General features: G+C 62.6%; 59 protein-coding genes (2 of these 59 cut by a window edge). 31 read left to right on the top strand and 28 right to left on the bottom strand.

The annotated features are described in order from the left end of the window. The 5 genes from JQ629_RS02770 to JQ629_RS02750 form a co-directional block, all read right to left on the bottom strand. Positions 1-618, bottom strand: partial view of an amidohydrolase family protein gene (locus JQ629_RS02770; RefSeq protein ID WP_212410988.1) — the 5' portion only. The gene continues 234 nt to the left of window position 1, outside the view; only the first 618 of its 852 coding nucleotides appear in the window; its start codon is at positions 616-618; the stop codon falls past the left edge of the window. 99 nt (positions 619-717) lie between these two features. Beyond that, positions 718-1,992 carry a phosphoribosylamine--glycine ligase gene (gene purD / locus JQ629_RS02765; protein WP_212410986.1) on the bottom strand — a complete coding sequence of 425 codons (1,275 nt, stop codon included), beginning with the start codon at positions 1,990-1,992 and terminating at the stop codon, positions 718-720. A 211-nt stretch (positions 1,993-2,203) separates the two neighbouring features. Beyond that, positions 2,204-2,503: a winged helix-turn-helix domain-containing protein gene (locus JQ629_RS02760; RefSeq protein WP_212410984.1), complete on the bottom strand. Its 300-nt coding sequence runs from the start codon at positions 2,501-2,503 to the stop codon at positions 2,204-2,206. 2 nt (positions 2,504-2,505) lie between these two features. Further along, a complete protein-coding gene (locus JQ629_RS02755) occupies positions 2,506-3,054 on the bottom strand; it encodes a hypothetical protein (protein ID WP_212390356.1) in 549 nt (182 codons plus the stop codon). A 22-nt stretch (positions 3,055-3,076) separates the two neighbouring features. Continuing rightward, a complete protein-coding gene (locus JQ629_RS02750) occupies positions 3,077-4,090 on the bottom strand; it encodes an alpha/beta hydrolase (protein WP_212410982.1) in 1,014 nt (337 codons plus the stop codon). 137 nt (positions 4,091-4,227) lie between these two features. On the opposite strand from JQ629_RS02750, the gene xseA reads away from it, so the two are divergent. Beyond that, positions 4,228-5,850 (top strand): exodeoxyribonuclease VII large subunit, encoded by a 1,623-nt coding sequence (xseA, locus tag JQ629_RS02745; protein ID WP_212411031.1) that lies wholly within the window; start codon positions 4,228-4,230, stop codon positions 5,848-5,850. A 113-nt stretch (positions 5,851-5,963) separates the two neighbouring features. Here xseA and JQ629_RS02740 read toward each other — a convergent pair whose 3' ends face one another. After that, positions 5,964-6,779 (bottom strand): dienelactone hydrolase family protein, encoded by an 816-nt coding sequence (locus tag JQ629_RS02740; protein WP_249134785.1) that lies wholly within the window; start codon positions 6,777-6,779, stop codon positions 5,964-5,966. A 224-nt stretch (positions 6,780-7,003) separates the two neighbouring features. Between JQ629_RS02740 and JQ629_RS02735 the strand changes: the two genes are divergently transcribed. Then, positions 7,004-7,231: a DUF2093 domain-containing protein gene (locus JQ629_RS02735; protein ID WP_212209655.1), complete on the top strand. Its 228-nt coding sequence runs from the start codon at positions 7,004-7,006 to the stop codon at positions 7,229-7,231. A 116-nt stretch (positions 7,232-7,347) separates the two neighbouring features. Here JQ629_RS02735 and lpxK read toward each other — a convergent pair whose 3' ends face one another. The 6 genes from lpxK to JQ629_RS02705 all read right to left on the bottom strand — a co-directional run bounded on the left by lpxK (position 7,348) and on the right by JQ629_RS02705 (position 12,925). Beyond that, positions 7,348-8,385 carry a tetraacyldisaccharide 4'-kinase gene (gene lpxK / locus JQ629_RS02730; RefSeq protein WP_212410979.1) on the bottom strand — a complete coding sequence of 346 codons (1,038 nt, stop codon included), beginning with the start codon at positions 8,383-8,385 and terminating at the stop codon, positions 7,348-7,350. Further along, positions 8,378-9,718: a 3-deoxy-D-manno-octulosonic acid transferase gene (locus JQ629_RS02725; protein ID WP_212410977.1), complete on the bottom strand. Its 1,341-nt coding sequence runs from the start codon at positions 9,716-9,718 to the stop codon at positions 8,378-8,380. The genes lpxK and JQ629_RS02725 overlap by 8 nt, the downstream gene beginning before the upstream one ends. Next, positions 9,681-10,394, bottom strand: a complete 714-nt coding sequence (locus JQ629_RS02720) for a lysophospholipid acyltransferase family protein (RefSeq protein WP_212410976.1) — start codon at positions 10,392-10,394, stop codon at positions 9,681-9,683. Before JQ629_RS02720 ends, JQ629_RS02725 begins: the two co-directional genes overlap by 38 nt. Then, on the bottom strand, positions 10,391-10,651 hold the full coding sequence (locus JQ629_RS02715) for a DUF4170 domain-containing protein (protein ID WP_192738867.1): 261 nt from the start codon (positions 10,649-10,651) through the stop codon (positions 10,391-10,393). The genes JQ629_RS02720 and JQ629_RS02715 overlap by 4 nt, the downstream gene beginning before the upstream one ends. A gap of 95 nt (positions 10,652-10,746) precedes the next feature. Next, positions 10,747-11,553 (bottom strand): inositol monophosphatase family protein, encoded by an 807-nt coding sequence (locus tag JQ629_RS02710; RefSeq protein WP_212410975.1) that lies wholly within the window; start codon positions 11,551-11,553, stop codon positions 10,747-10,749. Further along, positions 11,540-12,925, bottom strand: coding sequence for a TldD/PmbA family protein (locus tag JQ629_RS02705; protein WP_502752234.1), 1,386 nt, complete (start codon positions 12,923-12,925; stop codon positions 11,540-11,542). The genes JQ629_RS02710 and JQ629_RS02705 overlap by 14 nt, the downstream gene beginning before the upstream one ends. 288 nt (positions 12,926-13,213) lie before the next feature. Between JQ629_RS02705 and JQ629_RS02700 the strand changes: the two genes are divergently transcribed. Next, on the top strand, positions 13,214-13,738 hold the full coding sequence (locus JQ629_RS02700) for a DUF6101 family protein (protein ID WP_212410973.1): 525 nt from the start codon (positions 13,214-13,216) through the stop codon (positions 13,736-13,738). 112 nt (positions 13,739-13,850) lie between these two features. Here JQ629_RS02700 and ubiA read toward each other — a convergent pair whose 3' ends face one another. Continuing rightward, positions 13,851-14,783 carry a 4-hydroxybenzoate octaprenyltransferase gene (ubiA, locus tag JQ629_RS02695; RefSeq protein ID WP_212410972.1) on the bottom strand — a complete coding sequence of 311 codons (933 nt, stop codon included), beginning with the start codon at positions 14,781-14,783 and terminating at the stop codon, positions 13,851-13,853. 10 nt (positions 14,784-14,793) lie between these two features. Beyond that, complete coding sequence (locus JQ629_RS02690; protein ID WP_212411029.1) at positions 14,794-15,474, bottom strand: hypothetical protein; 681 nt, start codon at positions 15,472-15,474, stop codon at positions 14,794-14,796. 207 nt (positions 15,475-15,681) lie between these two features. Here JQ629_RS02690 and JQ629_RS02685 point away from each other — a divergent pair, with 207 nt between their 5' ends. From JQ629_RS02685 to JQ629_RS02660, 6 genes are all read left to right on the top strand, one after another. Next, positions 15,682-16,458 (top strand): 16S rRNA (uracil(1498)-N(3))-methyltransferase, encoded by a 777-nt coding sequence (locus tag JQ629_RS02685; RefSeq protein WP_212410971.1) that lies wholly within the window; start codon positions 15,682-15,684, stop codon positions 16,456-16,458. A gap of 120 nt (positions 16,459-16,578) precedes the next feature. After that, entirely contained in the window at positions 16,579-17,739 is a 1,161-nt protein-coding gene (locus tag JQ629_RS02680; RefSeq protein WP_212037663.1) for an ATP phosphoribosyltransferase regulatory subunit, read from the top strand. After that, positions 17,736-18,713, top strand: a complete 978-nt coding sequence (gene hisG / locus JQ629_RS02675) for an ATP phosphoribosyltransferase (protein ID WP_212410970.1) — start codon at positions 17,736-17,738, stop codon at positions 18,711-18,713. Before JQ629_RS02680 ends, hisG begins: the two co-directional genes overlap by 4 nt. A gap of 179 nt (positions 18,714-18,892) precedes the next feature. Continuing rightward, positions 18,893-19,954, top strand: a complete 1,062-nt coding sequence (locus JQ629_RS02670) for a glycosyltransferase family 2 protein (RefSeq protein ID WP_212410968.1) — start codon at positions 18,893-18,895, stop codon at positions 19,952-19,954. Next, on the top strand, positions 19,951-20,796 hold the full coding sequence (locus JQ629_RS02665; RefSeq protein WP_212410966.1) for a ChbG/HpnK family deacetylase: 846 nt from the start codon (positions 19,951-19,953) through the stop codon (positions 20,794-20,796). The genes JQ629_RS02670 and JQ629_RS02665 overlap by 4 nt, the downstream gene beginning before the upstream one ends. 130 nt (positions 20,797-20,926) lie before the next feature. Beyond that, positions 20,927-21,733 (top strand): DUF2076 domain-containing protein, encoded by an 807-nt coding sequence (locus tag JQ629_RS02660; RefSeq protein WP_212410965.1) that lies wholly within the window; start codon positions 20,927-20,929, stop codon positions 21,731-21,733. A gap of 293 nt (positions 21,734-22,026) precedes the next feature. Here the strand turns inward: JQ629_RS02660 and JQ629_RS02655 are convergent, their stop codons facing one another. Beyond that, positions 22,027-22,836, bottom strand: coding sequence for a L,D-transpeptidase (locus JQ629_RS02655; RefSeq protein ID WP_212410964.1), 810 nt, complete (start codon positions 22,834-22,836; stop codon positions 22,027-22,029). A 308-nt stretch (positions 22,837-23,144) separates the two neighbouring features. On the opposite strand from JQ629_RS02655, the gene JQ629_RS02650 reads away from it, so the two are divergent. Next, the gene (locus JQ629_RS02650) at positions 23,145-23,930 is read left to right on the top strand and encodes a protein phosphatase CheZ (RefSeq protein ID WP_212209639.1); all 786 of its coding nucleotides are present in this window, start codon (positions 23,145-23,147) and stop codon (positions 23,928-23,930) included. Between the two features lie 192 nt (positions 23,931-24,122). Here the strand turns inward: JQ629_RS02650 and JQ629_RS02645 are convergent, their stop codons facing one another. After that, positions 24,123-24,638: a hypothetical protein gene (locus JQ629_RS02645; RefSeq protein ID WP_212410963.1), complete on the bottom strand. Its 516-nt coding sequence runs from the start codon at positions 24,636-24,638 to the stop codon at positions 24,123-24,125. A 353-nt stretch (positions 24,639-24,991) separates the two neighbouring features. Here JQ629_RS02645 and JQ629_RS02640 point away from each other — a divergent pair, with 353 nt between their 5' ends. From JQ629_RS02640 to JQ629_RS02625, 4 genes are all read left to right on the top strand, one after another. Then, positions 24,992-25,288: a co-chaperone GroES gene (locus JQ629_RS02640; protein ID WP_192738881.1), complete on the top strand. Its 297-nt coding sequence runs from the start codon at positions 24,992-24,994 to the stop codon at positions 25,286-25,288. 134 nt (positions 25,289-25,422) lie between these two features. Continuing rightward, the gene (gene groL, locus JQ629_RS02635) at positions 25,423-27,069 is read left to right on the top strand and encodes a chaperonin GroEL (protein ID WP_192738882.1); all 1,647 of its coding nucleotides are present in this window, start codon (positions 25,423-25,425) and stop codon (positions 27,067-27,069) included. 123 nt (positions 27,070-27,192) lie between these two features. Then, a complete protein-coding gene (locus tag JQ629_RS02630; protein WP_212410962.1) occupies positions 27,193-28,398 on the top strand; it encodes a hypothetical protein in 1,206 nt (401 codons plus the stop codon). Positions 28,399-28,568: 170 nt separating this feature from the next. Further along, entirely contained in the window at positions 28,569-30,107 is a 1,539-nt protein-coding gene (locus JQ629_RS02625; protein WP_212410961.1) for a phytoene desaturase family protein, read from the top strand. A gap of 868 nt (positions 30,108-30,975) precedes the next feature. On the opposite strand, the gene JQ629_RS02620 is transcribed toward JQ629_RS02625, so the two are convergent. After that, positions 30,976-31,212 (bottom strand): DUF6894 family protein, encoded by a 237-nt coding sequence (locus JQ629_RS02620; protein ID WP_212410960.1) that lies wholly within the window; start codon positions 31,210-31,212, stop codon positions 30,976-30,978. Positions 31,213-31,989: 777 nt separating this feature from the next. On the opposite strand from JQ629_RS02620, the gene JQ629_RS02615 reads away from it, so the two are divergent. The 3 genes from JQ629_RS02615 to JQ629_RS02605 all read left to right on the top strand — a co-directional run bounded on the left by JQ629_RS02615 (position 31,990) and on the right by JQ629_RS02605 (position 32,967). Continuing rightward, entirely contained in the window at positions 31,990-32,148 is a 159-nt protein-coding gene (locus JQ629_RS02615) for a response regulator (protein WP_249134767.1), read from the top strand. A 4-nt stretch (positions 32,149-32,152) separates the two neighbouring features. Further along, entirely contained in the window at positions 32,153-32,323 is a 171-nt protein-coding gene (locus JQ629_RS02610) for a hypothetical protein (protein ID WP_212410957.1), read from the top strand. 473 nt (positions 32,324-32,796) lie between these two features. Then, on the top strand, positions 32,797-32,967 hold the full coding sequence (locus tag JQ629_RS02605) for a hypothetical protein (RefSeq protein ID WP_154070762.1): 171 nt from the start codon (positions 32,797-32,799) through the stop codon (positions 32,965-32,967). A gap of 326 nt (positions 32,968-33,293) precedes the next feature. On the opposite strand, the gene JQ629_RS02600 is transcribed toward JQ629_RS02605, so the two are convergent. Genes JQ629_RS02600 through JQ629_RS02590 form a run of 3 tightly spaced genes read right to left on the bottom strand, consistent with a single transcriptional unit; the run spans position 33,294 to position 34,436 of the window. Then, positions 33,294-33,581, bottom strand: coding sequence for an STAS domain-containing protein (locus JQ629_RS02600; protein ID WP_212410955.1), 288 nt, complete (start codon positions 33,579-33,581; stop codon positions 33,294-33,296). Beyond that, on the bottom strand, positions 33,578-33,817 hold the full coding sequence (locus tag JQ629_RS02595; protein ID WP_212410953.1) for a SulP family inorganic anion transporter: 240 nt from the start codon (positions 33,815-33,817) through the stop codon (positions 33,578-33,580). The genes JQ629_RS02600 and JQ629_RS02595 overlap by 4 nt, the downstream gene beginning before the upstream one ends. Positions 33,818-33,863: 46 nt before the next feature. Then, a complete protein-coding gene (locus JQ629_RS02590; protein ID WP_349631203.1) occupies positions 33,864-34,436 on the bottom strand; it encodes a GNAT family N-acetyltransferase in 573 nt (190 codons plus the stop codon). 368 nt (positions 34,437-34,804) lie between these two features. On the opposite strand from JQ629_RS02590, the gene JQ629_RS02585 reads away from it, so the two are divergent. Genes JQ629_RS02585 through JQ629_RS02575 form a run of 3 tightly spaced genes read left to right on the top strand, consistent with a single transcriptional unit; the run spans position 34,805 to position 38,204 of the window. Continuing rightward, on the top strand, positions 34,805-36,505 hold the full coding sequence (locus tag JQ629_RS02585; RefSeq protein WP_212410951.1) for a SulP family inorganic anion transporter: 1,701 nt from the start codon (positions 34,805-34,807) through the stop codon (positions 36,503-36,505). A gap of 56 nt (positions 36,506-36,561) precedes the next feature. Beyond that, positions 36,562-37,779 (top strand): calcium/proton exchanger, encoded by a 1,218-nt coding sequence (gene cax, locus JQ629_RS02580; RefSeq protein ID WP_212410949.1) that lies wholly within the window; start codon positions 36,562-36,564, stop codon positions 37,777-37,779. Further along, the gene (locus tag JQ629_RS02575) at positions 37,758-38,204 is read left to right on the top strand and encodes a potassium channel family protein (RefSeq protein WP_212410947.1); all 447 of its coding nucleotides are present in this window, start codon (positions 37,758-37,760) and stop codon (positions 38,202-38,204) included. Before cax ends, JQ629_RS02575 begins: the two co-directional genes overlap by 22 nt. Before the next feature lie 23 nt (positions 38,205-38,227). Here the strand turns inward: JQ629_RS02575 and JQ629_RS02570 are convergent, their stop codons facing one another. Genes JQ629_RS02570 through JQ629_RS02560 form a run of 3 tightly spaced genes read right to left on the bottom strand, consistent with a single transcriptional unit; the run spans position 38,228 to position 41,309 of the window. After that, the gene (locus JQ629_RS02570; protein WP_212410945.1) at positions 38,228-38,674 is read right to left on the bottom strand and encodes a hypothetical protein; all 447 of its coding nucleotides are present in this window, start codon (positions 38,672-38,674) and stop codon (positions 38,228-38,230) included. A gap of 23 nt (positions 38,675-38,697) precedes the next feature. Beyond that, positions 38,698-39,564: a DUF2950 domain-containing protein gene (locus tag JQ629_RS02565; RefSeq protein WP_502752242.1), complete on the bottom strand. Its 867-nt coding sequence runs from the start codon at positions 39,562-39,564 to the stop codon at positions 38,698-38,700. Positions 39,565-39,623: 59 nt separating this feature from the next. Next, positions 39,624-41,309, bottom strand: coding sequence for a DUF3300 domain-containing protein (locus JQ629_RS02560; RefSeq protein ID WP_212410940.1), 1,686 nt, complete (start codon positions 41,307-41,309; stop codon positions 39,624-39,626). A 207-nt stretch (positions 41,310-41,516) separates the two neighbouring features. Here JQ629_RS02560 and JQ629_RS02555 point away from each other — a divergent pair, with 207 nt between their 5' ends. Next, a complete protein-coding gene (locus JQ629_RS02555) occupies positions 41,517-41,750 on the top strand; it encodes a hypothetical protein (RefSeq protein WP_212410939.1) in 234 nt (77 codons plus the stop codon). A gap of 63 nt (positions 41,751-41,813) precedes the next feature. Here JQ629_RS02555 and JQ629_RS02550 read toward each other — a convergent pair whose 3' ends face one another. From JQ629_RS02550 to JQ629_RS02540, 3 genes are all read right to left on the bottom strand, one after another. Then, complete coding sequence (locus JQ629_RS02550) at positions 41,814-42,248, bottom strand: hypothetical protein (protein ID WP_212410938.1); 435 nt, start codon at positions 42,246-42,248, stop codon at positions 41,814-41,816. Between the two features lie 82 nt (positions 42,249-42,330). Beyond that, entirely contained in the window at positions 42,331-43,149 is an 819-nt protein-coding gene (gene ppk2, locus JQ629_RS02545; RefSeq protein WP_212410937.1) for a polyphosphate kinase 2, read from the bottom strand. 19 nt (positions 43,150-43,168) lie between these two features. Next, positions 43,169-43,675, bottom strand: a complete 507-nt coding sequence (locus tag JQ629_RS02540) for a hypothetical protein (RefSeq protein WP_212269795.1) — start codon at positions 43,673-43,675, stop codon at positions 43,169-43,171. A 623-nt stretch (positions 43,676-44,298) separates the two neighbouring features. Between JQ629_RS02540 and ccoN the strand changes: the two genes are divergently transcribed. The 10 genes from ccoN (at position 44,299) to JQ629_RS02490 (ending at position 54,244) form a co-directional block, all read left to right on the top strand. Further along, on the top strand, positions 44,299-45,957 hold the full coding sequence (gene ccoN, locus JQ629_RS02535) for a cytochrome-c oxidase, cbb3-type subunit I (protein WP_212410936.1): 1,659 nt from the start codon (positions 44,299-44,301) through the stop codon (positions 45,955-45,957). A 6-nt stretch (positions 45,958-45,963) separates the two neighbouring features. Further along, positions 45,964-46,695, top strand: coding sequence for a cytochrome-c oxidase, cbb3-type subunit II (ccoO, locus tag JQ629_RS02530; protein WP_212269798.1), 732 nt, complete (start codon positions 45,964-45,966; stop codon positions 46,693-46,695). 2 nt (positions 46,696-46,697) lie between these two features. Continuing rightward, positions 46,698-46,877, top strand: a complete 180-nt coding sequence (locus JQ629_RS02525) for a cbb3-type cytochrome oxidase subunit 3 (protein ID WP_409363322.1) — start codon at positions 46,698-46,700, stop codon at positions 46,875-46,877. Continuing rightward, a complete protein-coding gene (gene ccoP, locus JQ629_RS02520) occupies positions 46,868-47,749 on the top strand; it encodes a cytochrome-c oxidase, cbb3-type subunit III (RefSeq protein WP_212410935.1) in 882 nt (293 codons plus the stop codon). The genes JQ629_RS02525 and ccoP overlap by 10 nt, the downstream gene beginning before the upstream one ends. Next, positions 47,746-47,964, top strand: coding sequence for a hypothetical protein (locus JQ629_RS02515; RefSeq protein WP_212269801.1), 219 nt, complete (start codon positions 47,746-47,748; stop codon positions 47,962-47,964). The genes ccoP and JQ629_RS02515 overlap by 4 nt, the downstream gene beginning before the upstream one ends. Positions 47,965-47,983: 19 nt before the next feature. Then, positions 47,984-48,775, top strand: a complete 792-nt coding sequence (locus tag JQ629_RS02510; RefSeq protein WP_212410934.1) for a DUF2189 domain-containing protein — start codon at positions 47,984-47,986, stop codon at positions 48,773-48,775. Positions 48,776-48,797: 22 nt separating this feature from the next. Next, on the top strand, positions 48,798-51,077 hold the full coding sequence (locus JQ629_RS02505; RefSeq protein WP_212410933.1) for a cation-translocating P-type ATPase: 2,280 nt from the start codon (positions 48,798-48,800) through the stop codon (positions 51,075-51,077). Next, complete coding sequence (gene ccoS, locus JQ629_RS02500) at positions 51,074-51,235, top strand: cbb3-type cytochrome oxidase assembly protein CcoS (protein ID WP_212410931.1); 162 nt, start codon at positions 51,074-51,076, stop codon at positions 51,233-51,235. Before JQ629_RS02505 ends, ccoS begins: the two co-directional genes overlap by 4 nt. A gap of 104 nt (positions 51,236-51,339) precedes the next feature. Then, positions 51,340-53,034 (top strand): GMC family oxidoreductase, encoded by a 1,695-nt coding sequence (locus JQ629_RS02495; RefSeq protein ID WP_212410929.1) that lies wholly within the window; start codon positions 51,340-51,342, stop codon positions 53,032-53,034. Between the two features lie 1,006 nt (positions 53,035-54,040). Then, the gene (locus JQ629_RS02490) at positions 54,041-54,244 is read left to right on the top strand and encodes a hypothetical protein (RefSeq protein WP_212410927.1); all 204 of its coding nucleotides are present in this window, start codon (positions 54,041-54,043) and stop codon (positions 54,242-54,244) included. A gap of 212 nt (positions 54,245-54,456) precedes the next feature. On the opposite strand, the gene JQ629_RS02485 is transcribed toward JQ629_RS02490, so the two are convergent. Then, a complete protein-coding gene (locus JQ629_RS02485; protein WP_212410925.1) occupies positions 54,457-54,918 on the bottom strand; it encodes a hypothetical protein in 462 nt (153 codons plus the stop codon). A 264-nt stretch (positions 54,919-55,182) separates the two neighbouring features. Next, on the bottom strand, positions 55,183-55,386 hold the end of the coding sequence (locus JQ629_RS02480; RefSeq protein ID WP_212410923.1) for a DUF3800 domain-containing protein. It continues 591 nt past the right edge of the window; 204 of the gene's 795 nt are visible here — the last part of the coding sequence; the start codon falls outside the window, past its right edge — the gene reads right to left on this strand; the stop codon is at positions 55,183-55,185.

Genomic DNA, 55,386 nt, shown 5'->3' with positions numbered 1-55,386 from the left:
GGACAGCGTGCAGGCGCCGCTGACCTTGATCACCACGTTCTTGCGTTTGGCGAGCGCCAGCACCTTGGGCAGTTCGGCCCAAGGGGACCAGGGCTGCGCGGGCGCCGGCGGCGTGCGCGGCTGCAGGATGCCGAGATGGTCGAGGATGAAGCGCGTGTCGGGATGACGATCGACCAGCGCCGTGCCGGCGTCGAGATTATCCCAGCACAGCAGATTCACCGGAAAATCATGTTGAACGGCCGCGCGCGCAATGCGGTCGAGGCCGGGGTGACCGGGCTCGCGCTTGTTCTCCCTGGTCAGCATGATGCGGATGCCGACCGCGCCCGGCGTCTTCTTCCAGTCGGCGACGACGTCGGCGACGTTGGGATCATCGGGGTCGACCGGCTTGACGATGGCGAGCCGGGTGGGATGAGCGCGCGCCACTTCGACGGCATAGCTGGCGTCGTAGCGGTACATCGAAAAGGCGGAAATGAAGATCGCGCCGTCGACGCCGACCTTGTCCATCGCCGCCACCATCTCGTCGCCGGTGACGTGATCGGGCCAGTTCGGCACCGTGGCCCAGGGCCGCTTCGGTGTGTTCGCCTCATAGGCATGAACCTGGGAATCGACAATCGCCATCGGGGCAGTTCCTCCGTTTTGCGCGATTGTGGACATTGCATCAGGTGCGTGTCCAGAGCGCAAAGACGCGGGGAAGCCCTGCGCGTATCGCAGCCGGCGTCAGCGCTCCCGCGCCACCGCCTGCCAGCCGATGTCGCGGCGGCAAAAACCTTCCGGCCAGTTGATGCGATCGACGGCCGCATAGGCGCGCTGCTGCGCCTCGCTCACCGTCTTGCCCATGGCGCAGACGTTCAGCACGCGGCCGCCGCTGGCGAGAATTTTTCCGTCTTTCGCGATCGTCCCGGCGTGGAAGATTTCGACGCCCTCGACTTTGGCGGCGTCGTCGAGACCAGAGATCACCGAGCCCTTGCCGTAGCTGCCGGGATAGCCTTTGGTCGCCATGATCACGGTCAGCGCGACGTCGTCGAACCAGCGCAGGCTGAAATTTTTCAATTGCCCGTCGGCGCTGGCGATCAGCGCCGGCAAGACATCCGACATCATCCGCATCATCAGCACCTGGGTTTCGGGATCACCGAACCGGGCGTTGTATTCGACGAGTTTCGGGCCATCCTTGGTCACCATCACGCCGGCAAACAGCACGCCCTTGTAGGGCGATCCCATCGCTTTGAGCGCGCGCAGCGTCGGATGGATCATCTCGTCCATGACGCGCGCGCACATCGCTTCCGTCATGACCGGTGCCGGGGAGTAGGCGCCCATGCCGCCGGTGTTCGGGCCCTGGTCGCCGTCGAAGGCGCGCTTGTGGTCCTGCGCGGTCGCCAGCGGCAACGCGTGCTCACCGTCGCACAGCGCGAAGAACGAGGCCTCCTCGCCCACCATGAATTCCTCGACCACGACCTCGGCGCCCGCCTCGCCAAGACCGCCGCCAAACATCATGTCGACGGCATCAAGGGCTTCGGCCTCGCTCATCGCCACGACGACGCCCTTGCCGGCGGCCAGACCATCGGCCTTGATCACGATCGGCGCGCCCTGCTTGCGGATATAGGCTTTTGCCTTCTCGGCTTCCGTGAAATGTTCATACGCCGCGGTCGGAATGTTGTTGTCGCGGCAGAGATTCTTGGTGAAGGTCTTTGAGCTCTCCAGCCGGCCCGCGGCCTGGGTGGGGCCGAACGCCTTGAAGCCGGCGGCGTTGAGATCGTCGACGATCCCGGCGGCGATCGGCGCGTCGGGGCCGACCACGACGAAATCCACTTTATTGGCCTTGCAGAAATCGACCACGGCCGGATGGTCGGTGATGTCGATCGCGACGCATTCGGCATCCTTGGCGATGCCGGCATTCCCCGGCGCGCACCACAATTTGGTGAGCAGCGGGGACGCGGCAATCTTCCATGCCAGAGCGTGTTCGCGGCCGCCGGAACCGAGCAGGAGGATGTTCATGACTGGAGCCAGATGTGGGAACCGATGGCCAGTCGGTCGCACGAATCTCCCGCCGTCTGCAAGGGGATATCAACAATAACCGCCGTCATTCCGGACGGCGCGCCTGCGCGCCGATCCGGAATCTCGAGCTTGTCTTACGCCCTGCCCATACATCGAGATTCCGGGTTCGCTCGCGTTGCGAGCGCCCCGGAATGACGATGAAAAGTCGCTGCTACGTTCCCGACCCCGCGATGATTTCCTGCAGCATTGCGACATGGCGGGCGAAGGCGCCGCGGCCGGCCGCGGTCGCAGTCACCGTGGTCTGCGGCTTCTTGCCGACAAAGGCCTTGTCGACAGCGACATAGCCGGCCTTCGACAGCGTCTCGATATGGGCGCCGAGATTGCCGTCGGTGGCGCCGGTCAGCTTTTTCAGCTTGGCGAATTCGAGCCCGGTACCCGGCGGCAGCGCGTTCAGGGCGGCCATGATTCGCAAGCGCAGCGGCTGGTGGATGATGTCGTCGAGCCCGGCCATCGCTATTCCCGGCGCATCCAGAGGCCGCCAAGCACGAGCCCGCCGCCGTTCACGATCGCCATCCATGGCTCGAACCAGTTGCCGGCCAGGAAATAGCCGATCAAGGTCAGCGCGGAGATGCCGACGCCGATGACGACAAAGGCGAGACCGACCCAGAGCCCGGCGATGGTATAGAACAGCATGAAATAGATCGCCCAGAACACGCCGAGCTCGCGCGGCCCGAAATGGGCGAGCATGCAGGTGGCGAGCCCGAAGGCGAAGAACAGCAGGAACGCCATCAGCGTCCGCAGGTCGAAGGTGCGCACGCCGGTCCGCGAATGGGTGAAGGCGCTGACCACGAACGAGCCCGCAAGGCCGACCACATTGACCGCGATCCAGATGTAGCCGGCATGGCGCGGCCAGCCGAACGAGGCGGCATTGGCGATGAACACCAGCGCGCCCCACATGATCATCAACAAGCTCGCCAGATTGTAGATCCGCGACTGGCGGACGCGGCGCGCGATCTCCCTGATATCCGCGAGCGCCTCGGAAGCTTGCTGGCTGTCGATCATGTCGCCTTCCCCTCGATCGCGGTTACGACCCGGTTATGCCGCGCGTGGCGACGTCCTCGGCGATCGCAGATACCGCGCGGGGTACGCTGACGATGCCCATGTGATTGACGCCATCGATCAGCTTGACGTCAACCGCGGGGGCTATCGCATGCACAGAAGGTGCGTACTTGTCCGCGAACATCAGTTCGTCATCGGCGCCGGAGATGATCGTGATCGGCTTCCTGGCTGCCGCGAGATCGCGGCGGAAATCGCGGTCGCGGACCGCGAAATTGCGCATCAGGCGGTCGCTGTAGGTTCCGACCAGGTTCTTCTCGGAATTCGGCGGCACCGCGAACGCCAGCACCGGCAGCGCGTCGCAGCAGGTGATGCCGATGCTGCGCAGCGCGAACAGACCAACGATGCGCGGAACATCGGCCTTGGCCCAGCCGCCGGAATTGGGCCGGCCGGTCGGGGCGTCGTGTCCGAGATACGGAGCGAGCAGCACGGTGCGTTCGAACAGGTCCTGGATCGACGAGCCCGCGACGCGCAGCGCAAAACCGCCGCCGGAGGAATGGCCAACCAGCGTCAGCGGCTTGGCGGGCGCGGTCTTGCGGATAATGCCGACCAAATCGGCGAGGTCATCCTCGAGCTGGCCGACATAGCCGATGTCGCCGCGGGTGCCAGACGTGCCGTGGCCGCGAATATCCACGGCCCAGGTTTCGACGCCGCGGGCCGCCAGCGCCGCCGACAGCGCGTGGATCGTTCCGCCGCTCGACCCGGAGGAGCCGTGCACCACGATGGCGGCGCGACCGGTCGCCGGGCCATGCGCGGCATAGTGGCGGAAACCGAGCGCGGTGCCGTCTCGTGCCTGAAACCGCTCGACCATGGGCAATGTGCTGAGATCGACCGTGCCGCGGGCGGCCGAGATCGATGGCAGCTCCGGGGGGCGCTGCAATGGCGTGGCGACCAGCCCCGTGATCAGCAAAGCGATCGCGCCAACGGCGCTGAGCGCCCATTTCAGGGTCCTGAAGCTGCCGCGTACCAACTGCCTGAACATGGTCGTTCCTCATCAACTCGGTTCATCTTAGATAACTCTATACAACAGAGTTATCTGCAACGCAAGCTGGATTGGCGGGGATGGCCGAAATCCCTACCTTGCGTGGAAGCTCCAAAAGCCTGATTCGATTGGACGAGATGCCCGCGACCGAACCCCTGCTCAACGCGCCCGAATACACCGTCTCGGAACTGTCCTCGTCGCTGAAGCGGACGGTGGAGGACGCCTATGGCCATGTCCGGGTGCGCGGCGAAATTTCGGGCTTCCGCGGGCCGCATTCCTCCGGGCACTGCTATTTCGCGCTGAAGGACGAGAGCGCCAAGATCGAGGCGGTGATCTGGAAGGGCGTGCATTCCCGAATGCGCTTCAAACCGCAGGAAGGGCTCGAGATCATCGCGACCGGCAAGCTCACCACCTATCCGGGCTCGTCGAAATACCAGATCGTCATCGAAGCCATCGAGCCCGCCGGCATCGGCGCGCTGATGGCCTTGATGGAAGAGCGCAAGAGGAAGCTCGGCGCCGAAGGCCTGTTCGACGAAGCCCGCAAGCAATTATTGCCGTGGCTGCCGGAAGTGATCGGCGTCGTGACGTCCCCGACCGGCGCCGTGATCCGCGACATCCTGCACCGCCTGGAGGACCGGTTTCCGCGCCGCGTGCTGGTGTGGCCGGTGAAGGTGCAGGGCGAAGGCTCGGCCGAACAGGTCGCGGCTGCGATCCGCGGCTTCAATGCGCTGCCCGAGGGTGGCAAAATTCCGCGGCCGGATCTGCTGATCGTCGCGCGCGGCGGTGGCTCATTGGAAGACCTGTGGTCGTTCAACGAGGAGATCGTGGTTCGCGCCGCCGCCGAAAGCATGATCCCGCTGATCTCGGCGGTCGGCCACGAGACCGACATCACGCTGATCGATTTCGCCGCCGACAAGCGCGCGCCGACGCCGACCGCGGCGGCCGAAATGGCCGTCCCCGTGCGCAGCGAATTGATGGTCGAGGTCGCTGGGTTGGCGCGCCGCACGATGGTATGCTGGCTGCGCGGCCAGGAAAGCCGCCGCAATGAATTGCGCGCCGCGGCCCGCGCCCTGCCCGCGGCCAGCGAATTATTGGCGATCCCGCGGCAGCGGCTGGACAGCGCGGGTGCATCACTGCCCCGCGGCTTGAAAGCCAACACCAACGCGCATCACCGCCGCTTCTCGCAGCTCAGCGCCGGCTTGACGTTGAAGGTGTTGCGCGGACAGGTCGCGCAGGCGGGGCACCGTCTCACCGTATCCGGCGAGCGCATCAGGCTTTCCGCACGGGCATTGTTGCGCAACCGGCGCGATCGCTTTGCCGGGCTTGAAGTCAGGCTGAAAGCCTCAAAACTTTCCAACGCGCAAGCACAGCGAAATGCAATCGCGCGCGACCGCGAGCGCACGCAACGCCTCGCCGAGCGCGCGCGCCGCGCCCTGCTGACCGCGTTGACGCGGCTCAACGCCCGCGTCGCGCATAGCGGCCAGTTGCTCTCGGCGCTGTCGTATCGCGGCGTGCTCGCGCGCGGGTTTGCCCTCGTGCGCGACGAACATGGCCATGCCGTGCATGCCGCCGCCTCGATCGGCCCCGGCGCGCCTCTCTCAATCGAATTCGCCGACGGCCGCGTCGCGGCGACGGCGGATGCGGACCGGCCGGCGGCGACGTCGTCGCCGACGAGCCAGCCGACACTTGCCCGGCGGGAAACCAAGACGCTTGCGCCCAGGCGCGTGGTCAAGCCGGTCGATCAGGGCAGTTTGTTTTAGGCGAGAATCTCTTCGTCATGCCCGGGCTTGACCCGGGCATCCATCAATCTTCGCAAAAAGCTTTTCCAAGGAGATGGATTGCCGGGTCAAGCCCGGCAATGACATTCTTGGGTTCACCGCGCCAGCCATTCCGCCACGCGCTTTTGCGAATCGATGCGCGCCTCAGCGTCGGTGCCGATGTGGCCGCGTTCCGGCTGGCCGGCGTCGCCGCCGCCGAGCGCACGGAGCGGCAGGTTGGCGCGGTCGAAATCGTGCGGCGCGCCGGGATAGATTTCGATCCGCGCCAGCGCGCTGCGGCCGCGGGCGCCCTCCACCATCTGGCGGCAGGCCGATGGCGAACTGACGTCGTCCTTGGCGCCGATCAGCAGCAGCGTCGGCACCCGCGCGCTCCAGCCGAGGCCGGCGGAAATCCGGCAATCCGGATAGAAGGCGACCGCCGAGCGGAAATCCGGCCCGTCGTTGCGCCAGGCTTGCGGACGCACCGCCCACAACAGGGCGCTGGCCCCGTTCGCCCATCCCATCAGGCTGACGCGATCCTGCGCGACCCAGGCCTGCTGCGCCAGCCATCGCCGCGTCGCCACGATATCGGCCACCCGCTCGCGGCGCGCCAGCACGCGGCGCTCCTTGTCGCGGCATTGCGGGCCGAGTTCGCGCGAGCCGTAACTGTCCGGCAGCACGACCGCGTGTCCCGCCTTCAATAATTGTTCGACCCAGTCGCGGTAGCGCGGCAGCACCGGCTCGGCATGCCCACTCAAGCCGCCGCAGCCATGCAGCGCGATCACCGTGGGAAACGGCCCGTCGCCATCAGGCTTGTAGAGCTGGGCGTGCAAGTTGAGTTTTGGCGCGGGGATATCGACCTGCCTGGGGGCCGGCAATGGCGCTGCAGAAGCGGCGCGCGGCACGGCAGTGCAGGCCGCGGCAAACAGCATCAGGAATAGCAGCGTCGCTGGGCGCATCCGTGTTCGCCGGGTGGTTATGGCGCTTGGGGCAAAGCGTACCATAATCAGGAGGTTATCATGCGCAATCGGCGGAAATTCATCACAATCGAGTGGGTTTCGGGAGCGGACAGCCCAACCTATCTGTGATAGATCGGATTTGGAAAATACACTTTAGTCGGCCCTGTGAATTTGGCCGACCTGTCGGAGAGTTTACGGTGCTGAATAAATTCGGTCCCTCGGGACATGGCGAAGCGCAGGTGCAATATCTGGATGGCGATTTCCGCGTGGTCTCGCCGGGAACCTATGTGCGCTGCGCCATATCGGATGTGCGGATCCCGCTCGACGAGTTAAAATACTGGAGCGTCGATCTGCAGGAAGCCTATTCGGTGCCATCAGCGGTATTGCAGCGGCATTTTCCCGGCGCGCTAAAGACGCAGGGATAAAGACAGCCGTCGTCCCGGCCTTGAGCCGGGACCCATAACCACGGCTCTCCGTGGTTATGCCGAGCTGGAGCTCCAGAGCGCTTCAACAACTGACGACGGTGGTTATGGGTCCCGGGTCAAGCCCGAGACGACGAAGTGCGGAATTTCTTCTCGCGGGCCTTGAAGAGTTGATCGGTCACCAATCTCTTCAGCTTCGCGCCATCCTCAAACTCCAGCGTCACCGCGAACGGCACGATCGCTGTCGTCCAATCCGGCAATCCGCCGCCGGACCATAGCCGCGCCAGATCCTTTTCCGTCGTCACCAGCGTCAGCGCGTCGCGGCCCGCCTCGGCGATCAGGCTGTCGATCTCGGTCCTGGAGAACGCGTGGTGATCGGCGAAGGCGTGCTGCCGGATCACGTCAACGCCGCTTGCCGTCAGCGTGCCGAAGAACCGTGCGGGATCGCCGATGCCGGCGAAGGCCAGCACGCGCTTGCCGCGCAGCGAAGCCACAGAATCCTGGTTCGGCACAAGGCGCGCGCGCAGCACCGGCTTGTGCTGCGCGGCGATATCGGCCGCCACGCGGTCGGCCGCCGTGCCGTTGCCGACGATGATGAGCGCATCGGTGCGCGCCAGCTGCGGCGGCAACGGCACGCGCAAGGGGCCGGCGGGAAACACCTGCCCGTTGCCGAGGCCGCGGCCGGCGTCGATCACGATCAGCGAGGCGTCCTTGGCGACCGCCGGGCTCTGAAAACCGTCATCCATCAGGATCACCGACGCCGCCAGCGAACGCGCCAGCGGAACGCCGTCGGCGCGTTGGCGCGCGACCACCACCGGCAGCGTCGCCGCCAGCATCAGCGGTTCGTCGCCGACGTCGGCGGCGGCATGCCGCTCCGGATCGACCCGCACCGGCCCGCGCAATTTTCCGCCATAGCCGCGGCTGAGTACGACGGGCGTTTCGCCGAGCTCGCGGAGCAGCTTCGCCAGCGCCAGCACGGTCGGCGTCTTGCCGGCGCCGCCGACGTGATAATTGCCGATACAAAACACGGGGACGCCGGCATCCAGCCCCCCGCGCTGCATCCGTCTTGTGGCGATGGCGCCGTAGAGGGCGGCGAGCGGTGTCAATAGACTGGATTTGAGGGAAGGCGGGCCGTGCCAGAAGCGCGGCTCACGCATTCGCGGCTCCCATTTCGAGCCGCAGCTGCAACAGATACGGCTCCAGCGCGATCATCGTGCGATCCAGCGCGCCGCCGAGCTGTTCGACCACGCGCTCGGAGGCTTTGAGCGATACTTCGCGCGCCCTGGGATCGGCGAGCAGCTGACCGAGTTGCTTGACCAGGGCTTCCTGGGTCTCAGCTTTTCGCGCGCCGCCGGCCTGATCGAGCGCCTCATAGACGTCGCCGAAATTGAACACGTGCGGGCCATGGACGATCGAGGCGCCGAGCTTGACCGCCTCGATCGGATTTTGTCCGCCATGCTCGACCAGCGATCCGCCCATGAACACGATCGGCGACAACCGGTAGAACAACCCGAGCTCGCCCATGGTGTCGGCGACATAGATGTCGGTCGCAGCGACAGGCAATTCCTCTCGCGAACGCAACGACGCGTGCAGGCCGGACGCCTCGACCATGCGCGCGATCGCTTCGCCGCGATCGGGATGCCGCGGCACGATCACGGTGAGCAGGTTCGGAAAGAAGCCGGCGAGCGTCTTGTGCGCCCCCGCCAGCATCTCGTCCTCGCCGGGATGGGTGGAGGCGGCGATGACGACCGGACGGCCGCGCGTCATCGACATCAGCCGCTCCAGCTTGGCCTGGTCCGCCGGTGGCGCGGGAACGTCGAGCTTCAGATTGCCTGTCGTCACGACGTTGGGACAGCCAAGCGTCGAAAACCTGTCGGCATCGGTTTCCGACTGCGCGAGGCACAGTTCGAACCGGCCGAGCAGCGCCGAGATGGTGCCGGAGACACGCCGCCAGCGCGGAAATGAGCGAGGCGACATGCGGCCGTTGATCAGCACCATCGGCACGCGCCGCGCCGCGCTCGAGAGGATCAAGTTCGGCCACAGATCGGACTCGATGAACAGCGCCAGCGACGGACGCCAATGGTCGAGAAACCGCGCGACATAGCGCGGCGAGTCGTAGGGGACATATTGATGGATGACGTCGGGCGGAAACCGCTTGGCGACAACCGCCGCCGAGGTCACCGTGCCGGAGGTGAGGAGGATGCGCAGGTTCAGCGCCCGCAGCTGCTCGACCAGCGCTGCCGAGGCCAGCACCTCGCCGACGCTGGCGCCGTGAATCCACACCAGCGGCCCGACCGGGCGAACATCGGTGCTCACGCCGCGGCGTTCACTGACACGCGCCGGATCTTCCTTGCCGAGCTTCAGCCGCCGGTTGATGAACGCAGGCGCCAGCGGCACCATCGCGGACGACAGGCTCCGGTAGACGCGCAACGTCATCGGCAGCGGCAGCGAATTAACCAAGGGCGGCCTCCGGACGTCCGACAGCCGCATAGGCGCGGCGAGTCGCTTCGTTCAGATAAGTCTCTACCTGTTGGCGCAGCTTTTCCATGGTCTCTGCGTCGGCGTCCGGCGGCACGAAAACCGCATCGATGCCTACCACGGCACCCCTGCCGAATGGCAAATTGATGGTGGAGGAGTCCCAATTCTTCAAACGGATGAACCGGCTGGTCACCATCGCAAAGGGGAGAATCGGCCGCCCGGACTCCCGCGCCAGCATGATGAGGCCGAGCCCCACCACCCGCGCCCGCTTCGGCACGTCGGCGGTGGTCGCAACGTTCCAATTATCCTCAAGCGCCTGCACCATCTCCCGGAACGCGCCGACGCCGCCCTTGCGGTGAAACGCGCCGCCATGGTCGCCGGAACCTCTGATGGTTCCGATGCCGAGCCGTTCAGCCGCAATGGCGTTGAACTCGCCGTCGCGATGCCGCGAGATCAGGACCTTGGCGCGATGGCTCTCCTTGGTCTTGATGAACGGCGTCATGAAATGCTGGCCGTGCCAGAACGCGAGGATCGCCGGCATGGCGGGCTCGACCTGGTCGTAGACGTCGGCCGGTTCGTAGCTGAACTTGTTGGTCAGCCAGACCAGCCGCAGATATTCGGCCGCAAGCACACCGAGCGCGCGCTGAAGCCAGCTGCTGCGCAGCAAATCGCGAAGGAATCGTTTCAACGGGCAGGCTTCGCGTCTTGCTTGGTATCCTGTCCGGGATCGAGCAGCCGGTGGAGGTGGACCACGAAATAGCGCATATGGGCGTTGTCCACGGTCTGCTGCGCCTTCGCCTTCCAGGCCGCATGGGCGGTGGCGTAATTGGGAAACACGCCGACGATCTCGACCTGATCGAGATCCTTGAACGTCGTGTGTTCGAGATCGGTCAACTCGCCGCCGATGACGAGATGAAGCAGTTGCGGCGGGGCACTATCTGGCATGATGGTTGTTCCTAACGAGGTGCCCGGCAAGCAAGGTTGTTGAGGCGTGTCGCATGATGAGTGGCGTGACGAACCGTGACGCAGGTCCGGCGTGTTCAGGGCAGCGGACGGATTCGAAAATGCTCGACAATGCGTGCATGCCGATCACGTCCCGCAGCCACCAGCACCCCGTGCGTCACCTCCCGGCGATTATACTCAATCGTGTCCCCCGAGAGCGTCGTCATCCTACCATCGGCTTCGTGCACGATCAAATTCGCCGCCGCAAGGTCCCAATCGCGGCTCTGACCACCCGCAAAAGCGGCGTCCAGGCTGCCGTCGGCGACCCGGCACAGCCGAAGCGCCAACGAGCCGATTCGCGGAAACAGCGTGATCTCATCGGATGACGGGCTCAGCCGCTGCACCAGCGGCTTGGGGCCGGCCATGCGGGAAAAATCCAGATCCGTGCCTGCGGTCGCCGACACGCGCTTGCCGTTGCGCGTGGCGCCCTGCCCGCGCATCGCGAAGAAGAATTCGTCGGTCGCCGGCGCGAACACCGCCGCCAGCACCGGCGTTGCATCGGCCACCAGCGCAATGCTCACGCACCAGTCCTCGCGGCCGGCCAGATAGGCACGGGTGCCGTCAATGGGATCGACGATCCAGACCAGTTTCTTGCCGAGGCGCGCCTCGTCGTCGACGCTTTCCTCCGACAGCCAGCCATAGTCCGGCGTTGCCGCACGAAGCCGGCTTTCGACGAGATCGTTGACGGCGATGTCGGCTTCCGACACCGGCGACGAGGCGCCCTTGGTCCAGTTCTTCAATTCAGTGCGAAACAACGACAGCGCCAGCGCCCCCGCCTCGCGTACCGTCTCGGTCAGCAGCGCGGCATCGCGCGCCTTTGTCGTGCCCGTATCAGCGTCCGCCAAGCGTCAAACCCTCGATGCGCACCGTCGGCGCATTGACGCCATAGCGGAATTCCAGATCGTTGGCCGGTGTCAGCGACTTGAAGATCGGCAGGAGATGACCCGCAATCGTCACCTCGCTGACGGGGTAGGTGATCTCGCCGTTCTCGATCCAGAAGCCGGACGCGCCGCGGCTGTAATCGCCGGTGACGCCGTTGACGCCGGAGCCGATCAAATCGGTGACGTAAAAGCCCTGCTTGATGTCAGAGATCAGTTCGGCCGGCGTCGGCTCGCCCGCCTCCATGTGCAGATTGTACGACCCCGGCGACGGCGACGACGATACGCCGCGATGCGCATGGCCGGTCGTGACCAGTCCGAGTTCGCGCGCGGTCGCGGTGTCCAGGAGCCACGAGGTCAGCACGCCCTCGTCGATGATCGCGAGCTTCTTCACCGTGACGCCTTCGGCATCGAAGGTCTGCGAACGCAATCCGCGCACCCGCAGGGGATCGTCGATGATGCGGATGTTCCTGGCGAACAGTTGCTCGCCCATGCGGTCTTTCAGGAAACTGGTCTTGCGCGCGATCGAGGCGCCGTTGACGGCGCCGACGAGATGGCCGACCAGCGATCCCGAGACCCGCGGATCGAACACGACCGGCACCTTGCAGGTCTCAACCTTGCGCGGATTGGCGCGCGCCACCGTGCGTTCGCCCGCCCTGCGGCCGACGCTTTCGGGCGCGGCGAGATCGGAGGCATGCGGCGCCGACGTGTAGTCGTAGTCGCGCTCCATCCCGGTGCCTTCGCCTGAAATCGCGGTCATCGAGATGCCCTGGCTCGATCGCAGATACGAGCCGTGGAACCCGGTCGAAGTCACCAGCACCATGCCGCCGATGCCGCTCGATGCCGACGCGCCGCCGGATCGCGTCACGCCCTTGACCGCAAGCGCCGCGGCCTCCGCTTCTACGGCGCGGCGTTCGAGCTCGGAGGTCGAGGGAACCGTGCGATCGAGCAGGTCGAGATCGGCGAACTCGCGTGCCAGGAGTGAAGGATCGGCGAGACCGACATATTTGTCGTCGGGTGCGACCTTCGCCATCGCCACCGCGCGCTCGGCCAGTTTCGAAATGCCATCGCCGCTGATGTCGTTGGTCGAGACCACGGCCTGGCGCTGTCCGACCAGCACGCGCAACCCGACATCGTCGCCTTCCGAGCGCTCGGATTCCTCGACGCGGCCATCGCGCACTTCGACGCCTTGGCTGACGCCGCGCACCGCGACCGCATCAGCCGCATCGGCGCCGGCGCGTTTGGCGGCCTCGACCAGCCGCTGCGCCAGCGTCGAGAGCCCCGACTGGTCGAACAGGTCCGAGGTCGCGGATGAAGTCTTGGATGGTGAAGAGTTCACAAACAAAATCCCTGACATTGAAGCGAGTTGGGACGCAAATCTTTGGACCCATGAGATGTGCCTGATTCACGGGGATTTCAAGCATTTTGACGCCTCAAAAGCCAATCATTTTCGGCTTCAAAGCAAGGACTCGTCAATCATGCATGCCAAGGTCTTGTCAATCATGCGAGCAGAAGCGGCGCCGGTGACCTCGGGTTAACCAGCCTTTTTAAGCCGAAACGGAAACCGCTCGGCTAAGGTCTCACACATCGACCGGGAACATAATTCCGGCGGGGAGACTAAAAAGCCGTGAGGCGTCAAACAGCAACAAGCGGGATCAATCCCGCCGGGTCGGGCCGCGCATTGCGGCTCGACCCTCTTTCCCTTCCGCTCCGCTTCGATGCGCAGGACACGCGTGCCGACGGCGGCGTGCGGCAGATCGAACTTCACCGCGAACGCGTCGTGCTGCGCCGTGCCGTCAAGGGCATGCAGATGGCCGTCAACGTTCGCGTCAGCGATTTCCTTGGCGTGGCTTTGCGCGGTCTCGACGACGCGCAGATGCTGGTGCTGGTGCATCGCGATCCCTCGCTGAACATTCCGCTCGGCGTCAGTTCCGATGCCGAGGAGATTTCTTCCGCCTGGCAGATGTGGAGCGAGATTTTCGCGCTTCCGCAATTGCCGGAAGACAAGGCCTGCGAACCGGCCCAGCGCCGCCGCCGCCACAATTCGATCCGCGCCCGCCGCCCGAAATTTTTGGTGCGTAGGCGCGCCGGAGACCTGCTCAACCCGGCGAACCTGCATCAGGGCGAGCGCGAGATTATCGCACGGGATTGATCACAAGCCCCGTCATTGCGAGCGAAGCGAAGCAATCCATCGCGCCGCCAGTGGAGACGTGGATTGCTTCGTCGCTTCGCTCCTCGCAATGACGGCGGAAATTCATGATGGGCTACCCCGCCCGCATCACCGCATCCACCAGCAAGCCGGCAAACAGCATCAGCCCCGCATCGCGGTTGGAGTGGAAGATGCGCTTGCACAACGCGGGATCGCTGATGTCCAATCGCCGGATCTGCCAGACGAGGTGAGCAGCAAACGCGACCAGCCCGATCCATGCCGGCCATCGCGCCCCGCCCAGCACCATCGCCACGCCGATCAGAACCACCGCCAGCGAATAGAACACGACCAGCGCCCGATGCGTCGCCGCGCCGAACAGACGCGCGGTGGATTTGACGCCGATCAGCGCGTCGTCCTCGGCGTCCTGATGCGCGTAGATGGTGTCGTAGCCGATCACCCAGGCGATCGAGCCGGCATAGAGCACGAGCGCGGTGAGATCGATGCGTCCGAGCGTGACCGCAAATCCCATCAACGCGCCCCAGGAGAAGGCGAGTCCGAGCACGACCTGCGGCCACCATGTGATGCGCTTCATGAAGGGATAGACCGCCACGATGATCAGCGACGCGATGCCGGTCATGATGGCAAAGCGGTTGAACTGCAGCAACACGGTGAGCCCGATCAGCGCCTGCAGCACCAGCCACGCAAGTGCCTGCGGCACGCTCACCTGTCCGGCCGGAATCGGCCGCGACCGCGTGCGCTCGACCCTGGCGTCGAGGTCGCGATCGGTGATGTCGTTCCAGGTGCACCCCGCCCCGCGCATCACGAACGCGCCGATGAAGAACAGCACGATGACGAACAGCAATTGACCGGCGTCGCGCGCGATGCCGGTGGCCAGCGCCGCCGACCACCAGCACGGCATCAGCAACAGCCAGGAGCCGATCGGCCGGTCGAAACGGGCAAGGCGTAAATAGGGCCGCGACCAGGACGGCGCGCGCGTATCGACCCAGTTGCCGGTGGCATCGGCAACGCGGGCCGTGAGGTCGCTCATCGGAAGGCGGTCATCGCGTAAGAACGTTGCCGTTCAGCGTATCGAACGTGCTGCCGCCCTTGCGCACGGTTTGCGCCTCGGGCAGCGCCGCCGAAGAGCCGAGCGCTTCGCTCAGGCTCGGCGCGGCCGCTCGCTGCGCTTGTGCTCCCTGCTGCGCGACCGTGCAGACCTGCTTTTGCATTTTCTCGGTGTTCTTGTGGCCGTTCTTGAGCTGATCGGCGATCTGCGGCGGAATTCCGCATTTCGCGGAATTGGTCTCGACATATTTGATCATCTTGAGTTCGGCCTGGCTGTAACTGCCGATCAGCTTGCAGGCCTCGTCCGGCGACGCCTTGCGCTCGCTTGCGGCCTTGATCAGCTTGCCGCGCTTCTCGGCTTCCTCACGCAAGGGGACGAAGGCCTTCATGCAGGCATCCGCCGCGCCGCCGGCTTGTGGCGGCGGCGGTCCACGGTCGAATGCCGAGCCCCCGCCCGCGCCCGCCACAGGGGCGGCCCCGGTCGCCGGGAACGGTGAAGGACCACCCACCGACGCCGCGGGGGCTGCGCCGTTCACCGGCGGGAACGGCGATGCGTTGCTTGCGGGTGCAGCCTGTCCGGGCAGTGGCGCCGGAAATGCGCTCTGCGCAAAGGCCTGCCCCGCGTGAATGGTCACGACGGCAATCGTCAGGGGCACAATGAGACGGCGGATTATCAAAGGTGTTTCTCCGGCAAAGGTCCAGCAGGGCCCGGGCGACTTCCGATCGAAGCACAATTCCGACGGGGCTTTTTACGATTCCTGCCGGCCCTTAACAACCCGTGGATTTAGGCGGCAGCGCGGCGCTGGGCCGCACCGAATCATTAAATTGTCCCCGGATTCTAACCCTTTAGGCTAAAACGGGCGCAAACGGAACAATCACAGATGCCAGAACTCGATTTTCGTGCCCCTCGCCTGTTCGTCGATGCCCCCTTGAGCCCGGGCGAAAGGGTCCCGCTGGAGCGAAACCAAAGCAATTATCTCGGCAATGTGCTGCGGCTATCGGCCGGCGAATCGATATTGGTGTTCAACGGCCGCGACGGCGAATGGCAGGCGCAGATTTTGGGGCGGAAGCGGCCCGACAGCCTTGAGATCCTGATCCAGAACCGGCCGCAGGATCGCCTGCCCGACATCGCCTACGTCTTTGCCCCGTTAAAACATGCCCGGCTCGACTACATGGTGCAGAAGGCGGTCGAGATGGGCGCCTCAAAGCTGCAACCGGTGTTGACGCGTTTCACCCAGGTCTCGCGGGTCAATGGCGAGCGGATGCGCGCCAATGTCATCGAGGCCGCCGAGCAATGCGGCATCCTGAGTCTCGCCGACGTTGCCGAACCGATGCCGCTCGATCGCTTTCTGAGCCAGCGCCAGCCGGAGCGTCTCCTGGTCTTCTGCGACGAGGCGGCGGAAACCACCTCGCCGCTGCAGGCGCTGCAAAACGGGTTAACGGCTGACGGCATCGACATCCTGATCGGTCCCGAAGGCGGATTTGCCGAGGAAGAGCGCGCGCTGTTGCTGCGCCAGCCGCGAACGCTGCGGCTTTCGCTCGGCCCCCGAATTTTGCGCGCCGATACGGCCGGCGTCGCGGCGCTGGCGCTGGTGCAGGCCGCGCTCGGCGACTGGACCGGTCCGGGTCAGGCAGCCGAGGCCGTTAAGCCTCATTGAACCCCGCGTTAAGTGACGACACCAATCTCTGTCGAAACCCTGCCCCGGCCATGCTAAGGCCTCCGCCAACAAACGCTTGATACCTCTTGGAACCCGTTTTTCGGGATATTTGGACGCGAAATGACCGTAACCGCCGCCATCGATGGTGCCGCCGGGTCCGCCACATGGGCGGACGCGCTGCTTTTGTCGTTTGCGCAGGCCGGCTACGTCCAGGCTGAACCGGCTATACTGCAGCCGGCCGAGCCGTTCCTCGACCTCTCCGGCGAGGACATCCGCAAGAGCCTCTATCTGACATCAGACGCCAGCGGCGAGGAGCTTTGCCTTCGTCCCGATCTCACCATTCCGGTGGCGCGGGACTATCTGGCCTCGGGGCGTGCCGGCCAGCCCGCGGGCTTCAGCTATCTTGGGCCGGTGTTCCGTTATCGCGACGGCCAGCCGAGCCAGTTCCTGCAGGCCGGCATCGAATCCTTCGGCCGGCAGGATCGCGCCGCGGCGGATGCGGAAATGCTGGCGCTGGCGCTGGAGGCGACTTCGGCGTTCGGCCTGAGCGATGTCGAAATCCGCACCGGCGACGTCGCGCTGTTCACCGCGCTGATCGATGCGCTCGAGCTTTATCCGGTCTGGAAGCGGCGGCTGATCAAGGATTTCAACCGCAAGGTCAGCCTCACCCAGGACATCGAGCAGCTGACACTGGCGACCGCCCCCGGCCGCAACGAATATGAAGGCGTGCTGGCAGCCCTTGCCGGCTCCGACCGCAAGGCCGCGCTGGCGCTGGTCACCGACCTGATGTCGATCGCCGGCACCACCAATGTCGGCGGCCGCACGGTTGCCGAAATCGCCGACCGCTTCCTCGAACAATCGACGCTCAAGAGCGGCGCGCTGCCGCGCGACGCGCTCACGACCATCAAGCGCTTTCTTGCCATCGCAGGCGATCCCGATGACGCGGTGGCGCAACTGCGCGCGTTGGCCGAGGACACCAAACTCAATTTGACGGCGGCGATCGATCAGCTCGAAAGCCGGGTCGGCTTCATGGCCGCGCGCGGCATCGACACCAGCCTGACGCGCTTTTCGACCGCCTTCGGTCGCGGCCTCGACTACTACACCGGCTTCGAATTCGAACTGCACGGCAAGGGTAACGGCATCGAGCCGCTGGTGGCGGGCGGGCGCTATGACGGGCTGATGACCCAGCTCGGCTCGGCGGCGCCGATCCCGGCGGTCGGCTTCTCGGTCTGGATCGAAGCCCTGACGCAACTCCGCAAACCGGTCGGGAACGCATCATGACCGCGCCCTTCGTTCTCGCCGTTCCCTCCAAGGGCCGCCTGCAGGAAGAAGCCGAAGCGTTCTTCTCGCGCGCCGGCCTCAGCCTCGCCAAGCCGCGCGGGGCGCGCGATTATCGCGGCACCATCTCCGGGCTCGACAATGTCGAGATCGCCTATCTCTCGGCGAGCGAGATCGCCTCGCAGCTCGCCCGCGGCATGGTGCATCTCGGCGTGACCGGCGAAGATCTCCTGCGCGAAAGCATCGTGGACGCCGACAAGCGCGTGCTGTTGATCGACAATCTCGGCTTCGGCAGCGCCAATGTCGTGGTCGCGGTACCGCAGGCCTGGATCGACGTCCGCACCATGGCCGATCTCGACGACGTCACGACGGGTTTCCGCGCGCAGCATAACCGGCGCATGCGGGTCGCTACCAAATACATCAACCTGACCCGAAACTTCTTCGCCACCCACGGCGTGGTCGATTACCGCATCGTCGAGAGCGCCGGCGCCACCGAAGGCGCGCCCGCGGTCGGCACCGCCGAGATGATCGTCGATATCACGACAACGGGAGCCACCCTCGTCGCCAACGGCCTCAAGGTGCTCGACGACGGCGTGATCCTGCGCAGCCAGGCCAACCTCGTCGCCTCAAAGGATGCCGACTGGTCGAGCGGGGCGCGCGAGACCGCGCGCGTCATCCTCGATCACATCGCCGCACGTGCCCGCGCCAGCAAATATCGCGAAGTCCGCACCCGCTTTGCCGGCTGCAACGACAGGCTGCTGACCGAGGCGCATAACCGCTTCGGTGTCGTCGCCCCGTTCGGCGGCCCGACCTCGTCGGGCATGCTGACGCTGCACTGCCCGCCGTCGAAGCTCTACGCGCTCGGCAGCTTCCTGCGCGAGCACGGCGCCGACACGGTTTCGGTGGCTGCCCTCGACTATGTGCTCGACCGGGAAAACCCGCTGTTCGCCCGCCTTGAGGCGTTCTTGCGACAATAAAGCGGGTTCTGGAGCCTGACCGGTTCTGATTAAATCAGAACCGGGCTCAGTCTTTGTCTTGACGCGTTTTCTTATGCGAACCGGTATCCACTTCGCTCGAAAACGCCATAGATTTCATTCATCGTAGCGACAGCTTGCGACGAGTAACATATGCTGTTGTCCATGATGGAACCTGATCGATGACGCTTGGCTCTGACGTTTCCGGCCTGTCCACCACCGCGGCGAGCGCCGCGGCGCGGGGGCTGTCGATTGTCGTGCCGGTCTATAACGAGGCCGCCGGGCTCGCATTGCTGCACGAGCGGCTGATCGGCCTCGCCAGGACCTTGCGGCAGCGCTACGGCCTCGCCAGCGAAGTGGTCTATGTCGATGACGGCAGCGCCGATACCACGCTGAGCATCGCGCGCACCCTGAAGGCCGACGCGCTCGACGTTCAGGTGGTGTCGCTGTCGCGCAATTTCGGCAAGGAAGCCGCCTTGATGGCGGGGCTCGACCATGCGCGGCGCGGCGCGGTGCTGTTCATGGACGGCGACGGCCAGCATCCGCCGACCCTGGTCGAGAAGCTGGTCAGCCACTGGATCGATGACGGCTACGACGTCGTCTATACGGCAAAGGCGCATCGCGACAATGAACCGTTTCTGCGGCGTCTTGCCGTGCACGGCTTCTACGCGCTGATCAATTACGGCGCACGGCAAAAAATCCCCGAGGATGCCGGCGACTTCCGCCTGCTGTCGCCGCGCGCCGCGGCAGCGCTCAAGCAGCTGCCCGAGCGCAATCGCTTCTTCAAGGGTCTGGCGAGCTGGATCGGCTTTCGCCAGATCCGCGTCGATTACGAGCCGGCGCCGCGCGCGCACGGCGTCACCACCTTCAGCGCCGGCCGGCTGGTGGGCCTGTCGATCGAGGGGCTGACCTCGTTCTCGGTGGCGCCGTTGCGCTTTGCCAGCCTGTTCGGCGTGCTGCTCGCCGTGGGCGCCTTTCTGTTCGGCCTGACCATTCTCTGGGAAGTCTTGACCACGGGCAAGCAGGTCCCCGGCTATCCCTCGCTCGTGATCGGCCTGATGACGATCGGCGGCGTGCAGCTGATCATGATCGGCATCGTCGGCGAATATATCGGCAAGATCCTGTCGGAGCTGAAAGCGCGTCCGATCTATTTCGTCGCCGAACACTCCGAGAAGCGCGCGGACGAAACGACCACCGCAAGCGCCTCTGAACGGACCAGCCCCGAACGGACCGCCGCGGAATGAACGATGCCGCGCCGCCGCGCCGTATCTGGCTGTGCGCCGATGATTACGGGATCAGCGAGGGCGTCAATCGCGCCATTCGCGAGCTGATCGGCCAGGGCCGCCTCAATGCGACATCGGTGATGGTGGTCGGCACGGCGATCGGCCGCGGCGAGGTCACGGCGCTGCAGGACGCCGCCGCCGGCAGCCCGCGCTGCGCCATCGGCCTGCATGCGACGCTGACCGCGCCATTCCGGCCGCTGACGATGCACTTCAGGCCGACCGATGGCGGCATGTTTCTGCCGCTGCCGGCGATGCTGCGATCGGGCCTGTTGCGGCGGCTCGATCCTGAGATGATCCATGCCGAATTGATCGATCAACTGGCGGCGTTCCAGGATCTGTTCGGCCGCCCGCCGGATTTCGTCGACGCCCATCAGCATGCGCAGCTCTTCCCGCAGGTTCGCGATGCGTTTCTGCGGGCGGTGAAGCAGGCCGCGCCCGGAGCTTGGGTTCGCCAGGGCGGCCGGCTTCAGCCGCTGGCCAAACGGCTCGGCGCGCCCAAGGCGCTGCTGCTCGATGTCCTCAGCTCGCGGTTTCGCAAGCTCGCCACCCGTGCCGGTATCCCGTTCAATCCGGCCTTTGCCGGCGCCTATGATTTTTCGAAGATGCCCGATTTCGGCGTCCTGATGGGGCAATTCCTGCAGGGCATGCCGGAGGGCGGGCTCGTGATGTGTCATCCGGGCTTCGTCGACGAAACCCTCATCAGCCTCGATCCCATGACCACCCAGCGCGAAAGCGAGCACGCGTTTCTCGCCGGCGCGCAATTACCGCCGCTACTGGCAAGGAACAATGTTACACTGACTTGAGTTTGCTCAATAAAACGGCCGGTCGTTTTGTCGCATACAGAAATTTAATCTGCCCTCCCACTACTTGCGACACAAACCCCGCCCTACATCTGCCCCGCGCTTCGAGGCACCGGGCGCGATGGAGAACGCCATGACACCGCAAGAACGCCAACTGATTGACGATCTTTTCGACCGCCTTGCCAAGCTGGAGAACACCCCGCGCGATCCCGAAGCCATGTCCGCGATCATGCAGGGCCTGCGCGCTGCGCCCAATGCCGTCTATGCGCTGGTGCAGACGGCGCTGGTGCAGGACGAGGCGCTGAAGCGCGCCAACGACCGCATCCAGCAACTGGAAGGCGGACACGCGGGCGAACAGAATCAACCCGGCGGCTTCCTCGATTCGATGCGCGACACGATCTTCGGGCAGAGCCAGCCACGCGGCTCCGTACCTAACGTCCGCTCGCCCGGCATGGGCGGTCGCCCGGTCTGGAACAGCGGCGAGGTGGTGCAGCAGACCCAGGGACAACAAGGTCCCGGACAATACGGCCAGCCCGGCTACGGGCAGCAGCCTGGCTATGGTCAGCCGCAGCAGCAACCGCCGTTCGGCGGCGGTGGTGGCGGCTCGTTCCTCGGAACGGCAGCGGCAGCAGCGGCCGGCGTGGTCGGCGGATCGATGCTGCTCGGCGGTATCCGCTCGATGATGGGCGGCGGCGGCAACCAGCAGGCGGCCTTCGGCGGCGATTCCGGCGGTCATCGCGGCAGCGTTGAAGACCGGCGGCCGGGCGGCAGCGATCAATCCGGCGGCGACCTGGCGCGGGAGGCCGGCGCCAACGACATCGGCTCGTCCGGAAGTTCGCGCACGGGGCTGTTCGACAACACATCGAACGACGACAATTATGACGACATGGATCATGACTCCGACGGCTTCGACGGTGACGGCGGCGGCGACGACGACTAAGCCTGAACGACGTCACGTCTGAAAAAGAAAACGGCCGCTCGGTGGAGCGGCCGTTTTTATTTCTCTTCCTTGTCGTCCCGGCCTTGAGCCGGGACCCATAACCACCGCTGCTCGTGGTAAGCGAAGCTGTGGCAACGGACGTACACGCCAACAAACATTTGTGGCTATGGGATAAATTGCAAAACGGCCGCTCGATCGAGCGGCCGTTTGTTTTTGTCGGTTTGGTAGACTCTAATTTTGACGCGTTTTCTTTACGCGAACCGGCATCCCCACTTCGCTCGAAAACGCTATGCTCAGATGACAACGACCTTGGCGCCGACGCCGACGCGGCCGTAGAGATCGATCACGTCTTCATTGCGCATCCGGATGCAGCCGGACGAGACGTTGGTGCCGATGGTCCAGGGCTCGTTGGAGCCGTGGATGCGGTAGAGCGTCGATCCCAGATACATCGCGCGCGCGCCGAGCGGATTTTGCGGACCGCCTTCCATGTGCCGCGGCAGATCGGGACGCCGCGCCAGCATTTCGGGCGGCGGGGTCCAGGCCGGCCATTCCTTCTTCGCCGAGATCGTCTTGACGCCGGACCACGTGAAACCGGGGCGGCCGACGCCGATGCCGTAGCGCAGCGCCTTGCCGTCGCCCTGCACCAGGAACAGGAACTTGTTGGGCGTATCGACGACGATGGTGCCGACACCTTCCTTGCCGGTGTAGTCGACAACCTGCTTGTTGTACTTTGGATCGACCGGGCGCTGTGCCGGCTCGACCGCTTCTTCCTGCTGCTGACGCATCGATTGTTGCGGATCCATCGGCGGCAGGGTGCCGCGCCGGCCGCCATATCCGTAATCCGGCTGCTGCTGATAGACCGGCTGCTGTTGCTGATAGCGGCCGCCCTGCGCCGGCCCGTCGCCGAACAGGAATTCGATGAAGCCGCCGCCCATTTGCGAACGTTCGGCATAAGCGGTGCGTACCGGCGCAGGCTGCGCGGGCTGATTGGCGTAGATCACGGTAGGTTCGGCGAGCGGAGAGGCGTCGATCGCCGAGGCAGAATCGGAGAAGCCAAGGCACGACACGCCCGCAAGGAGCGCGAGAGACATTTTTCTGAACATCGACGTACTCTGTACTGTTTCGTCACTGTTAGCGTTTGGCGACGCCTGAGCGGCGCCGTTGCACGTGGTCAATAAAGGGTCAAAACCACATCGGTTTGGTAAACAGGAACGGCGTTTCGATTCACCACGTCGCCGATTGCGCGCTGATTTGTCCGGTAGCGTTTATTTTGGGTGAACGCCGGGCACGCATGGTTAATCCCTGGTGTGCGCCTCGCGGAAGACTACGTCGCGATGTGTTCCCCGCGTGAACCTCACGTTAAATCGCATCTGCCTAAAACAGGTCACGGAGTAAGGGGTGGGAATACATCATGTCGGTTAGTCGCAAACGTTTTCGTATCGAACAGGCCATTTTGGGCGATGTGCCAATACCGGTGTCCGCGGCTGCCGAAGGCGGCGACATCGGCCCGATGCATCGCGAGATCATGAGCGAGCTGCGCTCGATCCGCGCCCAGATGGCCGCGGGCGGTCAAGGCCGCTCCGTCGTGACTGAATCGGCGGAAGCGTCGGTGGCGCGCGAGGTTGCCGAAGCCCAGGCGCTGCTGGAAACCTATCGTGCCCAGATCGAGCAGTGCGAAAAGCTCAAGGTCGAACTCGACCTCATTCACGACGCCATCAACCGCACCAAGCGCGAAATCGCAACGCTGCACGGCAAGAGCTTTGACGGCGGCGAAATGGCCAAGGTCAATGGTGAACTCGGCGCCGTCGTCGGCGGTACCGAGCAGGCCACGCAGCAGATTCTCGAAGCCACCGAGGCGATCGACCAGGCGGCGACCGCGCTGTCCAAGAACACTTCGCCGGACCAGCAGAAGCTGCTCAGCGAGGAAATCCAGGAACGCGTCATCGCGATCTTCGAAGCCTGCAACTTCCAGGATCTCACCGGTCAGCGCATCAGCAAGGTGATGACCACGATGAAGTTCATCGAAAACCACATCAACGTCATGATGGACATCTGGGGTGGCGTCGACGCGCTGAAGGCGCACGCGACCCCGATCGTCGACACCCGTGAAGGCGACGCCAAGCTGCTCAACGGTCCGAAGCTCGACGGCGACGTCGGCCATGCCTCGCAGGACGACATCGACGCGCTGTTCGATTGATTGAGCTGGTTAACACAGACTAAATAAAAACGCCGGCTTCAAGCCGGCGTTTTTTTTGTTGAACTCGTCATTGCGAGCGAAGCGAAGCAATCCATCGCGCCACGTGTGGAGACATGGATTGCTTCGTCGCTGCGCTCCCTTGCGCAAACGCTTCGCGTTTGTCGCAGGCAATGACGGAACTATTCGGTCGGCTCAGGCGCGCGGCGCGCAGCGGACGTAGACCATGTTGCCGTAACGGACCCCGGCATCCTTGTCGACGAAGCGGGTCACCAGAACGCGGCCATCGAACGAGACGATCTCGCGGTCCTGCTCGCCCGGGGTCGGTCCGGCCGGGCCGATATAATTCTTGCCGCTCGGAGAGCCCTTGAGGCGCAGTTCCTGCGGGGTCGCCTGGTCGGCCAGATGCATGACCACGCCCCCGGAGGTGCCGGCGGTGATCACATAAGGCTGCCGGCACTGATCGCGGGCCATCTTTTCAGTGCGGGCCCGGTCGTTCGGATTCTGGTACGAGGCGAGACCCCAGCGACCGACGATCTCGTCGGAGCGGATGCTCGCCGGCATGTCGGGAGCCACGCCCGGCTCGGGCGGAGGCGCGGAACTTGATGACAGCGACGGCAGGCTCATGCTGCTGCACGCCCCCAGGAGTATCGTGAGCGCTGAAGCGATCGCCAGATTGGCAACCACGCGCGCATTACCGGACCCGATCATCGCATTCCCCCAAACAAGTTTTTGGCCGCACCCGTCCTGCAGCCAACCGTAAAACACGTGCCGGAGCAATGACGTCCATCAAATTACGCCGTCGCTCCGATTTGGTTTCTCAGGGAGCATCCTATATTGGCCTCACCAAGGCCTTAACCTTTTTTGGGCCTTAACCCCCCTTGCTTGACAGGATCGGCGCCAAGCCATATTCCCCGGGCCACACATTAGCACTCAAATGCGACGATTGCTAAGCCAAGTAAGGAGTTTGGCCGTCCCGCCCGGGACGGAGTCGAATACCCGGCATTAGCAGCCATTTTGATGGCAATCAGACCTGAAACCAAGCCTTCCAAAGAGGAAACCTCATGGCCAAATCCAAATTCCGCCCGTTGCATGACCGCGTCGTGGTCAAGCGTATCGACGCCGAAGAGAAGACCAAGGGCGGCATCATCATTCCCGACAGCGCCAAGGAAAAGCCCTCGCAGGGCGAAATCACGGCCGTCGGCCCGGGCGGCCGGGACGAAGCCGGCAAGCTGATCCCGATCGACCTCAAGGTCGGCGACCGCGTGCTGTTCGGCAAATGGTCGGGCACCGAGGTCAAGCTCGACGGTGAGGAACTCCTCATCATGAAGGAATCCGACATCATGGGCGTGCTGGTCTAAGCACCGCCTCCCTCACCCTGAGGAGGCAGCGAAGCTGCCGTCTCGAAGGGCCCGACATTCACAAACTCATCCTTCGAGACGCGGCCAAGTGGCCGCTCCTCAGGATGAGGGTTCATTTTCAGGAGTAGATCCAAATGGCTGCCAAAGACGTTAAATTCGCCGGAGACGCCCGCGACCGCATGCTGCGCGGCGTCGATATCCTCGCCAACGCCGTGAAGGTGACGCTCGGCCCGAAGGGCCGCAATGTCGTGATCGACAAGAGCTTCGGCGCCCCGCGCATCACCAAGGACGGCGTTACCGTCGCCAAGGAGATCGAACTCGAGGACAAGTTCGAGAACATGGGCGCGCAGATGCTGCGCGAAGTCGCCTCCAAGACGAACGACACCGCCGGTGACGGCACCACCACCGCGACCGTGCTCGCCCAGGCGATCGTGCGCGAAGGCGCCAAGTCGGTTGCCGCCGGCATGAACCCGATGGATCTGAAGCGCGGCATCGACATCGCGGTGCTGGCCGTGGTCAAGGACATCGAAAAGCGCGCCAAGCCGGTCGCCTCCTCCGCCGAAGTCGCCCAGGTCGGCACCATCTCGGCCAATGGCGATGCCGCCATCGGCAAGATGATCGCGCAGGCGATGCAGAAGGTCGGCAATGAAGGCGTCATTACCGTCGAGGAAAACAAGTCGCTCGAGACCGAAGTCGACATCGTCGAGGGCATGAAGTTCGACCGCGGCTATCTGTCGCCCTACTTCATCACCAACGCGGAAAAGATGACCGCCGAGCTCGAGGACGTCTACGTGCTGCTGCACGAGAAGAAGCTCTCCGGCCTGCAGGCGATGCTGCCGGTGCTGGAAGCCGTGGTGCAGTCCGGCCGCCCGCTGCTGATCATCGCCGAGGACGTCGAGGGCGAGGCGCTGGCGACGCTGGTGGTCAACCGCCTGCGCGGCGGACTGAAGGTCGCCGCCGTCAAGGCGCCTGGCTTCGGCGATCGCCGCAAGGCGATGCTGGAAGACATCGCGATCCTGACCGGCGGTCAGCTGATCTCCGATGAGCTCGGCATGAAGCTGGAAAGCGTCACCGTCAACATGCTCGGCCGCGCCAAGAAGGTGGTGATCGACAAGGAGAACACCACCATCGTCAACGGCGCCGGCAAGAAGCCGGCGATCGAAGCCCGCGTCAGCCAGATCAAGGCGCAGATCGAGGAAACCACCTCGGACTACGACCGTGAGAAGCTGCAGGAGCGCCTTGCCAAGCTCGCCGGCGGCGTCGCGGTGATCCGCGTCGGCGGTGCGACCGAGATCGAGGTCAAGGAGAAGAAGGACCGTGTCGAGGACGCGCTCAACGCAACCCGCGCGGCCGTGCAGGAAGGCATCGTGCCGGGCGGCGGCGTGGCGCTGCTGCGCGCCAAGAAGGCGGTCGGCCGCATCCAGAACGACAATTCCGACGTTCAGGCCGGCATCAACATCGTGCTGAAGGCGCTGGAAGCTCCGGTTCGCCAGATCTCGGAGAACGCCGGTGTCGAGGGCTCGATCGTGGTCGGCAAGATCCTCGAGAACAAGTCCGAGACCTTCGGCTTCGACGCCCAGACCGAGCAGTATGTCGACATGGTCGACAAGGGCATCATCGACCCGGCCAAGGTGGTGCGCACCGCCCTGCAGGACGCTTCCTCCGTCGCCGGCCTGCTGGTGACCACCGAAGCCATGGTCGCCGAACTGCCGAAGGAGCCGGCCCCGCCGATGCCCGGCGGTGGCGGCGGCATGGGTGGAATGGGCGGCATGGGCTTCTAAGCCCCGCCGACCAATGCCAACAATCATAGAAGGCCGCCTCCGGGCGGCCTTCTTTTTTTGGCGAAATGAATGGGAGGTTTGCTACTTACGACGAACGCTGATTCTCTCCCCTGAGGAATTCCAATGCGCGCACTCGTGCTCTGCCTGTTCGGTCTGGCGACGGTCTCCTCGGACCTGGCCTTGGCCCAGATGAAACTCCCCTCCAAGGCAGCGCCGGCACCCGGCGGCAGCGAAATCAGGTATTTCACCTCGATCGACGGATTGATGAACGGCAACGCCGACGTCGTCCTCAAGGAGATCCGCCAGGGCAAAACCGTCACCGCGGCCGTGCTCGACGTCTGCTACCCCGTCGAAAAAGGCTCCGACCGCAAGGACCGCTTCGTCGCCAACCTCACCGTCAGCGGGGCGAACCTGACCGGCTCGACGCAAAGCATCGGCGACAAGCTGCCGGTCACCGTGAACCTCGCGCGCAAGGCCAGCGCCGACGGCTTCGAATTCCGCGGCCGGATCACCATCGGTCAGGCGGTGACGGAAGTGGCCTCGACCGACAATTCCGATCTCAGCGAGAAGGAGTTTTTGGACAACCAGACCACCGATGACGGCATCACGCCGGCGCCGAAGGATTTCACCGAGGTGTCACCGGAATCGATCGGCGTGCGGATAAAGCTGGATGCGGCGCTGGATTTCCTCAAGAGCCTGAAGGGCCAGGAGGTGGAGCTCGGCCTGAGCAGCCTCTCGATTTCCTGCGACGCGCTCCGCGCCGGCGAGCAGACCATCAATCTCACCGCCGATCCGGAGCGGTCAGCGGCGCTGATCGCCAAGGCCAGGTCGACACCGGGCGTGGTCACCGCGGGATGGACCACCGGCATCGTCGAGATGGACCGCACCATCCGTTTTGCCGCCGCCGACTGGCGCGATGGCGACAAGATCAACAAGGACAAGATCGCCGCCGCAGTATCCGCGGTGCTGACGAAGACGCTCGCGGCCAAGGCGGCGGGTGCGGCGTGGAACGCCAACACCGGCAAGCTGACACTGACCTTCAAGCGGCCGAGCGAGATCTATCCGGCGCTCGGTCTCACCGACAGCATCGAGGTCACCGCGCTCGTCTCGCCCGACAAACCCGGCGCATCGGACCGGCTGATGCTGTGGATCTCGAGCCCGGTGACATCGACGATCGACGAAGGCGCAGGTCCCAAGCTGAACCTTTCCGAAGGCGCCGGCGGCGAGGAGGAAGGCGGCGAGCCGGAGGACGACAATGGTTCGGTCGAAGCCCTCGCCAGGGAGTTCAAGGGTCAGCGCTGGGACGTCGACAAAGCGGCCTGGAAATAGCGGTTTTCCGGCCGTTCCCTTCTCGATTGGTTCTAATCGGCTTGTGGTCCTCTTCCAATCTTTTGAGGCAGCCTCCCGCGCACCGCTCCATGCCGCCAGCGCATTTGACATGCCGCAGCCGAGCGGCAATGAACAATCCGTCCGTCATGGGTTTCAGGATTCCAGGCTGAATGGCGCGTTATGATGTCGTAATTGTCGGCGCCGGCCTTGGCGGCCTCACGGCCGGAGCGATCCTGGCACGCGCCGGCCGCAAGGTTCTGGTGGTCGAGCGCAGCAATTCCGTCGGCGGTGCGGCGTCGAGCTACAAATCCGGCGAGCTCTTTGTCGAGGGATCGCTGCACGAGACCAGCGACCCGCACGACCCGCGCGACCCCAAACATGACGTGCTGACGCGTGCCGGCGTGATCGACGCCGTCAAATGGATTCCGTCCGGCGCGTTTTACCAGGCGCGCGGCGGCCCGCTCGATCAGCCGTTCCTGATGCCCGACGATTTCGACGCCGCGCGCCGTGCCTTGACCGAGCGCTTCCCGGAGGCGCGCCGCGGCATCGAGCAGCTGCTCGGCGAGATGGCGCGGATCGCGTCCGCGATGGCCACGATCTCGCAAGGCAGGGAGGCGCTGAAAAATCCGCGGCAGGCGTTGCGCGCGCTGTCCGGCCTGATCCCGATCGTGCGCGACTGGCCGTTGTCGCTTTCGAAAAAGCTCGACCGCGTATTCGGCGACAATGAAGCCGTCAAATGCGCCCTCGCCGCCAACCTGTCCTATTTCCACGACGACCCCGCCACGCTGTGGTGGATCTATTTCGCGATGGCGCAGGGCAGCTATCTGCAGAGCGGCGGCCGCTACGTGCAGGGCGGCTCGCAGCGGCTCTCCAGCGCGCTCGCCCGCGCCATCAAGGTGGCCGGCGGCGAAGTGCTGGTGCGCCGTGTCGTCAGCTCGATTGCGCTCGGCGACGGCGCCAAGTCCATCACCCACACCGCCAAGGACGGCAGCGATCCGAGGACCGTGCAATGCGCACAGATCATCGGTAACGCCGCGCCCGCGGCGCTCGAACCCCTGATGCAGGCGGACGCCGCCGAACAGCTGAACCAAAGTTACGCCCGGCAGGCGCCCTCGACCTCGCTGTTCGCGCTGACGCTGGGTCTAAAAAGACCGCCGCGCGAATTCGGGATCGCCGCCTATTCCACGCAATTGCTGCCGCCCTGGATGAAGCGATTGACCGACTACGCGCAAGGCGCCGCGCTGATGGCGGAAGAGCCCGGCGAGCGCATGCCGCCGATGTCGGTGGTGGACTATGCCGCGATCGATTCCGGCGTGCCGGCGCCGCCCTATGTGCTCTCGATCCTCGGCCCCGATTTGCTGTCGAACTGGGACGCCTCCGACATGGACGCCTATCGCGAGAAGCGCGGGCGCTGGCAGGAGGCGATCGTGCGCTATCTCGCCTCGATCTATCCGGGGCTTTCGGAAGCCGTCGTCGCGTCCTCGTTCAACAGCGCGCTGTCGGTGCGGCAGTATCTCAACGCGCCCGACGGCGCGGTTTACGGATTTGCGCCGACCCCGCCGCCGACGATCTGGAGCAACCCGTTCCGCTCGCCGCGCACGGCGATATCAGGCCTGTATCTGGCATCCGCCTATGCCGGCTTCGGCGGCTACACCGGCGTCGTGCAATCGGCCGGCGTCTGCGCCGACATGATCTTGCGCGAGACGTAAAATCCTACAAGAACAATTTCTGTCAATCGGAAATTTATTGAGAGCGACCGATGCAGCGCTGTAGAGCGGATCACCCGACTTGTCCGCGGTAGCTCAAGAGCGAAAGCGGAAGCCGTCGTCCGCCACTTCGTCTTTCGTTCTGACGAAACCACCGCCAGAGAACAAGCCAAGCAGTTCTTCGACGGTCACGACGCGGCACCGAAATAAAAACGGCCCCAGCGCGGGGGAGTGACCGAGCCGGGGCCATCTTGGGCGAACGTCGCGGTCGGCGGCCGGCGCGGCGTTCGACGATAAACCGAGCACATACATCTCCGCCCCGCTGTGCAAAATTGCTCATTGACACTGATTCAAGTCGCAATGTCCCCAGCAATTCCGGAACCGTATACAACTTGAACGATTAGACCCGTATCGCCGCAATGCCTTTGGCAGTTACCGGTGACTGAGAGTGTTGTGCTCCCGCCTGATTGCAGCGCGGGAGCTTCATGCCGCAAAACATTTCCTCGACCACCCACAGACCCTTTCCAAATTGCCCGAACTGCTGGAAGCCCATGAGGTCGGTGCGGGCAAAAATTGGCGGCGCAGCATTCCTGTGCGCGCACTGCGATCAGCACTACAATCTGCCCTACGTACTAAGGCTTCTCTTTCGCGACAAATTGCCCGAGACGGGCGGATAAATGATGGTGCGTATCAGCAGCAGAACATGGACATTGGCTCAAATCGAGCACCTGACGGCGCTTATCGCCGCCGGATCAACCGCTGAGAATGCGGCCCTTGTGCTGAGGCGCTCGGTAATGGTCATTCGAGCGAAGGCCCGAAATCTCGGGATTCCTTTCGCTAAATAAACGCCACCGCAAACGATGCCTCGGTTTTATTGGGTCGGGTTTTCGTATGAAGGCCTGGAATATACCGGCACGCTGCCAATCTCCCGTCCCGCATCATTGATTATCGCGATGCGTCGTTCAGGATCGTCCTCGGGCTTATCGAGTGAAACGCCTACGGCGAGCACCGTCGCCCTGATGATTGCAGCGGTATCGTCATCGCAAACAAAGCCTGATGAATCAAAAAGCCTGTGGCCGTTCTTAACATCAAAAAAGTAGCGGGGCATTGGCAACCTCCAGATTAGCAAGCGGCTGCAGACAGCATTGTTCCGATATCGGGCCGCGCCCCGGTCTGGGGAACGCCCCACCACTGAAAACGTTTGCTCGTATCACCGCATTTTGGGGCACCTACCGGTGAGAAAGTGCTTCAGACTCCCACCCATCACGGAGCGTGGCACATGACCAATCCAGCACAACAATACCGGCTCAAGGCTCTAGCGTGCGAGAAGCTTGGGCGAGAGGCGACCGACCCTGATACTCGGGCCGCTTGGGCCGAGATTGCAATTGAATGGCACGCCCTCGCCAGCCGAACGAGTTCGGGGGAATCGCGTTAAGAAATAAAGCAAGGTCAGCGCCTCAAGTGGCCCAATAGCTTTATGAGAGGCCGCCCCAAATGGCGGCCTCTTTCATTTTCCACCATCGCGCTGCGACGGTGCCGTTGATCTTGCTGCCGGTGCTGATTGCCCCCTTTGGTCCGCGCGCGTCGCTATCCCCGCGCGGCCTGTGCACTCCAATTTGCTGCACCTGCCCTGGACCGAACGGCGGACGTGAAGAAGTTGGCAGCACGCCTACCTGACCCGTAACGACTCCGGCCAATATTCCTGGATGTGAGCTGTTTTGACCAGCGGTTTGGTATTGCGACGCGGCATGATGGTTTACCGACAACTGAGAACGTTGCACTTCCGCCGGATGCAGGGACGCATCACATGCCCCAACCTCACGCCCGTGCAGAACCGTCGCTAATTCCTATCGAGCGGCCCCGCTGCCCAAAGTGCTCCAACCGAATGATGTTGGCCAGAATCAGCCCGGCCTCCGAGAGCTACGACAGCCGGACCTTTGTGTGCACCAAGTGCGATCACACGCAGACGCGCACCGTCGCGCGCGATCCGATGAAGTCGGAGACGGCAGGCTGGCAATACAGCGAACTGAAGGCTCCGGAGTAAAGCCATGCAGCGCCACGAGTTCGATTACAGCACGACACTTGAAGAACGCCTGATCGATCTGGCTCGCAAAGTTCGAGCGGACATGGAAACGCTTCCGCCTTGCAAGCGACGCGACGATCTAATTCAGCAGCTCCGGGAGGTAGAGGCGGGCGTTGAATGGAACCCGTTTCGTTGACCGACGCATTGGCCCCGCCAGACGAATCGCCTTCGCTCGCCTGTGAGCAATGCGGCGAGCCCATGAAGCATTTGACTGATCTTCGCGGCCTTGGACCCCATCCAGCCGCGAGGATATTCCGCTGCTATGGCTGCAACAACGTCAGTTCGGAACCCGGATAGGCCGCCTCAGTTGGCGGCCTCTTCGAGCAAGCGCCGGAGCGGAAGTTCCAGCTTCGGCCCGGCTTGTTTCTATGGTACCATGGTTTATGGCAAAGACAGGCGTGGTACCAAAGAAAAAACGGGGGCCGCCGCCGACTGGCAAGGGCGTTCAAGTTGGCGAGCGCTGGCACCCTTCCGAACTGGTCGCAATTGATGCCTGGATTGCATCGTCATCCGACAAAACGCTGACCCGAGCGCACGCCATCCGCCGCCTGGTGGCACTGGGCCTAAAGGCGAAGGCGAAATAGGAATCGACAACACTCCGAGGGCAACATGATTTCAGTTTTGATTGGGGTCTTGATTATCGTCGTCGTCGGCGCAATCTGCTTTTGGGCGATCGACAAGTTCGCTACCGACGGCCGACTGGCAAATCTGCTCAAGTTGCTCGTGGTGCTCGTTTGCCTCGGCGCGATTGTGCAACGAGTGCTGCCGCTGACCTATTAGCAATGCCCAGAGCTCGTAGAGTTGGGGCCGAAGGCGAAAGGGAAATGAATGCCGGCGCGGCCTAGTCACATTCCGCACGCTACGGAGCGCACCGCGTTACAAAAGATGAGCCCTACGCGCGGGCTTCGGCCAGAACAGATGCATCCGGCAGGAAAGCAAGTTATTGCGGGAATGTTCGCGAAAGGCTGGATTGAAAAACAACCAGACGGCCGATCGTACTGCATCACGCCGGCAGGCGACGAGGCTTTAAGAGCCATCATCCCTGGACCATAGGCGGATTAGCCGAAGGCGCAATCGGCCACTTTGTCGTTGGTTCGGACGGCGGATTACGCTGTCGCTAATCCGGCCTGCGCGCTGTTGAAGGCCGCAACTGCAGCCTCGGCACTCACAAAAATCATATCCCTGCCCATTCGATCAGCGAGACCAGCCTGTTCAACCATGAGCAGCGAACGACTGTTCAGATCGGCTATACCAAAAGCCACGCCGCGCTCCCTCAAAAGGATCTGCAACTCTTCCAGCTTTGCTACGCCTGCACTGTCGAGCAAGTTGATGGCCTCGGCGTCTAGAACAAGCCACCTGCTGTCGTCACCCAAGGCATCCGCAATCTCGATCACCTGACGCTTAACGTAATCGGCGTTGAAGAAGATGAGTGCACGACCAGGGCCAGGATGGTAGCGAAAAACCCCATTTCAGTCGGCAACCCAGCGATTGCCGGATAAGCGATCGCCGAGGGGAGCGATACTGCTGCTACGGACAAACCGGCAGCGAAATCTAACTTGAGCCAAGGGCGTCGATAATCAAGCAGTTGCGCCAGGATTGGAAGCTTTGCCGAACGAATTGAGACTGCCATGACACTGACCTTGATACGGCGCGCGCGGTAGGTTGAACTCCCGCATTTAAGAGAGCTGGAGCGTCACATGCACTATGTTGGCCTTTCGTCTCGTCGTCGGGTGCAATCCGCTTTTCTTGAACACTTCCAGCATTGCAGTGTTCTCCGGCAGAACTTCAGCGATGAATTCCTTGAGCCCGGCATCCCGGGCGATCGTGGCAAGATGACGCATCAGTGCTGCGCCGATCCCTTGCCCCTGGTACTCGTCGATCAAGGCGAAGGCCACCTCAGCACGACCAGGGTCAAGGACGATGTAGCGGCCAGCACCTACGATGTGGGGTCCTCCGCCTTCTTGTGCGACGACGACCAAAGCGACCTGGCTGACAAAGTCGATGTCCGAGAAGAACTCCAATTCCTGTTCGGAAAAATGGCGTCTTACCGAAAAGAAACGGCGGCGGAGAGACTCGGCGCTAGCACGGCTGACGGCTTGTTCAAGGCCGTTCCGATCCTCGTGCCTGAGCGCGCGGATTTCAACGCGGCGTCCATCGCGCAGTGTCTCAATCGCTGAAAATTTAGATGCTTCCGACATAGGTGAACGCCCTTCACACGACACGCCGGGCGAGACGGCCGCGATCAGCAACCGGACATCACAGCCTCCATTGCTCCCCGTGGGGAGCACGCCAAGAGTACCAAGCTTATTCGATGAAGATCAAGCAAAGCCCGACGTCGCCGGCTCCTGCTCTCCGGCTGCGACATACCCGAGAACGCAAGCGCTATCCATTCACTGTATCGGGCATGAGCGTCGGCTTCACGATCGGAGCCGCGACAACCAAGCTGACCGGACAGGTGCGCGTCGCCTTCGCAGTGCGGTAGGGCCACAAACCTGACCCAACTGGTTGCCCCGGTTACGCTGACGTCGCATCAAGCTGCAGTGCGAAACTCCGTACAAATTGTCATGAGCGCAAATTGGGCTTAGCGTTTCAAAACTCGCTCGAGGGGTGACAACCAATGGCGGGACGAGTCGACTGGTTACGCTGGCTGCCAGGGGTGCGCACGCTGCATCAATACAACGCGGCGTGGCTGCAGCAGGACGTATTTGCTGGGCTTGTGCTGGCTTCGATGCTGGTGCCCGTTGGTATTGCCTACGCAGTGGCCTCTGGTTTGCCGGGAATATATGGGCTCTACGCAACGATCATACCGCTGCTGGCTTATGCTGTGTTCGGGCCCAGCCGCATCCTGGTCCTGGGACCGGACTCGGCCCTGGCCCCCATCATCCTCAGTGTCGTACTTCCATTGTCCGGTGGAGACGCCGGACGCGCTGTGGTGTTGGCCGGCATGATGGCTATCGTTTCGGGGGCCGCATGCATCCTGGCAGGTGTGGCGCGCTTCGGCTTCGTCACCGAACTTCTTTCGAAGCCCATACGGTACGGCTACATGAACGGAATTGCGTTGACGGTATTGATCAGCCAACTCCCCAAGCTGTTCGGCTTCTCCATCGAGAGCGACGGCCCGATCAGAAGCTTATGGGCCATCGCTCAGGCGATATTTGAGGGAAAAACGAACTGGACAGCGTTTCTGATAGGTGCGGGCACGCTGGCGGTGATCCTGCTTCTGAAGGGCAGCAAGCGCTTACCTGGAATTCTGATTGCAGTCGTCGCGGCAACCGCCATCGTTGCTGCGCTGGACCTCGCTGCGCGTAGCGGCGTCGCGGTTCTGGGTCCCCTTCCGCAGGGGCTACCGTCATTCGCGATCCCTTTAATTGCCCAGTCGGACATCGTCCCAGTGCTTATCGGAGGCTGCGCCGCAGCCCTGGTGTCGTTCGCCGACACCAGCGTGCTCTCGCGGGTTTACGCTGCACGAACTGGTTCCAAGATCGATCCCAACCAGGAACTGATCGGGCTCGGCGCCGCCAATTTGGCCTCCGGATTTTTTCAGGGCTTCGCGATCAGCAGCAGCAGTTCACGCACTCCCGTGGCCGAAGCCGCCGGTGCGCGCACGCAATTGACTTGCGTCGTCGGCGCACTGGCCATTACCCTCCTGCTCCTGGTGGCGCCTAACCTGCTTCAGCATTTGCCCACGACAGCATTGGCCGCTGTCGTGATAGCTGCGGCGATCGGATTGATCGAAACTGCCGACCTGGGCCGGATCTATCGCATCCAGCAATGGGAATTCTGGCTCTCGATCGTGTGTTTCGTCGGCGTGGCCGTGCTCGGCGTCATTCCGGGAATAGGTGTGGCCATCGCCGTCGCAATCATCGAGTTCCTATGGGATGGCTGGCGCCCATACTCTGCAGTGTTAGGCCGGCCTCACGGTGTCGAGGGCTATCATGATGTCACGCGCTTTCCGGATGCGCGCCGGATTCCCGGCCTGGTTCTGTTTCGATGGGACGCGCCGTTGTTCTTCGCGAATGCCGAACTGTTCAAGGAGCGCGTCCTGGATGCGGTGGCGCAATCGCCTACGTCCGTGCGCTGGTTTGTCGTGGCAGCAGAACCCGTAACCAGCGTAGATGTGACCTCCGCCGATGTGCTCGTCGAGTTGCATGAAACACTGCGCGACAAAGGCATAGAACTGGGTTTTGCCGAGCTCAAGGATCCAGTCAAAGACAAGCTGAAGCGTTTCGGGCTGTTCGCACATCTTGGCGAACAGTCGTTCTTTCCGACCATTGAGGCAGCTATCGCCCGCTACCGGGAAACGCATCAGGTCGATTGACTGAAGCTTGACGATGCAAGTCGCAATTTTCCGCTAAGTCTCCTCTTTAGGTCGCCATGAACCCCTTGCTCAAAGAGATCCGTCACAATCCCCTGCTCTGGCTGCTGGCCTTTGTGCCTGCGTTGTTCGTCGCTCAGAAACTCAAGCCAGAAGCTCACACCTTGCTTTTTGTGCTGTCCGTCCTGGCCGTCGTGCCTCTGGCAGCGCTGCTCAGTCACGCCACCGAGTCCGTGGCGGCCAAGACCGGCGATACCGTCGGCGGCTTGCTCAACGCCACGCTCGGAAATCTGACCGAACTTGTCATCGCGCTGACCGCATTGCACGCCGGGCAATATACCCTGGTGAAGGCCTCCATCGCCGGCGCGATTGTCACCAACACGTTGTTCATGTTGGGCGCATCGTTTCTCCTCGGCGGACTCAAGCATCACACGCAGGAATACAACAGGGCCAGCGCCCGCCTGCAAGCGGGCCTGCTTTTTCTGGCCACGGTCGCGATCCTGATTCCGTCGGCAGTCACTGAAGCCGATTCCGTGGCGAGTTCGGCCTTCACCGAGACGTTGAGCGTCGGTCTGTCCGTGCTGCTCATCATCGTCTACGGCCTGGGCCTGTTGTTCTCGCTCAAGACCCATCGCGAGTTTTTTGCCGGCGCGGAGCACGCGGAGGCCGGCGAAGCACCGTGGCCGCTGGGCTTGGCTCTGGCCACACTGGCCGGCGTCACCGTGCTGGTCGCGCTGGTGAGCGAAGTATTTGTCGAGTCGGTGCAGCACGCCGCGGTGGCATTCGGGATGACCCCTGCGTTCGTGGGCTTCATTGTGGTGGCACTGGTAGGCGGCGCGGCGGAAATGGCCTCAGCATTTTCCGCCGCGCGCAAAAACCGACTAGACCTGAGCGTGGGCATCGCGCTGGGAAGCGCATCCCAAATCGCGCTCTTCGTCGCTCCGGTGCTGGTCCTGCTCAGTTATGTCATCGGTCCGGCACCGATGAGCCTCCAGTTTTGGCCGGGCGCCGTCATCATGATGCTCATCGCCACCATGACCGCCTCGCTGGTGACCAACAGCGGACGCTCGACATGGTTCGTCGGCGTGCTGTTACTGATGGTGTACCTGATTTTCGCCATGACGCTTTACCTGTTGCCACCCAGATCAGCCAGCGAAGGCACCGCGCCGCACAAGACAACCGAACTCTCGATCGAGCGCGCGCTTGATGCGGGCAAGTTCACGTCACTTGGCGCCACCGCGCCGGAGCGATCCGCATGTTGCGCCAATTTCTCGTAAGTATTGCGGTCAGCGTTGGCAACATTGCGATCCATGCAATTGTGATGGCCGCTGTGTTGTGGGTGGTGCGCGTCGCGGACGAGCGCGCCACGTCGCGCCAATCGCTTCGACTGGTCGGCGTCATGATTGCCACCGTATCGGTCCTGATGGCCGCGCATATCGCTGAAGTGGCCGTTTGGGCATTGGCTTACAGGATCGTCGGGGCGGCACCTCCCGGCACCGATTTCATTTATTTTGCGTTTGTAAACTATACAACGCTCGGTTACGGCGACGTGACGCCAGTTGAGCGTTGGCATTTGCTCGGGCCAATGACGGCGATGAACGGCGTGCTGTTGTTCGGTTGGTCGACCGCCGTCATTTTTGCGATCCTGCGGAGTACATTAATCACGAACCAGGCCGAAGAAGGGAAGAAAGACCTATTTTGATGGCTTAAAAGAACACTTCGCATTCATGGAGCGCAACGAAAGTACTCTGTCTTGAGTTCCGGCATTCCAGGGAAGAGACGGGTTATCTGGTTTTCATTGTCAATCTTGAGGCTGAACTGAACCGTGGCGAGCGCGACATCGGTCGAACAGCTGGCAATGATGTGCACCACGTCACCGTCTTCCTTCTGTGTCTTGATCTGGCAAGTCGCGATTTTTCCTCGGAGCCTGTTTTTCTCATAGATAAATCCGCTGCCATACACATCCGCATCCCTGGCGAAGGTGAGTTTGGCGCCACCCCCTGTAAAGATCTTCTTGCACGCCCCAGCATTGGTCACCCATGCCCCGGTCAGATCTCTTGACTGCGCTGCAGATGAAACAATTAGCGGCCCTATCAAAACGGCAAATATCCCGATCGCGAGACGAATGCGATACGTCGGGCCAAGCCTTATGCTCCGAACCGCTTCAGCCATGTCGGATCCTCCGTTGTTGTCGTTTACGGGATTGTCGTACCGACTCTCTTCCAGGTCTGGTCGGGATCGAACCAGTGCATGCGCTTCACGAGCGACATCGTGTAGTCTCCGAGATCCTTCTGATAGACCGTGCCTGCATGATTCACGAGGAAGGTGGTCACGCCAGAATTGCCGTACTCGGCGGGATAAGCGATCAGCGCAAATCCGCCGATCATCTTGCCCTTGACGACATAGCTCAGCGTGCCCCCCGGGGCATTCGGCCCCTGCTGCGTCAGGATCCGGAAATAATAGCCGTGGTATGGCGCAGGACCCGCGCCGACCTTGTATCCTTCCGCGGATGCCTGGGCAGCCAGCTCGCCAAGCGGACTGTCATCGCCCGGCCAATAGAGGCCGTCCTTTTTTCCGGCGGCGCTGACGATGCGCTGCGCGTAAACGCCGGTACCCTCACCGGTACGATCCTTCTCCGCATATTCGTTCTGCGCGTCGACATAGGCAAGACAGGTCTGGATAGCAGACAACTCGTTGCGTCCAATGCGCCGGTACAGGACTTCGAGCCGGCCGGCCGCGGTGTCGAACTTCCAACTATCGCTGGTGCGTGCCAGTGGAATCGCGAAAGGAAAATCGTCTGCGCCGAGGAGGATCACAGCTTTCTTATCGCCTTCGAGTTTGATCGAATGTTTGGCATCATAGGCCGTGGTAAATCGCTGACGGTCCTCGCCGTCCGCGATATTATCGCCGGATGAGACGATCTCCTTGCCGGCAGAGCCGAGCACTTTCAGGATATCCCTCTGGCTGCCGGATTTGACAGCGGCAGCAAGCTGTGCGGCGGCTTCATCCGGCGTCTTGAACGACTCCTGCGCATGGGCCGCCGGTGTGAGCAGGCACAGCATGACAGCCGAGGCCGGAATCCACTTGCGAACGAAGCATATCGAATGGTGGATCGTCATGATCATATCCTCGATCGCGTCGGGATCTGCGCGCCGGAACTACTCCAATCCCGGTAGGTCCGGAATTTCAGACCGAGCTTTTCGTAGTAGACGCGAAGATAGCCGTCGCCGCCACGCGTCACCGCATCGGGCTTCAATGCCAACACTTCCTGCGCCATCACCCCGACATAGGCTTTGCTGCTGCCGAGATAGCTGAAGCGATAATAGCCAAGGCCGTTGCCGAGATGGCCAAGCAGCACAACGTCGTGCTTCAGCGCAATATCTGAACGCCGACCACCACCGCCTCCACCGCGGAATCCACCGCCGCCTCCGCCACGGAAGCCACCGCCGCCGGCCGCGCCATGGAATCCACCACCGCCGCCACCACCACGAACACCTCCGAAGTCCCGCCCGCCAACGCTCTCTCTGCCACGCGCCGACTGAAGGTTCGCCACTCTGCCGGACGAAACGCCGCCAAGGGCGCTGTCGCGTCCACCCCGGTTTCCGGCTTGGGGCCCTCCGCCGCGACCGCCTGCCTTGGCGCGATCGCCACCGCCCTTGGCGCGGTCACCGCCGCCCTTGGCGCGGTCACCGCCGCCCTTGCTGCGGTCCGCTGTGCTTGGACGATTGGCTGGTTCGCCGGTACCGGCGCGGTCACCGCCCGGCCGGTCGCGCGCACCCGCGCGATCTCCGGAACGATCGCCGGCTCCCGGCCGATCCTGTCCGGGTCGAAGCACCTGCTGGCCGTCGCGGCCGCGGAAATCTGCGCGGTTGCTGGCGCCCGCCTTCAGATTATTGTTGCCGAAGCGGTTAGCGACGTTGGCGTTATTGTACTTCACGCCCTGGCGATGCGCGGGGTTGTGCTGCCAGTTGTTTCCGACGTTGTTGGTCCTGTTGCGGTGATTGACGTAAAGGTTGCGGTTGCCCCAATTGCAGCCGCCGCCCCAGTAATTGCCCCAGCGTCCGATCGCCCAACCGGTGCCAAATGCCAGGCCGGCTGCAATGACGCCAGCACCGATATAGGACGGATAGCCGAAATAGTATGGCGGATAGGCTGCGTAGGGCCATTCGCCGTAGACGGCCGCAGGCTCGTAATAGGGAACGTACACCGTATCAGGCTGCGCCTGTTCGATGACGATCACCTCCTTGTTCTCCTGCCGCTGAACGCTGACCTTCTGCTGCTTGTTGCTGACGAGCTTGTTCCGCGCCTGTGCCTTGGCGCGCAGCCGCTGGATCGCATCCATCACGTCCGCCTGCTGTGCCAGCACGGCATCGCCGAGATTCTTGGTCCAGTCGATCTTGTCGCTCATCATGGCAAGAACATCGGGTGTGCTGGCGAGCGCCTTGACGCTGTCGTCCCAGGCCTGCTTGTCGACCGCCGCTTTCAGCGCATCGCCCTTCAAGTTCTTGTTCGCCTTTAACCAGCGATCAGCCTGCACCGCCTCCAGGGGATAGGTTGCGGCCGCCAGCACATTGGCGAGCAACTCATCGGGATAAAGCGCAATCGGCGCGGCCAGCGCTTCGAGCTGTTCGGGTTTTATGAGTTGCTGGTCCGCTTGCGGCTGGGCTGCGGGTTGGCCCGGACTAGGCTGAGTTGGTTGCGACCCAGCGGCCGGCGGGGTTGAAGTATCGGTGGCCTGCGCTGTCGCGGCAACCGGCGCCGCGACCACGAGAGCAAGTGCAAGCAGGGCTTTGCAGCAACCAGACATGACAGCCTTCATTGCTCTACTGTGGCGATCATGCCGAAGGTACCAATGTTATTCGATGAAGATCAAGGGAAGCCCAGTATCAGGCCGGGTCCTGCCGTCTCGCCGCGATAAAGAATCTTTGCTCGAAACGGCGTCGGTCACCAGCTGTTGACAGCAGTTCGTTGTGACGCGACCTTGCGTCGAACGCCCGCAAACGAGACGCAAGCAATGAAGGTTCGTTTAGCAACGATTTGCGTGTTGCTCGCATTGATCGAAATGCCGGCGCACGCGGCAGGCCGCCCAAGCGCAGAGGAACTCGCAGCCTGCAAGGCCCTTGCCGACCATGCTGCCGAGCTTGTTCGCGCCGGTCAAACAGTCATCACCACCCGCAAGCAGCTTCGGCGCTGCGTCAGAGTACAGCGTGCGGAGCGTCGGCGCGCGGCAGGCGGCGCCCGAAACTGACCACCCGTCGCAAAAATGATATTGAGCAATCAGGCCGGGCGGAGCATCCTGACCGCATCACACCTATTTGAAACGGACCGTTACCCCGCCTACTGCAGCCGAAACTTCAGCGCCGACCTTTGGGCCGCTGAGCTGCAAGATCACGCCTTTAGCGTTCTGCAATTGAACGCCTGCCGCCCCAGCCGCAACCGCTCCGCCGGCTCCGATCGCGCTGTAAGTACCTTCGAACGAAGCCGGGCTGTTCAGATTGACGGCCCGTCCGACCAGCTTGGTTGTGGACGCTCCGATCGTGAAACCGACGCTCATGCCCGATACGGTGAATGGATAACGCTTGCCTCGGAAAGTCAGCACGCCTTCGCCGCCGCCTACCCCGATGATGAAACCGCCTTTCGTGAATACGACGGCAACCTGACCGGTTTCGGCCCGCGATGGCGTGCTGAAACCGGCTATGCCTGCGAGCAACGCAACCAGCGCGACGTTTAGTCCAAGCTTTTTCATGACGTTGTTCCTCTAAAGAGATGCAACAGGACGCCGAGTCATTGGTCAGCAGAGACGATGGCCAAGTACCGGACGTGCTTTATCAATCTGCCGCCGGCACGATTCTCAGAGAAGCACGAAGCGGCTTGCCGGGGGTAACCTTGCGTTTCGGCAATTTCACATCCCCTCGGGGCAATTTCTTGTAGGGAATACTGGAGAGCAGGTGCGAGATGATGTTGAGCCGCGCCTGCCTCTTGTTGTCGGATCGCGCGATAAACCATGGCGCCCACGCGGTGTCGGTCGCCTCGAACATGGCGTCACGACATCGCGTGTAATCATCCCATCGCGTGTAGGAATCCACGTCCATCTGGGACAGCTTCCAGATCTTTCGCTTGTCGTCGATCCGCGCGGCGAGCCGGTTGGTTTGTTCCTCCGGACTGACCTCAAGCCAGTACTTGAAAAGTATAATTCCCGATTCGACCATGGCCTTTTCGACATTAGGGACCACCCTCAGGAAGCCCTTGGCCTGGTCCTCCGTGCAAAAGCCCATGACCCGTTCGACCCCGGCGCGATTGTACCAACTGCGGTCGAAGATCACGATCTCCCCCGCGGAAGGAAAATGCGGCACGTAGCGCTGAACATACATTTGCGATTTCTCGCGCTCCGTCGGAGCGCTCATCGCAACGACGCGGAAAACGCGCGGGCTGACTCTTTCGGTCATGGCCTTGATGACACCACCCTTGCCGGCGCCGTCTCGTCCCTCGAAGACCACGCACACCTTCTTGCCCTCGTGCTTCACCCATTCCTGAAGCTTGACGAGTTCGACGTGCAGCTTGCGCAACTTGTCCTCGTACTCCTTGCGCTTGAGCACCGGAGCGCTGGTCTCCTCGCTTTTGCGATTCTTCCTGGCTACCTGGTTCATATTTCAGTCCCCCCAGCTGTCACCGCTTCGCTTCTTCCCAGGTCAGGAAGAAGCCGACATCTCCCGGCAGGCCCGCCGGCCAATCCACGATCATTGCCTTCAGGCCATAGCCTTGGGGCTGCAGGTGGTCGCGCCAGAACTCGAAGGCTTGAAGAGGCCTCCCAAGCAAGGTGGTCGGCCATCCCTTTTCCAGATTGTTGAGCGCGCGCCCCTTGTCCGAGCACAGCGCATTCGGGAAGCGCATGACCAGAACTTCCTTGTTACCCTTTAAAGCAGCGGCCCTCAGTTGGCCGAGCACCCGCCGCTTTACCTCGGCAATCTTTTCAGGCGTGACCGCGACTGGTTCCATCAACGACCTGATGAGCTCCGCGCGCGCCTTGGCGGCCATATCACCGACGTCTTTCGACGCCTTGGCCATCTCGGTCTTCATCACGTAGTTGCGCAACTCCGCGGCCGACATGAAGGATTCGTCTCCGAGCTCTTGAGCGGAATCCGAGCTACCCTGTTGGATCGTTGACTGTGACATGTCGAACTCCTTTGGTTGAGGAGCAGGATGGTGTCCTGCATGCGCTACAATCGCTATCTCAGTCACTTCATCAGTGTGGCGGTATTTGTCGGGGCATTCTTTGCGTGCCCCCGTGGTACGTTCGCCAACCTCTTTGTGAAATCGAGCTTGGGCGGCTATGGCTTAGTCAATCGAACAATCTCGGGGTGACGGGGCCACGTAGAGCTAAATCCCAATCGATCATTCGGTCAATCGATGAAACCTGCTGCGGCGCAGCGTCAAACTGCTTCCAGACCATCGCCACCGGCAATGCAGCGGTTATGTCTCGCGTGACGGAATGTTCGCTGGGGGCGAATGCGCCTGACTATGCAAAAACGGACATGCGCCGGGCTTGCTGCGCAGGTCCGTTTTTGCACAGACAAGCCCCCAAGCTTTCCTGAAACTTGGGCGAAAGCTGAGGCTTTCCTTGCGCTCGTTTAGCCTTCTGGCTTGCCGCTGATCAGCCACAAGGCTCCTAAAACTCATTTGGACGGATTGCAGCGATGGAGTAGCCTGCATCCGTTGGCCCGAGACCTTTATCGGGTCAGGGCACACGATGGTGCTTGACTTGCCGGCTTCCCACTTCCTGGAGAAAGCTGCGACCCATGATTGCCCAACTGACAAGATACGAACGGCAGCTTGCGCTGATAATTCTAGTTGCGGTGTCGGTGTGCGGATTGGCGATGGTAGCCGTCGCGCAGGACAACGTGCTGGGCGTTCATGGCGCCATCGTGCTGCTGGCGGGCATATTGGGAGCGTTCGGCGTCATTTCCAGTTATTACGACCCGGAGCCCGGCGACGACCGGCTGGAGCGCTATTTCGACGATCCCAGCCGGATGGGCATTATCCTCGCGATGGTCTGGCTCGTGCCGGCACTTTTTGTCGGCGACTGGATCGCGTGGCAACTCGCCTACCCGGACCTGACGTTTGATGCAGCCTGGTCGAGCTTCGGACGCCTCCGCCCCGTGCACACCTCCGGCGTGATCTTCGGCTTCGGCGGCAACGCCCTGATCGCAACCTCGTTCTATGTCCTGCAACGAACCACGCGCGCGCGCCTGCCCGACCAGCTGAGCCCGTGGTTCGTGCTGCTCGGCTACAATCTGTTCTGCGTCATCGCCGCAACCGGCTACCTGATGGGCGTCACGCAGTCGAAGGAATATGCCGAACCGGAATGGTATGCGGACATCTGGCTGGTGATCGTCTGGGTCACCTACTTCATCATCTATTTGCGAACGCTGGTTCGCCGCAAAGAGCCGCATATCTACGTGTCGAACTGGTACTACATGGCCTTCATTCTGGTGGTGGCAATCCTGCACATCGTCAACAATCTGGCGATTCCGGTGTCACTTGGTCATGCCAAGAGCTACTCGGCATTCTCCGGCGTGCAGGATGCGATGACGCAGTGGTGGTACGGCCACAACGCCGTTGCGTTCTTCCTGACGGCCGGTTTCCTCGGCATGATGTACTATTACCTGCCGGTCCGCGCCGGCCGCCCGATCTTCTCCTATCGGCTGTCGATCATCAGCTTCTGGGGCATCACCTTCATGTACATGTGGGCGGGCTCGCATCATCTGCACTACACGGCGTTGCCGCAGTGGGTGCAGACGCTCGGCATGACGTTCTCGGTCATGCTGCTGGTGCCGTCATGGGCCTCGGCCGGCAACGCGCTGCTCACGCTGAACGGCGCCTGGCACAAGGTTCGCGACGACGCGACCTTGCGCTTCATGATGGTCGCGGCGGTGTTTTACGGTCTGGTCACCTTTGAAGGCTCGTTCATGGCCATCCGTTCGGTGAACTCGCTGTCGCACTATACGGACTGGACTGTCGGGCACGTCCATGTGGGCGCGCTCGGCTGGGTCGCGATGATCACGTTCGGCGCCATCTATGCCTCGGTGCCGTGGCTCTGGAAGCGCGAGCGGATGTATTCCGCCAGGCTGGTGGAAGTGCACTTCTGGCTCGCACTCGCTGGTACGGTAATCTACGTCTTTGCGATGTGGAATTCCGGCATCATCCAGGGGCTGATGTGGCGGACTTACAATGAAAGCGGAACGCTCGCCTATTCCTTCGTCGAATCCGTGGTTGCGATGCATCCCTACTATATCGCGCGCGCCATCGGCGGCCTCTTCTTCCTGATCGGCGCGCTGGTCGCCTGCTACAACATCTGGATGACCATTCGGACCGCGGATCAGCCGGCCGACCAAAGGCTGGCCGATCGCCCCGTTCCCGCGCTCGCAGGCGCTACCGCGCCTCAACCGGCGGAGTGAACGCACATGTTCAACCTGCATTACCGGCTCGAGCGCAAGACCATCGGCTTTCTGCTCGCCATCATCGTTGCGGCCAGCATCGGCGGTGCGGTCGAGATCATTCCGCTGTTCACGATCCATCAGACCGTCGAAGACGCGCCGAACATGCGGGTCTACACCCCGCTCGAAATCGCAGGCCGCAACATCTACATCCGCGAAGGCTGTTATGCCTGCCATTCGCAGATGATCCGGACCCTGCGCGACGAGGTTGAACGGTACGGCCCGTATTCGCTCGCCGTCGAATCCAAATATGATCACCCGATGCTCTGGGGATCGAAGCGGACCGGTCCCGACCTGGCGCGCATGGGCAACAAATATTCGGACGAATGGCACGTGCGGCATCTCAACAACCCGCGCGACGTGGTTCCTCAATCAGTAATGCCGCATTATTCATGGCTCGGGCGCACAGAACTGCGGAGCGATGACCTCGGCGCGCACCTGGCGGCGCTGCGCAAGGTCGGCGTCCCCTATACCGACGAGATGATCGCCAATGCGAGGTTGGATGCCTACGGTCAGGCGGCGCCCGATACGCCTTACGCGGAAGGGGTCACCAAGCGATATGGCGCGGCGACGAATGTAAGGGCCTTCGACGGCAAACCGGGCAATCTTACCGAACTCGATGCCCTGGTCGCTTATCTGCAGATTCTCGGCAAGCTGACCGATGCTGCGCATAAGCCGGTCGCCGCGGCGGGAGGTTGATCATGGACAATGATTTTGTGGTTTGGTTCTCGAAGTCATTCGGCCTGTTCTATCTGATCGCGCTCTCGATCGGCGTGCTGGTCTATGCGTTCTGGCCGTCGAACAAAAAGCATTTCGACGAGGCCGCGCAATCGATCCTCGACCACGAGGACAAGCCGCACAGGGATCAGCCATGGCGGTAGAAGAACGCGATCCATACACCGGCTACATGACGACCGGTCATGAGTGGAACGGCATCAAGGAATTGAACACGCCGGTGCCACGGGCGGTCTATTTCTTTTTGATCGTGACGGCGTTGTTCGCCGTCGGCTACTGGGTGCTGATGCCGGCGTGGCCGCTCGGTGTGACCTACACCAAGGGCCTGCTCGGCATCGACCAGCGCAACGTCGTCACGGAGAGCGTGAAGCAGGCCGCTCTCGAACGCGGCGTCTGGACCAGGCGCGTCGAGGCTGAAAGCTTCAAGGAGATCCAGGCCGATCCACAATTGATGGAACGGGTGCGGCAGACCGGCCGGACGCTGTTCGGCGACAATTGCGCGCCGTGCCACGGATCGAATGCACAAGGCGGCCACGGATTTCCGAACCTGACGACGGCGTCATGGCTTTGGGGCGGCGATCCCGAAAGCATCTCGGAAACCATCCGCGTCGGTATCAATTCGACACATCCGCAGACCAGGACGGCGCAAATGATGGCGTTCGGGCGCGATCAGATGCTCAAAAAGGACGAAGTCGAAAACGTCGTGAACTATGTGCGCAGTCTTTCCGATCCGGCTGTCGCAAAGGACGTGCCCGCGGCGAAGATCGACGCCGGCAAGGCCGTCTTCGCCGCCAATTGCGTCGCCTGCCACGGCGACGACGCCAAGGGCAAGGCTGATCTCGGTGGACCTGACCTGACCGATCGGCTCTGGATCTACGGTGGCGACGCCGAGTCGATCTACACGACGGTGTGGAGCGGCCGGCAAGGCCAGATGCCGGCCTGGGAGGGAAGACTTTCGCCGCTCGACCGCAAGATTCTCACGCTTTACCTGTTCGATCTTCGTCGGGAGCAGCGATGAGCGACAGCGGCGCAGCGACGGCACAGTTCAGGACAAAGGCCGTTGTTTGGGCCGCGGTCGGTGCCGGGCTGCTATTGGTGCTGATCGCCAACTCGCACCTGGTCTATATGGCGGTCACATCGCAACCGGAATGCGTTGCGCATGTCCGCCAGGGCGAAGGCAGCCCTGGGGACGGAAAATTCAGCGCGGCAAAGTCGTCATGCACACCGCGGTGAGAATGCAGGGAGATCAGCGATGATTTCGATCCCGGACGTTGTTCCGCCTCTGCCGCAAGCGCAGACCTGGAAGCGCAACGTCGCTCCCGCAGCCGCTTTGGGCTGGCTCTCGGCCGGCTGGCGCGATTTCAAAATCAATCCGGCGGCCAGCATCAGTTACGGGGTGCTGGTATTTCTGGTGTCGCTCGTCACCGTCGTCGGCCTGTTTGCCCTGCGCCTCGACTATATCCTGCTTCCTGCGTTTGCGGGCTTCATGGTGGCTGGGCCGATCATTGGAATCGGACTTTACGAAAAAAGCCGGCGCATCGAGGAAGGCAGGCCCGTCAGCCTGTGGAACATGATCTTCGTCAGGCCGGATTCAGGCGGTCAGATTCTGTTCGCAGGCGTGCTGCTTGTTGGGCTGACGCTATTGTGGATGCGCGCGGCGGTCATCCTTTATGCGCTGTTTTTCGGCCTGCGTCCTTTTCCCGGCCTCGACCATATCATCCCGATGCTGTTCACGACGGAGATCGGTTGGGCGATGCTGGTGGTCGGCGGCGCGGTGGGCGGCCTGTTTGCGGCCTTCGCATTCGCCATCAGCGCCTTTTCGATTCCGATGCTGCTGAGCGAGCGCACCGATGCGCTGACCGCCATGGGCACCAGCATGGCGCTGGTCTGGAACAATCTTCCGGTCATGCTGACCTGGGCGGCGATCATGCTTGCGTTGATTTTTGTCGGCATCGTCACCGGCCTGTTGGGAATGATCGTCGTTTTCCCGGTGCTGGGACACGGAAGCTGGCACGCCTATCGAACGATGCGGTCCCGAGCATAACGAGACGGTTGGAGTTCCTGCGATGGGTTGCTGCGCACCGGGAGCCGAATCGGCATTGCTTGCTCGGGATGCGGCCGGGACCGGCGAGGAAGTCCTGCTCGCGAGCCGCATCGTGGCCGATGGCGTGCGCCAGACTGATCTGTCGGTGCCCACGGTGCATTGCGGGGCATGCATCCGGACCATCGAAAAGGCACTCGGCGGGCTTGCCGGCGTGGAAAGCGCCCGCGTCAACCTCTCGACCAGGCGCGTGACCGTCAGATGGCACGCCGAAAGCGCTCCGCCGCCTTTCCTCGAAACGCTCAGGCAGGCCGGTTTTGAAGCCCATTTGTTCGACATCGAGTCGGTTGACGGGAACGGTGAGCTGTCGGAATTGATCCGCGCGCTGGCGGTCGCGGGATTCGCTGCCAGCAACATCATGTTGCTTTCCGTCTCGGTCTGGTCGGGCGCTGAGTCCGAGACACGCGACCTGTTTCACTGGCTGTCGGCCATCATCGCGCTACCCGCGCTGGCATATTCCGGCCGGATATTTTTCCGTTCGGCATGGCAGGCTCTGCGGCATCGGCGCACCAATATGGATGTACCGATCTCCATCGGTGTGCTGCTCGCCTTCGGCATGAGCCTTTACGACACCACGCAGCATGGGCCGCACGCCTATTTCGATGCGTCAATCTCGCTGCTGTTCTTCCTGCTGATCGGGCGCACGCTCGATCACATGATGCGCGAGCGGGCCCGGCTGGCCGTGAAGGGGCTGGCGCAACTCGCGGCACGTGGCGCGCGGGTGCTGCAAGCGGACGGCAAGCAGGTCTATCTTCCGGTGAACGAAATCCAGACCGGCATGACCATCATGCTGGCGGCAGGCGAACGTGTGCCGGTCGACGCAACCGTTACCAAGGGAACGTCCGAACTGGATGCTTCGCTGGTCTCCGGAGAGCAGACACCGGTGCCGGCGACGGTCGGATCCCTGCTGCGCGCGGGCACCTTGAACCTGACAGGGCCGCTGACCATCGTCGCGACGGCGACGCCGGACAATTCCTTCCTGGGCGAGATGGTGCGGATGATGGAGGCCGCCGAACAGGGTCGCTCGGCCTATCGCCGCATCGCCGACCGCGCCGCCAGTCTGTACGCGCCGATCGTCCATCTCACGGCGCTGTTCGCCCTTGCCGGCTGGCTCCTCGCAACCGGCGATATCCACCGCGCGCTGACGATCGCCATTGCGGTTCTGATCATTACCTGTCCTTGCGCGCTTGGCCTCGCGGTACCCATGGTGCAGGTCGTCGCGGCCCGGCGGCTGTTCGAGAGCGGCATCATGGTGAAGGACGGCGGCGCCCTTGAGCGGCTTGCCGAAATCGACACGGTCGTGTTTGACAAGACCGGAACGCTGACGCTGGGCCGTCCTCGCCTGCTCGGATCTGACAGCATGGACCGGCAGGCAACCGGGATTGCGGCTGCACTGGCCAGTCACTCCCGCCACCCCTATTCGCGCGCGCTGGTCGAAGCCGCCGCCGATCTTCCGCCGTCTCGCATCGTATTCGACGAAGTCTCCGAGCATCCCGGATTCGGCCTTGAGGCGCGCTCCGGCATTATCACTTACCGGCTCGGCCGGCCGGAATGGGCAGTTGCGAGCCCGGACAACGCCGGGCGGATGCCAGGTGATGAGTCCGTCGTGCTTTCCAAAGACGGAACCCGCCTGGCCGAATTTCGTTTCGAGGATTTCTTGCGCGCGGATGCATCGACGGCGGTGACCGAACTGAAGCACGCCGGCATTCTGGTCCAGGTGGTTTCCGGCGATCGTGAAACCGCGGTAGCGCCAATGGCCCGACAACTCGATGTTCCCTGCTTCGCTGCGGTATTGCCCGCCGGAAAGATCGCGCACATCGCAGCGCTTGAAGCCTCGGGCCGGAAGGTTCTCATGGTCGGTGACGGCTTGAACGATACGCCGGCGTTGGTGGCCGCGCATGCCTCGATGGCGCCGGCGACCGCGGCGGATATCGGACGTAACGCAGCCGATCTGGTGTTCTTGCGCGAGAGCCTGTCCGCCGTGCCTCAGGCTATTTCCGTCGCGCGCAATTCCAGACGGCTCGTTCGGCAAAACTTCGCCCTGGCGATCGCCTATAATCTGGTCGCGGTCCCCGTCGCCATCATGGGCTATGTGACGCCGCTGGTCGCAGCCGTGGCGATGTCTGCATCGTCGATGCTGGTGGTCGCCAACGCGCTACGCCTCAGGAGCCCGCCAAAGATCACGCCACGCGCTGGTGCGGATGCACAACTTTCGGCCAAGGCCATGATGGAGGCCGCCGAATGAAGGATTATTTCTATCTGATACCGATCGCGCTCGGGATCGGCCTGACCGCACTGACGGCCTTCATGTGGTCGCTCAAAAACGGGCAGTATGACGATCTCGAGGGGGCCGCCGAGCGGATTTTGCATGACGAGACCGACCGCCCGTCCGAACATCCGTGACGATTCGCTCTCTCGTGGACAGCGGCGACAGCCGGGCGTGACCCGGACGCGGAGCTGCGCTACCTTCCCCGGCAACAAGATCAACAACAAGAGGAAATGCCAAAGTGTATGACACGATCATCGTAGGCGGCGGTTCGGCTGGTTCGGTCATGGCGCATCGGCTGTCGGCCAAAAGCGCCAACAAGGTCCTGCTGTGCGAGGCCGGCCAGGACACCCCGCCCGGCAACGAGCCGGCCGAGATCAGAGACAGCTATCCCGGCACCGCTTATTTCGATCCGCGCTTCCACTGGACCGAACTCAAGGTCACGACGCAAATCGTCAGCCATAACAATCCCAATGAGGGGCGTCCTCCCTTGCGCAAATACGAACAGGCGCGGGTGCTGGGCGGCGGCTCCTCGATCAACGGCCAGATGGCCAACCGCGGCGCGCCGACCGACTACGATGAATGGGAAGCGCGGGGCGCCACCGGCTGGAACTGGAAGGACGTACTGCCCTACTTCAAGAAGGTCGAGCGTGACCTTGATTTCGACGGACCGTACCATGGCAAGGACGGCCGCATCCCGGTGCGACGAATCCCGCGGGAGCACTGGACGAAGCATTCGCAGGCTTTCGCCGACGCCTTCCAGCAGGCCGGCCATCAATTCCTTCCGGACCAGAACGGCGAGTTCGTCGACGGCTATTTCCCCGTGACGCATTCCAACCAGGCCGAGCAACGCGTCTCGGCCGCGATGGGCTATCTCGACCGCGAAACGCGCAAGCGCACCAATCTCACGATCTCCACCAACACGCAGGTCAGGGAATTGCTGTTCGAAGGCACGCAGTGCGTCGGCGTGAAGGCCCTCGTCGACGGCAAGGAGCAGGAATTCCGCGGCCGCGAGATCATTCTGTGCAGCGGCGCCATCCATTCGCCGGCGCATCTGCTGCGCGCCGGCATCGGCCCGGTCGGTCATCTCAAGGACATGGGCATTCCCGTGCTGATGGGACTTGAAGGTGTCGGCCAGCGGCTGATGGATCATCCCTCGATTTCGCTATCCTCTTTCGTCCGCCGCGGCGCGCGCATGAACGGGCATACCAGGCGTCACATGCAGGTCGGCTTGCGTTATTCGTCCGGACTGCCCGGCGTGCCTGATGGCGACATGTTCGTCGTGGTGCTGAGCAAATCGGCCTGGCATGCGGTCGGCGAGCAAATCGGCTCGGCGCTGACGTTCGTCAACAAGACCTATTCCGAAACCGGACAGGTCAAGCTCGCCTCGCGCGACCCGGCGGCTGAACCGATCGTCGAGTTCAACCTGTTGTCCGACCGGCGCGACCTCGATCGCCTGATGAGCGGTTTCCGCAAGATGGCGGCGGTGCAAATGAGTGACGCCGTCAGGGCGGTCACCGACAAGCCCTTCCCTGCCTCCTATACCGACCGCGTGCGCAAGATCGGCGTGGTCAACAACAAGAACAGGATCCTCACCAAAATCGCCGCCACCCTGATGGACGGCCCGGCGGCGCTGCGCCATTACATGATCGACAATTTCGTGGTCGAAGGATTTTCGTTCGACGACGTGATCAACGACGACGAGGCGCTGGAGAGCTTCGTGCGCAAGGGAACCATCGGCGTGTGGCACGCCTCGTGCTCGTGCCGGATGGGCCGGCCGGACGACCCGATGTCGGTCGTCGACACCGAAGGCCGCGTCAAGGGCGTGCAGGGCCTGCGCGTGGTCGACGCCTCGATCTTCCCGGTCGTGCCCTGCGCCAACACCAATTTTCCGGTCCTGATGTCGGCGGAGAAGATTGCGGCCGCGATGCAGTGATTTGAATTTCAAACAGCTTGGTCGTCATTGCGAGCGCAGCGAAGCAATCCATGCTTTGCTTTATTGATGCCGCGCGATGGATTGCTTCGCTTCGCTCGCAATGACGGCGCCCAAATTCCAGATACGATTTCGCGATCCCGCGACGCAAAGCGCCCGAGTGGTTGATGCTGCTTCTCCCAAAAACAAGGGAGCAGGGAATGCCGGATGCGCGCTGCACCCGCGGTCTCATGTGCGAATAGTGCAAAGAACACTGCACATGAGCATACAGGGCAGCGGAGAACATCCGACATCCCCTGCGCAATGGCTTTACGGCTTATGACGCGCTCTCCCCGGTGAGACGGCCTCTATTGCCACCGTCGCCTCGCAGATCGCTCCGCAAGACTTGACGCCGTCACGGGCGCCAGGACCACACGCTTTCGCCGTACGCTTCAGCCGCGCCCGTCAAGCGCAACATCGGCGTCCACCGCATCCCACCCCGCGTCCGGACGATCGCGATACGCCCCTCGTGAAGGGATGAGACGAAACCGATGTACTGCTGATTTGGCGAAGTTGTCAAGTATAATTTCTGGAAAGCAGAACTTAATTGAAGCAACCGATGCAACGCGGTAGAGCGGCTCGTGATTGCGGTGCCCAGTTCAGTGCACTTCACCATAATTCCCATAATTCCGCTCTGGTTGGTGGGGGTGTCGTGACTGCTTCCCTTGGATGCAGTTCGACGCGCACTGAAAATAAAGAAACTGTCCGAATGAGTGAAGCAACCCCCAAGCGGAGGTTTGGCTAAAACGGATTCTCGAAAAGTTATCCAAGTAGACTATTTTCCCCAAGCTGCGGTTCTAGGAGTTTGAAATTGCAAGGAAGATTGTGTACTTCAACTTGAGAAAAAATCACTAGGAATCGCAGCGGTTTAAATGGTCCAACTTAGCGCTTGCGGTGCCCTCGAACATGGGCAACATATCTAAATCGCCCCGAAAGACAGCTCTAAAACCTTCTTAAGGAGAGCTGCGTCATGAGCCGGGCACCCCCCGAACTGAACCTAAAAATCGGACCGTTCTCGGTTAGCGCCAAGGGGGCTGTTGCCGTGAGAGCTATTCGTTGGCCGGTGGCCTTTGCAGTGACTTTAACGGTGCCTATTGCTGTCGGTTTGGCTATTTACGCCTTGTCGCACATTGGCATGCTGCGATCTATTTTCTGGCAGTGGTGGCCTTTGTAAGGGCGTTTGTAGGTGCGTAATGGCAAGGCGTGTGCGTACGGCGGATCAGAGCCGAAGGCGTAATCCGCCGCTTTGGTTTGGGCCGGACGGCGACCGTTAATTCCAAACAACTTTCGCTGGTCCTCAAGAGTCTGCTGAGCGACATTGTTACGGTATGTTGTGGATTTTGCGCTTGGGGACGAGTTGTTTGGCCTGCGGTAATCACGCTCAATCTAACCATTGCCAATCAGAAACCGAACAAATTCCTCAGTAAAATTGTAGCGCGGCACTCGGTTGAATCTTGCATCGTAAATCGCGCCGACGTGCAACATGATGGTCATCACGGATGACAAGTATTCGTGCTCGTCCTCAAAATACATGAACTGTGGGGACCCCGCGTTATAGGAGACCCTTCGGTTCGGGATGAGAACAAACTGCCGGACAAGCGGCTCCTTTCGAAGGTCTTCCCTCATTTCAGCGATCAGCTTGGGCGCCTTCTTTTCTAGATCGGGAAATGGTTGCGCCCGAGTGACCGCATAGCCGCGAGCCTCTAAAGCTGCAATTTGCTCAGCCGTAGACTTCCACTCGCGTAACAGGCTCGCAGGAAACGAAAGTTCGTCGTCGTCGATCAGTTTTGCATGCGTCTGACACAGCCAGATTGCATTTTTGATGTCTGAACGTTCTTCCGATGTCATTTCGCCATCGTACCTCGCGCCACCGGGAGACGCAGCGCAAATATGCGATGCTACTCCGGTGTTAGTCACACCAGTTGGATCTGCGCTCGGACCTGAGGTTGGCTCACGGCAGTCAGGCTTGGAGCAGCGCATGCCAACGCGCTTCGCCAACCGATCTACTGTAGGCCGGCTGAATTCATCTCTAGCCATGAAGTTACCATTCATCGAGGGCGTGGGGTTGAGAAGGTTCGGACCGTAGATTATGCGATCGCCAATCCGCCTAGGTTAGAGACATCTGCTTTTAAGCGCGGCCTCGATTGCTTCGACAAGCTCAGGAGTTAATCCGGCCTCAGACATAGCTGTGGTTATGATCTTTGCTTTCTCTTGCAGACGCTGGCGGGTCATGTGAATGACCCTGTGTGGTATCTCGCAAAGATTGGCAAAGTCTTTGCGGATGGGGTCACCTCTTAATGCTCGCTTGCAATCTTG

Origin of the sequence: Bradyrhizobium sp. AUGA SZCCT0222, assembly GCF_018130205.1 — a bacterium.
In the GTDB taxonomy this organism is placed as follows: Bacteria; Pseudomonadota; Alphaproteobacteria; order Rhizobiales; family Xanthobacteraceae; genus Bradyrhizobium.
Note: the sequence above shows the minus strand (reverse complement) of the source record. Positions and strands in the feature narration are given on the sequence as shown.

Excerpts from the sequence above, each read along its gene's own strand:
- ppk2 (WP_212410937.1), bottom strand. The coding sequence starts at position 43,149 with ATGAACCAGGTAGCCAGGAAGAATCGCAAAAGCGAGGAGACCAGCGCT.
- JQ629_RS02595 (WP_212410953.1), bottom strand. The coding sequence starts at position 33,817 with ATGGCAGTCTCAATTCGTTCGGCAAAGCTTCCAATCCTGGCGCAACTG.
- JQ629_RS02525 (WP_409363322.1), top strand. The coding sequence starts at position 46,698 with ATGGACAATGATTTTGTGGTTTGGTTCTCGAAGTCATTCGGCCTGTTC.
- JQ629_RS02565 (WP_502752242.1), bottom strand. The coding sequence starts at position 39,564 with ATGCTGTGCCTGCTCACACCGGCGGCCCATGCGCAGGAGTCGTTCAAG.
- JQ629_RS02665 (WP_212410966.1), top strand. The coding sequence starts at position 19,951 with ATGAACGATGCCGCGCCGCCGCGCCGTATCTGGCTGTGCGCCGATGAT.
- JQ629_RS02510 (WP_212410934.1), top strand. The coding sequence starts at position 47,984 with ATGATTTCGATCCCGGACGTTGTTCCGCCTCTGCCGCAAGCGCAGACC.
- JQ629_RS02540 (WP_212269795.1), bottom strand. The coding sequence starts at position 43,675 with ATGTCACAGTCAACGATCCAACAGGGTAGCTCGGATTCCGCTCAAGAG.
- groL (WP_192738882.1), top strand. The coding sequence starts at position 25,423 with ATGGCTGCCAAAGACGTTAAATTCGCCGGAGACGCCCGCGACCGCATG.
- JQ629_RS02755 (WP_212390356.1), bottom strand. The coding sequence starts at position 3,054 with ATGATCGACAGCCAGCAAGCTTCCGAGGCGCTCGCGGATATCAGGGAG.
- xseA (WP_212411031.1), top strand. The coding sequence starts at position 4,228 with ATGCCCGCGACCGAACCCCTGCTCAACGCGCCCGAATACACCGTCTCG.
- purD (WP_212410986.1), bottom strand. The coding sequence starts at position 1,992 with ATGAACATCCTCCTGCTCGGTTCCGGCGGCCGCGAACACGCTCTGGCA.
- JQ629_RS02750 (WP_212410982.1), bottom strand. The coding sequence starts at position 4,090 with ATGTTCAGGCAGTTGGTACGCGGCAGCTTCAGGACCCTGAAATGGGCG.
- JQ629_RS02490 (WP_212410927.1), top strand. The coding sequence starts at position 54,041 with ATGAGCCGGGCACCCCCCGAACTGAACCTAAAAATCGGACCGTTCTCG.
- JQ629_RS02555 (WP_212410939.1), top strand. The coding sequence starts at position 41,517 with ATGAAGGTTCGTTTAGCAACGATTTGCGTGTTGCTCGCATTGATCGAA.
- JQ629_RS02630 (WP_212410962.1), top strand. The coding sequence starts at position 27,193 with ATGCGCGCACTCGTGCTCTGCCTGTTCGGTCTGGCGACGGTCTCCTCG.
- JQ629_RS02655 (WP_212410964.1), bottom strand. The coding sequence starts at position 22,836 with ATGTTCAGAAAAATGTCTCTCGCGCTCCTTGCGGGCGTGTCGTGCCTT.
- JQ629_RS02725 (WP_212410977.1), bottom strand. The coding sequence starts at position 9,718 with ATGCGGCTGTCGGACGTCCGGAGGCCGCCCTTGGTTAATTCGCTGCCG.
- JQ629_RS02605 (WP_154070762.1), top strand. The coding sequence starts at position 32,797 with ATGATTTCAGTTTTGATTGGGGTCTTGATTATCGTCGTCGTCGGCGCA.
- hisG (WP_212410970.1), top strand. The coding sequence starts at position 17,736 with ATGACCGCGCCCTTCGTTCTCGCCGTTCCCTCCAAGGGCCGCCTGCAG.
- JQ629_RS02680 (WP_212037663.1), top strand. The coding sequence starts at position 16,579 with ATGACCGTAACCGCCGCCATCGATGGTGCCGCCGGGTCCGCCACATGG.
- JQ629_RS02585 (WP_212410951.1), top strand. The coding sequence starts at position 34,805 with ATGGCGGGACGAGTCGACTGGTTACGCTGGCTGCCAGGGGTGCGCACG.
- ccoP (WP_212410935.1), top strand. The coding sequence starts at position 46,868 with ATGGCGGTAGAAGAACGCGATCCATACACCGGCTACATGACGACCGGT.
- cax (WP_212410949.1), top strand. The coding sequence starts at position 36,562 with ATGAACCCCTTGCTCAAAGAGATCCGTCACAATCCCCTGCTCTGGCTG.
- JQ629_RS02515 (WP_212269801.1), top strand. The coding sequence starts at position 47,746 with ATGAGCGACAGCGGCGCAGCGACGGCACAGTTCAGGACAAAGGCCGTT.
- JQ629_RS02640 (WP_192738881.1), top strand. The coding sequence starts at position 24,992 with ATGGCCAAATCCAAATTCCGCCCGTTGCATGACCGCGTCGTGGTCAAG.
- ccoS (WP_212410931.1), top strand. The coding sequence starts at position 51,074 with ATGAAGGATTATTTCTATCTGATACCGATCGCGCTCGGGATCGGCCTG.
- JQ629_RS02685 (WP_212410971.1), top strand. The coding sequence starts at position 15,682 with ATGCCAGAACTCGATTTTCGTGCCCCTCGCCTGTTCGTCGATGCCCCC.
- JQ629_RS02570 (WP_212410945.1), bottom strand. The coding sequence starts at position 38,674 with ATGGCTGAAGCGGTTCGGAGCATAAGGCTTGGCCCGACGTATCGCATT.
- JQ629_RS02575 (WP_212410947.1), top strand. The coding sequence starts at position 37,758 with ATGTTGCGCCAATTTCTCGTAAGTATTGCGGTCAGCGTTGGCAACATT.
- JQ629_RS02660 (WP_212410965.1), top strand. The coding sequence starts at position 20,927 with ATGACACCGCAAGAACGCCAACTGATTGACGATCTTTTCGACCGCCTT.
- JQ629_RS02760 (WP_212410984.1), bottom strand. The coding sequence starts at position 2,503 with ATGGCCGGGCTCGACGACATCATCCACCAGCCGCTGCGCTTGCGAATC.
- lpxK (WP_212410979.1), bottom strand. The coding sequence starts at position 8,385 with ATGCGTGAGCCGCGCTTCTGGCACGGCCCGCCTTCCCTCAAATCCAGT.
- JQ629_RS02620 (WP_212410960.1), bottom strand. The coding sequence starts at position 31,212 with ATGCCCCGCTACTTTTTTGATGTTAAGAACGGCCACAGGCTTTTTGAT.
- JQ629_RS02485 (WP_212410925.1), bottom strand. The coding sequence starts at position 54,918 with ATGACATCGGAAGAACGTTCAGACATCAAAAATGCAATCTGGCTGTGT.
- JQ629_RS02610 (WP_212410957.1), top strand. The coding sequence starts at position 32,153 with ATGCAGCGCCACGAGTTCGATTACAGCACGACACTTGAAGAACGCCTG.
- JQ629_RS02505 (WP_212410933.1), top strand. The coding sequence starts at position 48,798 with ATGGGTTGCTGCGCACCGGGAGCCGAATCGGCATTGCTTGCTCGGGAT.
- ccoO (WP_212269798.1), top strand. The coding sequence starts at position 45,964 with ATGTTCAACCTGCATTACCGGCTCGAGCGCAAGACCATCGGCTTTCTG.
- JQ629_RS02670 (WP_212410968.1), top strand. The coding sequence starts at position 18,893 with ATGACGCTTGGCTCTGACGTTTCCGGCCTGTCCACCACCGCGGCGAGC.
- JQ629_RS02625 (WP_212410961.1), top strand. The coding sequence starts at position 28,569 with ATGGCGCGTTATGATGTCGTAATTGTCGGCGCCGGCCTTGGCGGCCTC.
- JQ629_RS02740 (WP_249134785.1), bottom strand. The coding sequence starts at position 6,779 with ATGCTGTTTGCCGCGGCCTGCACTGCCGTGCCGCGCGCCGCTTCTGCA.
- JQ629_RS02715 (WP_192738867.1), bottom strand. The coding sequence starts at position 10,651 with ATGCCAGATAGTGCCCCGCCGCAACTGCTTCATCTCGTCATCGGCGGC.
- JQ629_RS02645 (WP_212410963.1), bottom strand. The coding sequence starts at position 24,638 with ATGATCGGGTCCGGTAATGCGCGCGTGGTTGCCAATCTGGCGATCGCT.
- JQ629_RS02615 (WP_249134767.1), top strand. The coding sequence starts at position 31,990 with ATGATGTTGGCCAGAATCAGCCCGGCCTCCGAGAGCTACGACAGCCGG.
- JQ629_RS02650 (WP_212209639.1), top strand. The coding sequence starts at position 23,145 with ATGTCGGTTAGTCGCAAACGTTTTCGTATCGAACAGGCCATTTTGGGC.
- ubiA (WP_212410972.1), bottom strand. The coding sequence starts at position 14,783 with ATGAGCGACCTCACGGCCCGCGTTGCCGATGCCACCGGCAACTGGGTC.
- JQ629_RS02550 (WP_212410938.1), bottom strand. The coding sequence starts at position 42,248 with ATGAAAAAGCTTGGACTAAACGTCGCGCTGGTTGCGTTGCTCGCAGGC.
- ccoN (WP_212410936.1), top strand. The coding sequence starts at position 44,299 with ATGATTGCCCAACTGACAAGATACGAACGGCAGCTTGCGCTGATAATT.
- JQ629_RS02560 (WP_212410940.1), bottom strand. The coding sequence starts at position 41,309 with ATGTCTGGTTGCTGCAAAGCCCTGCTTGCACTTGCTCTCGTGGTCGCG.